At 56.6% G+C, this 57,671-nt stretch carries 49 protein-coding genes and 2 pseudogenes (2 of these 51 only partly in view); 18 read left to right on the top strand and 33 right to left on the bottom strand.

Annotated elements, in window-relative coordinates:
• A protein-coding gene (locus tag AC6I7A_RS03330; RefSeq protein WP_058957904.1) for a sialidase family protein crosses the window boundary here: on the top strand, positions 1-1,102 show its 3' portion. The gene continues 95 nt to the left of window position 1, outside the view; only the last 1,102 of its 1,197 coding nucleotides appear in the window; the start codon falls outside the window, past its left edge; the stop codon is at positions 1,100-1,102.
• Between the two features lie 8 nt (positions 1,103-1,110).
• Positions 1,111-1,782: an SDR family oxidoreductase gene (locus AC6I7A_RS03325; protein ID WP_058957915.1), complete on the top strand. Its 672-nt coding sequence runs from the start codon at positions 1,111-1,113 to the stop codon at positions 1,780-1,782.
• A 63-nt stretch (positions 1,783-1,845) separates the two neighbouring features.
• Here AC6I7A_RS03325 and yacL read toward each other — a convergent pair whose 3' ends face one another.
• The 3 genes from yacL to AC6I7A_RS03310 all read right to left on the bottom strand — a co-directional run bounded on the left by yacL (position 1,846) and on the right by AC6I7A_RS03310 (position 5,943).
• Positions 1,846-2,226 (bottom strand): protein YacL, encoded by a 381-nt coding sequence (gene yacL / locus AC6I7A_RS03320; RefSeq protein ID WP_009092085.1) that lies wholly within the window; start codon positions 2,224-2,226, stop codon positions 1,846-1,848.
• A 190-nt stretch (positions 2,227-2,416) separates the two neighbouring features.
• On the bottom strand, positions 2,417-5,014 hold the full coding sequence (acnB, locus tag AC6I7A_RS03315) for a bifunctional aconitate hydratase 2/2-methylisocitrate dehydratase (protein ID WP_153009218.1): 2,598 nt from the start codon (positions 5,012-5,014) through the stop codon (positions 2,417-2,419).
• Positions 5,015-5,433: 419 nt separating this feature from the next.
• Positions 5,434-5,943, bottom strand: a complete 510-nt coding sequence (locus AC6I7A_RS03310; RefSeq protein WP_009092087.1) for a phenolic acid decarboxylase — start codon at positions 5,941-5,943, stop codon at positions 5,434-5,436.
• Positions 5,944-6,048: 105 nt separating this feature from the next.
• Between AC6I7A_RS03310 and AC6I7A_RS03305 the strand changes: the two genes are divergently transcribed.
• A complete protein-coding gene (locus AC6I7A_RS03305; RefSeq protein WP_058957902.1) occupies positions 6,049-6,954 on the top strand; it encodes a LysR family transcriptional regulator in 906 nt (301 codons plus the stop codon).
• A 99-nt stretch (positions 6,955-7,053) separates the two neighbouring features.
• Positions 7,054-7,434: pseudogene (locus AC6I7A_RS03300) on the top strand (Ssp6 family T6SS pore-forming effector); the annotation flags it as partial.
• 266 nt (positions 7,435-7,700) lie between these two features.
• Here AC6I7A_RS03300 and AC6I7A_RS03295 read toward each other — a convergent pair.
• The 5 genes and pseudogenes from AC6I7A_RS03295 to pdhR form a co-directional block, all read right to left on the bottom strand.
• A pseudogene (locus tag AC6I7A_RS03295) lies at positions 7,701-7,988 on the bottom strand (IS481 family transposase); the annotation flags it as partial.
• Between the two features lie 48 nt (positions 7,989-8,036).
• Positions 8,037-9,461 (bottom strand): dihydrolipoyl dehydrogenase, encoded by a 1,425-nt coding sequence (gene lpdA, locus AC6I7A_RS03290; RefSeq protein ID WP_046101230.1) that lies wholly within the window; start codon positions 9,459-9,461, stop codon positions 8,037-8,039.
• A 160-nt stretch (positions 9,462-9,621) separates the two neighbouring features.
• Positions 9,622-11,523 carry a pyruvate dehydrogenase complex dihydrolipoyllysine-residue acetyltransferase gene (gene aceF / locus AC6I7A_RS03285; protein ID WP_058957899.1) on the bottom strand — a complete coding sequence of 634 codons (1,902 nt, stop codon included), beginning with the start codon at positions 11,521-11,523 and terminating at the stop codon, positions 9,622-9,624.
• A gap of 14 nt (positions 11,524-11,537) precedes the next feature.
• Positions 11,538-14,204 carry a pyruvate dehydrogenase (acetyl-transferring), homodimeric type gene (gene aceE / locus AC6I7A_RS03280; protein ID WP_058957898.1) on the bottom strand — a complete coding sequence of 889 codons (2,667 nt, stop codon included), beginning with the start codon at positions 14,202-14,204 and terminating at the stop codon, positions 11,538-11,540.
• Between the two features lie 103 nt (positions 14,205-14,307).
• Positions 14,308-15,072 (bottom strand): pyruvate dehydrogenase complex transcriptional repressor PdhR, encoded by a 765-nt coding sequence (gene pdhR, locus AC6I7A_RS03275; protein WP_009092096.1) that lies wholly within the window; start codon positions 15,070-15,072, stop codon positions 14,308-14,310.
• 515 nt (positions 15,073-15,587) lie between these two features.
• On the opposite strand from pdhR, the gene aroP reads away from it, so the two are divergent.
• The 4 genes from aroP to AC6I7A_RS03255 all read left to right on the top strand — a co-directional run bounded on the left by aroP (position 15,588) and on the right by AC6I7A_RS03255 (position 19,857).
• A complete protein-coding gene (gene aroP / locus AC6I7A_RS03270) occupies positions 15,588-16,943 on the top strand; it encodes an aromatic amino acid transporter AroP (RefSeq protein WP_009092097.1) in 1,356 nt (451 codons plus the stop codon).
• 124 nt (positions 16,944-17,067) lie between these two features.
• Positions 17,068-17,313 carry a hypothetical protein gene (locus AC6I7A_RS03265; RefSeq protein WP_009092098.1) on the top strand — a complete coding sequence of 82 codons (246 nt, stop codon included), beginning with the start codon at positions 17,068-17,070 and terminating at the stop codon, positions 17,311-17,313.
• 175 nt (positions 17,314-17,488) lie between these two features.
• Complete coding sequence (locus AC6I7A_RS03260) at positions 17,489-18,901, top strand: glycoside-pentoside-hexuronide (GPH):cation symporter (protein ID WP_058957897.1); 1,413 nt, start codon at positions 17,489-17,491, stop codon at positions 18,899-18,901.
• On the top strand, positions 18,898-19,857 hold the full coding sequence (locus AC6I7A_RS03255) for a family 43 glycosylhydrolase (RefSeq protein WP_058957896.1): 960 nt from the start codon (positions 18,898-18,900) through the stop codon (positions 19,855-19,857). Before AC6I7A_RS03260 ends, AC6I7A_RS03255 begins: the two co-directional genes overlap by 4 nt.
• Here AC6I7A_RS03255 and ampE read toward each other — a convergent pair.
• The gene (gene ampE, locus AC6I7A_RS03250; RefSeq protein WP_058957895.1) at positions 19,839-20,693 is read right to left on the bottom strand and encodes a beta-lactamase regulator AmpE; all 855 of its coding nucleotides are present in this window, start codon (positions 20,691-20,693) and stop codon (positions 19,839-19,841) included. The genes AC6I7A_RS03255 and ampE overlap by 19 nt on opposite strands.
• Positions 20,694-20,709: 16 nt before the next feature.
• Positions 20,710-21,261, bottom strand: coding sequence for a 1,6-anhydro-N-acetylmuramyl-L-alanine amidase AmpD (gene ampD / locus AC6I7A_RS03245; protein WP_009092102.1), 552 nt, complete (start codon positions 21,259-21,261; stop codon positions 20,710-20,712).
• Positions 21,262-21,457: 196 nt separating this feature from the next.
• Between ampD and nadC the strand changes: the two genes are divergently transcribed.
• The 4 genes from nadC to hofC all read left to right on the top strand — a co-directional run bounded on the left by nadC (position 21,458) and on the right by hofC (position 25,590).
• Positions 21,458-22,354 (top strand): carboxylating nicotinate-nucleotide diphosphorylase, encoded by an 897-nt coding sequence (gene nadC, locus AC6I7A_RS03240; protein WP_058957894.1) that lies wholly within the window; start codon positions 21,458-21,460, stop codon positions 22,352-22,354.
• Between the two features lie 216 nt (positions 22,355-22,570).
• Positions 22,571-23,026 (top strand): prepilin peptidase-dependent pilin, encoded by a 456-nt coding sequence (ppdD, locus tag AC6I7A_RS03235; protein WP_009092106.1) that lies wholly within the window; start codon positions 22,571-22,573, stop codon positions 23,024-23,026.
• On the top strand, positions 23,013-24,398 hold the full coding sequence (gene gspE / locus AC6I7A_RS03230) for a type II secretion system protein GspE (protein ID WP_058957893.1): 1,386 nt from the start codon (positions 23,013-23,015) through the stop codon (positions 24,396-24,398). The genes ppdD and gspE overlap by 14 nt, the downstream gene beginning before the upstream one ends.
• Positions 24,391-25,590 (top strand): protein transport protein HofC, encoded by a 1,200-nt coding sequence (gene hofC / locus AC6I7A_RS03225; RefSeq protein WP_058957892.1) that lies wholly within the window; start codon positions 24,391-24,393, stop codon positions 25,588-25,590. The genes gspE and hofC overlap by 8 nt, the downstream gene beginning before the upstream one ends.
• 25 nt (positions 25,591-25,615) lie before the next feature.
• Here hofC and AC6I7A_RS03220 read toward each other — a convergent pair whose 3' ends face one another.
• Entirely contained in the window at positions 25,616-26,656 is a 1,041-nt protein-coding gene (locus AC6I7A_RS03220) for a GMP reductase (RefSeq protein ID WP_058957891.1), read from the bottom strand.
• A 234-nt stretch (positions 26,657-26,890) separates the two neighbouring features.
• Here AC6I7A_RS03220 and coaE point away from each other — a divergent pair, with 234 nt between their 5' ends.
• Genes coaE through yacG form a run of 3 tightly spaced genes read left to right on the top strand, consistent with a single transcriptional unit; the run spans position 26,891 to position 28,453 of the window.
• Positions 26,891-27,499, top strand: coding sequence for a dephospho-CoA kinase (gene coaE / locus AC6I7A_RS03215; protein ID WP_009092113.1), 609 nt, complete (start codon positions 26,891-26,893; stop codon positions 27,497-27,499).
• Positions 27,500-27,503: 4 nt separating this feature from the next.
• Positions 27,504-28,247 carry a cell division protein ZapD gene (gene zapD, locus AC6I7A_RS03210; protein ID WP_009092116.1) on the top strand — a complete coding sequence of 248 codons (744 nt, stop codon included), beginning with the start codon at positions 27,504-27,506 and terminating at the stop codon, positions 28,245-28,247.
• 8 nt (positions 28,248-28,255) lie between these two features.
• Entirely contained in the window at positions 28,256-28,453 is a 198-nt protein-coding gene (gene yacG / locus AC6I7A_RS03205) for a DNA gyrase inhibitor YacG (protein WP_009092117.1), read from the top strand.
• A 30-nt stretch (positions 28,454-28,483) separates the two neighbouring features.
• On the opposite strand, the gene mutT is transcribed toward yacG, so the two are convergent.
• From mutT to ilvI, 22 genes are all read right to left on the bottom strand, one after another.
• Positions 28,484-28,879, bottom strand: coding sequence for an 8-oxo-dGTP diphosphatase MutT (gene mutT, locus AC6I7A_RS03200; RefSeq protein ID WP_009092119.1), 396 nt, complete (start codon positions 28,877-28,879; stop codon positions 28,484-28,486).
• Positions 28,880-29,023: 144 nt separating this feature from the next.
• Positions 29,024-31,726 carry a preprotein translocase subunit SecA gene (gene secA / locus AC6I7A_RS03195; protein ID WP_009092121.1) on the bottom strand — a complete coding sequence of 901 codons (2,703 nt, stop codon included), beginning with the start codon at positions 31,724-31,726 and terminating at the stop codon, positions 29,024-29,026.
• 74 nt (positions 31,727-31,800) lie between these two features.
• Positions 31,801-32,307: a secA translation cis-regulator SecM gene (secM, locus tag AC6I7A_RS03190; protein WP_223812705.1), complete on the bottom strand. Its 507-nt coding sequence runs from the start codon at positions 32,305-32,307 to the stop codon at positions 31,801-31,803.
• A 299-nt stretch (positions 32,308-32,606) separates the two neighbouring features.
• Positions 32,607-33,524: a UDP-3-O-acyl-N-acetylglucosamine deacetylase gene (gene lpxC, locus AC6I7A_RS03185; RefSeq protein WP_009092125.1), complete on the bottom strand. Its 918-nt coding sequence runs from the start codon at positions 33,522-33,524 to the stop codon at positions 32,607-32,609.
• Positions 33,525-33,625: 101 nt separating this feature from the next.
• Positions 33,626-34,780, bottom strand: a complete 1,155-nt coding sequence (ftsZ, locus tag AC6I7A_RS03180) for a cell division protein FtsZ (protein WP_009092127.1) — start codon at positions 34,778-34,780, stop codon at positions 33,626-33,628.
• A 71-nt stretch (positions 34,781-34,851) separates the two neighbouring features.
• Positions 34,852-36,108, bottom strand: a complete 1,257-nt coding sequence (gene ftsA / locus AC6I7A_RS03175; RefSeq protein WP_009092129.1) for a cell division protein FtsA — start codon at positions 36,106-36,108, stop codon at positions 34,852-34,854.
• A complete protein-coding gene (gene ftsQ / locus AC6I7A_RS03170) occupies positions 36,105-36,944 on the bottom strand; it encodes a cell division protein FtsQ (protein WP_058957889.1) in 840 nt (279 codons plus the stop codon). Before ftsQ ends, ftsA begins: the two co-directional genes overlap by 4 nt.
• 1 nt (position 36,945) lies before the next feature.
• On the bottom strand, positions 36,946-37,866 hold the full coding sequence (locus tag AC6I7A_RS03165) for a D-alanine--D-alanine ligase (RefSeq protein WP_046101213.1): 921 nt from the start codon (positions 37,864-37,866) through the stop codon (positions 36,946-36,948).
• Positions 37,856-39,334 carry a UDP-N-acetylmuramate--L-alanine ligase gene (gene murC / locus AC6I7A_RS03160; RefSeq protein WP_009092134.1) on the bottom strand — a complete coding sequence of 493 codons (1,479 nt, stop codon included), beginning with the start codon at positions 39,332-39,334 and terminating at the stop codon, positions 37,856-37,858. Before murC ends, AC6I7A_RS03165 begins: the two co-directional genes overlap by 11 nt.
• A gap of 70 nt (positions 39,335-39,404) precedes the next feature.
• On the bottom strand, positions 39,405-40,463 hold the full coding sequence (gene murG / locus AC6I7A_RS03155) for an undecaprenyldiphospho-muramoylpentapeptide beta-N-acetylglucosaminyltransferase (RefSeq protein WP_009092136.1): 1,059 nt from the start codon (positions 40,461-40,463) through the stop codon (positions 39,405-39,407).
• Entirely contained in the window at positions 40,460-41,674 is a 1,215-nt protein-coding gene (gene ftsW, locus AC6I7A_RS03150) for a cell division protein FtsW (RefSeq protein ID WP_009092138.1), read from the bottom strand. The genes murG and ftsW overlap by 4 nt, the downstream gene beginning before the upstream one ends.
• Positions 41,674-42,990, bottom strand: coding sequence for a UDP-N-acetylmuramoyl-L-alanine--D-glutamate ligase (murD, locus tag AC6I7A_RS03145; protein ID WP_058957888.1), 1,317 nt, complete (start codon positions 42,988-42,990; stop codon positions 41,674-41,676). Before murD ends, ftsW begins: the two co-directional genes overlap by 1 nt.
• 2 nt (positions 42,991-42,992) lie before the next feature.
• Positions 42,993-44,075: a phospho-N-acetylmuramoyl-pentapeptide-transferase gene (gene mraY, locus AC6I7A_RS03140; RefSeq protein ID WP_009092141.1), complete on the bottom strand. Its 1,083-nt coding sequence runs from the start codon at positions 44,073-44,075 to the stop codon at positions 42,993-42,995.
• Positions 44,069-45,427 carry a UDP-N-acetylmuramoyl-tripeptide--D-alanyl-D-alanine ligase gene (gene murF, locus AC6I7A_RS03135; protein ID WP_336793667.1) on the bottom strand — a complete coding sequence of 453 codons (1,359 nt, stop codon included), beginning with the start codon at positions 45,425-45,427 and terminating at the stop codon, positions 44,069-44,071. Before murF ends, mraY begins: the two co-directional genes overlap by 7 nt.
• A complete protein-coding gene (gene murE, locus AC6I7A_RS03130; RefSeq protein WP_046101208.1) occupies positions 45,424-46,911 on the bottom strand; it encodes a UDP-N-acetylmuramoyl-L-alanyl-D-glutamate--2,6-diaminopimelate ligase in 1,488 nt (495 codons plus the stop codon). Before murE ends, murF begins: the two co-directional genes overlap by 4 nt.
• Positions 46,898-48,664: a peptidoglycan glycosyltransferase FtsI gene (locus tag AC6I7A_RS03125; RefSeq protein ID WP_009092146.1), complete on the bottom strand. Its 1,767-nt coding sequence runs from the start codon at positions 48,662-48,664 to the stop codon at positions 46,898-46,900. The genes murE and AC6I7A_RS03125 overlap by 14 nt, the downstream gene beginning before the upstream one ends.
• Positions 48,665-48,680: 16 nt before the next feature.
• The gene (ftsL, locus tag AC6I7A_RS03120; protein ID WP_003854764.1) at positions 48,681-49,001 is read right to left on the bottom strand and encodes a cell division protein FtsL; all 321 of its coding nucleotides are present in this window, start codon (positions 48,999-49,001) and stop codon (positions 48,681-48,683) included.
• Positions 48,998-49,939, bottom strand: a complete 942-nt coding sequence (gene rsmH / locus AC6I7A_RS03115) for a 16S rRNA (cytosine(1402)-N(4))-methyltransferase RsmH (protein WP_009092147.1) — start codon at positions 49,937-49,939, stop codon at positions 48,998-49,000. Before rsmH ends, ftsL begins: the two co-directional genes overlap by 4 nt.
• A 2-nt stretch (positions 49,940-49,941) precedes the next feature.
• Entirely contained in the window at positions 49,942-50,400 is a 459-nt protein-coding gene (gene mraZ, locus AC6I7A_RS03110) for a division/cell wall cluster transcriptional repressor MraZ (RefSeq protein WP_009092149.1), read from the bottom strand.
• 495 nt (positions 50,401-50,895) lie between these two features.
• Positions 50,896-51,906, bottom strand: coding sequence for a catabolite repressor/activator (gene cra / locus AC6I7A_RS03105; RefSeq protein WP_009092150.1), 1,011 nt, complete (start codon positions 51,904-51,906; stop codon positions 50,896-50,898).
• A 196-nt stretch (positions 51,907-52,102) separates the two neighbouring features.
• Positions 52,103-52,594: an acetolactate synthase small subunit gene (gene ilvN / locus AC6I7A_RS03100; protein ID WP_009092152.1), complete on the bottom strand. Its 492-nt coding sequence runs from the start codon at positions 52,592-52,594 to the stop codon at positions 52,103-52,105.
• Between the two features lie 2 nt (positions 52,595-52,596).
• The gene (ilvI, locus tag AC6I7A_RS03095) at positions 52,597-54,321 is read right to left on the bottom strand and encodes an acetolactate synthase 3 large subunit (protein ID WP_009092154.1); all 1,725 of its coding nucleotides are present in this window, start codon (positions 54,319-54,321) and stop codon (positions 52,597-52,599) included.
• A gap of 730 nt (positions 54,322-55,051) precedes the next feature.
• On the opposite strand from ilvI, the gene leuL reads away from it, so the two are divergent.
• The 3 genes from leuL to leuB form a co-directional block, all read left to right on the top strand.
• Positions 55,052-55,135, top strand: a complete 84-nt coding sequence (gene leuL / locus AC6I7A_RS03090) for a leu operon leader peptide (protein ID WP_111208305.1) — start codon at positions 55,052-55,054, stop codon at positions 55,133-55,135.
• Positions 55,136-55,224: 89 nt separating this feature from the next.
• On the top strand, positions 55,225-56,787 hold the full coding sequence (gene leuA, locus AC6I7A_RS03085; protein ID WP_046101207.1) for a 2-isopropylmalate synthase: 1,563 nt from the start codon (positions 55,225-55,227) through the stop codon (positions 56,785-56,787).
• 2 nt (positions 56,788-56,789) lie between these two features.
• Positions 56,790-57,671, top strand: the 5' portion of a protein-coding gene (gene leuB / locus AC6I7A_RS03080) for a 3-isopropylmalate dehydrogenase (RefSeq protein ID WP_009092158.1). It continues 210 nt past the right edge of the window; 882 of the gene's 1,092 nt are visible here — the first part of the coding sequence; the start codon lies at positions 56,790-56,792; the stop codon falls past the right edge of the window.

The raw sequence follows: 57,671 nt of genomic DNA, 5'->3' as shown, positions 1-57,671 counted from the left end.
CCCGCAAAACCATGCGGCTAACCTGCTGCCGCTGCCGGATGGCGATCTGCTCTGCGTCTGGTTTGGCGGCACCCAGGAGGGGATCGCCGATATCTCTGTCTGGTGTTCACGGCTGCAGAAAGGCAGCGATCGCTGGAGTGATGCGCAGAAACTCTCTGAGGATCCGACGCGGTCCGAGCAGAATCCGGTGCTGTTCCTCGATCCCGATCAGGTCCTGTGGCTGCTCTGGACGGCGCAGAAGTCCGGTAATCAGGACACCGCCATCGTGCGCTATCGTCAGTCTCACGATCTGGGCCGGAGCTGGGGCGCGATCGACACCCTGCTGGATAAGCCTGGCACCTTTATTCGTCAGCCGATCGTGGTGCTGCCGAATGGTAACTGGCTGCTGCCGGTCTTTTACTGCCTGACGCCGCCCGGTGAAAAATGGGTGGGTAACTATGATGTCAGCGCCGTGAAGATCTCGGAGGATAAAGGCCGGAGCTGGCGCGATGTCAGCGTGCCTGACAGCACCGGCTGCGTCCATATGAACGTCACCCTGCTGGAGGATGGCTCGCTGCTGGCGCTCTACCGCAGTCGCTGGGCCGATCACATCTACCAGAGCCGCTCGTTTGATCAGGGTGAGAGCTGGAGTGCACCCGAAGCGCTGTCGCTGCCAAATAACAACTCCTCTATTCAGGTCACGACGCTGCGCAACGGTCATCTGGCGCTGGTGTTTAACGCCATGAGTGCTGAAGGTGCCAGCGAACGTCGCCTGTCGCTCTATGACGAAATTGAAGATGATGAAGAGGACGGTGAGGTGGCGGTGGCCGCCGAAGCGGTGGTACACAGCGGCCGTACCGCCTTCTGGGGTGCGCCCCGTGCGCCCATGACACTGGCGATCTCAACCGATGGCGGCAAAAGCTGGCCGCTGCAGCGCAATCTGGACGAAGGCGATGGCTACTGTATGACCAATAACTCGCAGCAGAAGTTAAACCGTGAGTTCTCCTATCCCAGCATCAAAGAGGGTCTGCATGGCGAACTGCATATCGCCTATACCTGGTATCGTCAGGCGATCAAATATGTGCGGATTGAGGAGTCATGGGTGCAGGGAGGTGACGCGTGAATGAACGGATGGCGCTGGTGACCGGTGCCAGCTCCGGCATCGGTCAGGCGATTTGTGACCGCTTACTGAGTGACGGCTGGCAGGTGATCGGCCTGAGCCGTTCGGCGGTCAGCCGCACAGAACCGGGCTGGCAGAGCAATCAGATCGATATCAGTGACAGCGCTGCCCTGCAGGCGCTGCTGGAACAACTGCCTGTGCCGCAGGCGGTGATCCATGCCGCGGGGATGATGCAGGCCGCGCCGCTGGGGGAACTGGATTTGGCGGCCAGCGCCCGTCTGTGGCAGCTGCACGTGGCCGCTGCGGAACAGCTGGCGAACCATTTTGCGCCGCGGATGGCGGCAGGCGGGAGAGTGCTGCTGCTGGGGAGCCGTACGTCAGGCGGTGCCGCAGGCCGCAGTCAGTACGTGGCGACCAAATCAGCGATGATCGGCATGGTGCGCAGCTGGGCGGCAGAACTGGCTCCGCGTGGCATTACCGCCAATATCGTGTCCCCCGGTGCGACCGAAACACCGATGCTGCACCAGCCGGGCCGCGCCAGTTCACCGCCGCGCCTGCCGCCGATAGGCCGCTATATTCAGCCGCAGGAAGTGGCCGATCTGGTGGCGTTCCTGGTCTCTCCCTCAGCAGCGGCAATCACCGGCCAGCAACTGGTGATCTGCGGTGGCGCCTCGCTGAGCTAACCTGCCCCGGCCGCCGGGCGGTTTCACATCCCGGCCAGACGTGAAGCGCCACCTGTCCGGCATTTAGCGCCGGACGGGATTGCCATACTGGTTCACAAACTGGCGGTACGCGGCGATGACCAGCAGAAAATCTTCAATGCCGCAGAATGAGAGGCTCTCTTCGTCGTAGTAGTTCATCCCCTCCTCCATGCCGTCATCTTCCAGCGCCAGCAGGTTAGCGCGAATCATCACCTCCTCCTCATCCACCAGGATGGTGTATTCGCTGCCGATGCGCTGCCACTGTCGCACACTGCCCTTGACGTCTTCGATAGCGGCTTCGACTTCATCCAGCAGACCCGGATCGTTTTTCACCTCTTCGTTGAACCAGTGGCCGACCGCTTCATGATCCATCGACATGCGGACCTTAATCTGTCCGGTCACATCGCGTAAAAATTCATATTCCATCGCCCGTTCCTCTCAACGTCGTCGCGTCACTCAATGAGTGTCACGGCTGGCTTTGCAGCATAATGTGACACGTCGCGCATTATTACAGGCTGTCAGGCGAAATCCAGCTTTTGATCGTGCCGGTGACCGGCGCGAAGACGAAAAAAAGGGGCGAATCATCGCCCCTTATGCATGCTTACAAGGTGAAGGATCAGACTGCGGTCTGGAAAATCACGCCTTCCGCTTTGTCGGTGTACTGCGCCAGCTGGTCGAAGTTGAGATAGCGATAGGTGTCGCTGGCCGTTTTATCGACCTGCGCCATAAATTGCTGATACTCATCAGGCGTGGGCAGCCGGCCCAGCAGTGACGCAACGGCAGCCAGCTCGGCAGACGCCAGATAGACGTTTGCGCCGGTACCCAGACGGTTCGGGAAGTTACGGGTCGAGGTGGAAACCACTGTCGAACCGTCTGCCACACGTGCCTGGTTACCCATGCAGAGTGAACAGCCCGGGATCTCGATACGCGCACCGCTTTTACCGAAGACGCTGTAGTAGCCCTCTTCGGTCAGCTGTGCGGCATCCATCTTGGTTGGCGGTGCCACCCACAGACGGGTTGGCAGCTGACCTTTGTGGCTGTCCAGCAGCTTACCGGCAGCACGGAAGTGACCGATGTTGGTCATGCACGAGCCGATAAACACTTCGTCGATCTTCTCGCCCTGAACGTCCGAGAGCAGACGGGCATCGTCTGGATCGTTAGGGGCACAGAGGATCGGCTCTTTGATATCAGCCAGATCGATCTCGATCACGGCGGCGTATTCCGCATCCGCATCGGCTTCCAGCAGCTGAGGATCGGCCAGCCATTTCTCCATGCTCTCCACGCGACGCTCCAGCGTACGACGATCGCCGTAACCTTCTGCGATCATCCACTTCAGCAGCACGATATTGGAGTTGAGATATTCGATGATTGGCGCTTTATCCAGCTTGATGGTACAGCCCGCCGCAGAACGCTCTGCTGACGCATCGGACAGCTCAAACGCCTGCTCAACTTTCAGATCCGGCAGACCTTCAATCTCCAGGATGCGACCAGAGAAGATGTTTTTCTTACCTTTCTTCTCAACGGTCAGCAGGCCCTGTTTGATGGCATAAAGCGGAATGGCGTGAACCAGATCGCGCAGCGTAATACCGGGTTCCATCTTGCCTTTGAAGCGCACCAGGACCGATTCCGGCATGTCGAGCGGCATGACGCCCGTTGCCGCGGCAAACGCCACCAGGCCCGAACCGGCCGGGAAAGAGATACCGATAGGGAAACGGGTATGGGAGTCACCGCCGGTTCCTACGGTATCCGGCAGCAGCATACGGTTCAGCCAGCTGTGAATAATGCCGTCACCCGGACGCAGTGAGACACCGCCACGGTTCATGATGAAATCTGGCAGCGTGTGGTGCGTGTTCACATCGACCGGCTTAGGATAGGCGGCGGTGTGGCAGAAGGACTGCATCACCAGATCGGTCGAGAAGCCCAGGCAAGCCAGATCTTTCAGCTCGTCACGGGTCATCGGACCGGTGGTATCCTGCGATCCCACGGAGGTCATCTTCGGTTCGCAATACGCGCCCGGACGCACACCGGTTACGCCACAGGCGCGGCCGACCATTTTCTGCGCCAGTGAGAAGCCACGGGTGCTCTCCGCAACATCTTTCGCCTGACGGAATACGGTGCTGTGCGGCAGACCCAGCGACTCGCGCGCTTTGGTGGTCAGGCCACGGCCGATGATCAGCGGAATACGGCCACCGGCGCGCACTTCGTCAATCAGCACTTCGGTTTTCAGTTCGAAGCTGGCCAGCAGGTCATTGGTTTCGTGTTTACGCACTTCACCTTTGTAGGGGTAGATGTCGATCACATCGCCCATGTTCAGGTCGTTGACGTCCACTTCAATCGGCAGTGCGCCCGCATCTTCCATGGTGTTGAAGAAGATAGGCGCAATTTTGCTGCCCAGCACCACGCCGCCGCCTTTTTTGTTTGGCACGTTCGGGATGTCGTCGCCCATGAACCACAGCACCGAGTTGGTGGCGGATTTACGGGATGAGCCGGTTCCGACCACGTCACCGACGTAAGCCAGCGGATAGCCTTTGGCCTGCAGCGCTGCGATCTGTTTGATCGGGCCGATATTGCCCGGCTCATCCGGCTCAATGCCTTCGCGGGCATTTTTCAGCATCGCCAGAGCGTGCAGCGGGATGTCAGGACGTGACCAGGCATCCGGGGCCGGAGAGAGGTCGTCGGTGTTGGTTTCGCCCGTTACCTTGAATACCGTGACCGTGATCTTTTCGGCCAGCTCAGGACGTGACAGATACCATTCCGCATCGGCCCAGGATTGCATGACCTGCTTCGCGTATTCATTGCCCGCTTTGGCTTTCTCTTCGACATCATAGAAGTTGTCGAACATCAGCAGGGTGTGTGAAAGGGCTTTGGCCGCGATGGGGGCCAGTCGGCTGTCGTCCAGCGCCTCGATCAACGGATGAATGTTATAACCGCCCTGCATGGTACCGAGCAGTTCGACCGCTTTTTCAGGAGAGATCAGAGGAGAGGTTGCTTCGCCTTTGGCAACAGCCGCCAGGAAACCGGCTTTGACATACGCCGCTTCATCGACGCCAGGTGGGACTCGGTTGACCAGTAAATCGGTCAGAAATTCTTCTTCACCCGCAGGTGGATTTTTCAGCAGTTCAACCAGCGCGGCCATCTGGGAAGCCTCTAAAGGCTTAGGAACAATTCCCTGGGCAGCACGCTCGGCAACGTGCTTACGGTATTCTTCTAGCACGACGTTATCCTCGCTCTCATTATGTAGGGCTTTCCGACCACCTTGCTCACTTATGGAGAACAACCTTCCCTTTTCTTGTCCAGGTTGAGGTGCCCGGTTTCGCGGAGGGCAGAATAGCAGGATTTCGTCTGTTTGTTAATCTGTTTACAAAAATACAACATAATCGACTACGCCCATTCTGCCTGTCCGGTTCGCCGTCTGCGCGGGCTGACTGTGCGTAAACGGACGGTCCCGAGCGTACCGCATGCCGGGGAAAATAGCCCTGGAAAATGTCTGGTTTATCGCGGTTTAAGAGAAGTATCAGGGCAGAATCGATAACGGGCAGGAATAGAAAGGTGCGGTTTGCAGGACTGGCCAACGATGCCACCGGCCAGACACAGCGGCGCAGAAGAGGCCTTAATGGCCTCTTCTGCCTGCTATCAGTTTTTCAGATTTTCCGGGAAGTCAGCGGGCAGCTGATCGGGCGGGCAGTCGATCACGCTTTCGTTATTTTCGCCCACATCGCGGATCACGGTCAGCGTCGCGAACTCGTCAATGACTTCGGTTGGGTAAGCCGGACCTGCTTCGCGGAAGGCAGCCATCTCTTCCAGATGGTCATTCTGGAAACAGACGGTTTTTTCCGGATTATTCATTACCCAGCGCGGGAAGAAGATGGTGCCGTGGAAGATTTTATCCGCCAGGTTGACGGCCAGGCTGACATCGGTGCCGGTAGGTTCAGTCCAGGAAACTTTATAGACATCCTGCGCCAGACGGACGACATAGACATGCTGGTTTTTAACCCAGCGATTACCCACCATGCCGCTGTGGATGCGATAGTCGATAGTGCTGGCATTTTTGATGTAGAGCTCGTAATTCCAGCCGTTGTCGTAGGTGTAAACCAGGTGTTTGCCAACGATGCCTGACAGATCATGTTTATCAAAAGTGCTCATGGTCAATTCCTCATTTATTTGCCTTGAGGAGATTATTACGCGTTACAGATGAGATGAATAACGCTATTTTTAGCACTGAATAATCCAATTTTTCGATGAGTTGCCATGTATAAGACGACACTGGAACAGTGGGCGCTGCTCGACGCGGTGGTGAATGAAGGAAGCTTTGCGCTGGCCGCAGAAAAGCATCATCGCAGCCAGTCTTCACTGAGCTATCAGCTTAGCCTGCTTCAGCAGCGGCTGGGTCTGACACTGCTGCAACAGGAGGGGCGTCGCGCCGTCCTCACTGCCGAGGGACATCAGCTACTGGCTCAGGTTCGTCCATTGCTGGAGGGATTCAGCGCGCTTGAAGCTAAGGCGCATGCGCTGCAGCGGGGTGAACGTTCGCGCATCGATCTGATGGTGGACGCGACGCTGCCTAAACCTCTGCTGTTTGATGTGCTGCAGACCTTTCAGCAGCACTACCCCCATGTCCGCATCTGGTTCAGCGAAATTGTTCGCAGCGAAACGCCGGAAAGGCTGGCTGAGCAGCAGGCTGACCTCTGGCTGGTTGCGCAATATGGCGATGCCCCTGTTGCCGGCGAGAGCCTGATGAGCGTCGATTTCGTGGCCGTTGCCCATCGTGATCATCCGCTGCACACTGAACCTGCCCCGCTGAGTGCCACCACGCTGGCTCGCTGGCCCTGCATCACCATCCTGGATCGGCAGCAACAGCAGCAATCCGAGGTCAGTGGCGATCAGGCGGAGAACTGGTCCTTCACGACGCTCTCCGCCGCGATTGAAGCAGTCCAGCATCAGCTGGGCTATGGCTGGTTACCGGAACAGAATATCGCCGGGCTGCTAAAGAGCGGTGAACTGCGCCCCCTGCCGCTGTTGCAGGGCCGCCGACGCAGCAGTTCGCTGGTGATGTATATCAATGAAGAGAGGCTGCCCGGCAACAATGCCATTGCTGAACTGGCGCAGATGTTTGTGGAGCGGGTGGCGCAGGAGAAGCGCATAGCTGAGCGCTGAGGAGGCTGAGTTTGTTTCCGTTGACGCGGGGAACATGCAAAAAAACGTATTCCAAAGATGAAGCTGCGGTTTATCCCCCTAAAGCGTGGAACACCAGCGCAGAACGCTATCTATAGCATAACGATGGCTTCAGTTGCTGGCCGGACGCTTACGAACTCATTAATAGCAGGAAGGTTAGCAACTACCATTGCGCAGCGTAGCTCGTTCCTTGTTGCGGTCAGAGGTGGTCTGATTGGTAATGCCCTGCTTATTGGTGGCATGACAGAGAGATGTATCTATACCTCTGAAAAGCTGCAAAAGAGCAATCCTGAAGTCTATAACGCATTACGCGTGAGGAACTATGATTTACTCTACTTCCTACCTGAGCCAGCTCTGAACCCGTTCTTAGAAGCTCTCTATGTGAAGCGAACGCAAGGGCAACCGGCTTTTGAACGGATCATTGAAATGGTAGAGAAGGAGGTAAACGCTAATGCGAGATAATGAGTCTACCAAGCTGAGCTTAGGTAAACGCATCATGTATAGCCTTATAGAGGTGTCAGGTGCGATCATAGGCGGGTTACTGCTACTTCTGTGCTGCTACTGGTTCTTTCACTATGAAACCTGGCATGAGCGGCTGATGGCGATTGGTCTGTCTATCGGGGTTGTCTATCTGATAGGTAAGGTCTTACCTGAACGGCCAAATCAGTAAGTCCCTCATGGGGCTATACTCAGTTTTATCAGCTCAGACTTCATCTGAAAGTTACCCGTTATTTATACAGGTATTTATCAGAGTGCATTTGGATTGCATTCTTCTCAGCCCAGAGGCTTTTTCCATCAGGTAATATTTCCATAAGCGTCCGGCCAGGGCACATTTTCCCCTGATGAGTTCGCTGATTATTAAGTGAGCCAGCCAGTCATCAAGATCAAATTTTAATGTGTCGGGTTCACCATACCGCTTTTGCGGAACGTCACCTTCCTGCAATATCGACATGTGGAAGCGCATCGCAGATGCCGTTCGTCTGTAGTGACATCGCTTTGGTCTTCGTATAATCCAGGCCAAAAAAAGCCTCCATATTGGAGGCTTTTTCGTCAGCAGCGGAAACTTACTTCTTCTTCGCTTTCGCGTTAGGCAGATCGGTGATGCTGCCTTCGAAGATTTCTGCTGCCAGACCGACTGACTCATGCAGGGTCGGGTGAGCATGGATGGTCAGCGCGATATCTTCCGCATCACAACCCATCTCAATCGCCAGACCGATTTCGCCTAACAGCTCGCCGCCGTTAGTGCCGACAATCGCGCCACCGATAACACGGTGCGTCTCTTTGTCGAAAATCAGTTTGGTCATACCGTCTGCACAATCTGAAGCGATAGCACGGCCAGAGGCAGCCCACGGGAAGGTGGAGGTCTCGTAGCTGATGCCCTTCTCTTTCGCTTCTTTCTCGGTCAGACCAACCCAGGCAACTTCTGGCTCAGTATAGGCAATGGATGGGATCACTTTCGGGTCGAAGTAGTGCTTCAGACCGGAGATCACTTCCGCCGCAACGTGGCCTTCGTGCACGCCTTTGTGCGCCAGCATTGGCTGACCGACGATGTCGCCGATAGCATAGATGTGTGGCACGTTGGTACGCATCTGCTTGTCGACACGGATAAAGCCGCGATCGTCCACTTCCACGCCCGCTTTACCGGCATCCAGACCTTTACCGTTCGGCACACGACCGATAGCCACCAGCACGGCGTCATAACGCTGCGCTTCACCCGGTGCCTTTTTGCCTTCCATTGAAACGTAAATGCCATCGTCTTTTGCTTCAACGGCGGTCACTTTGGTTTCCAGCATCAGGTTGAACTTCTTGCTGATTTTCTTGGTAAAGACTTTGACGACATCTTTATCCGCAGCCGGGATAACCTGGTCAAACATCTCAACCACATCGATCTCTGAACCCAGCGCATGATACACCGTCGCCATTTCCAGACCGATGATACCGCCGCCCATAACCAGCAGACGCTTCGGCACTTCTTTCAGTTCCAGCGCATCGGTTGAATCCCAGACGCGGGGATCGTCATGAGGAATGAAAGGCAGTTCGATTGGGCGTGAACCCGCAGCGATGATGGCGTTATCGAAGTTGATGGTGGTCGCGCCGCCTTCACCTTCCACCACCAGGGTGTTAGCACCGGTGAATTTGCCGAGGCCATTAACCACTTTGACTTTACGACCTTTTGCCATTCCTGACAGGCCGCCAGTCAACTGGTTAATCACCTTCTCTTTCCAGCTGCGAATCTTGTTGATATCAGTAGAGGGCTGACCAAACACAATGCCATGCTCTTCAAGGGCTTTCGCCTCTTCGATCACTTTGGCAACGTGCAGCAGCGCTTTAGAGGGGATACAACCGACGTTCAGACACACACCACCAAGGGTGCTGTAACGCTCTACCAGTACGGTTTCCAGACCTAAATCCGCACAACGGAAGGCTGCAGAGTAACCTGCAGGACCTGCCCCAAGTACCACGACCTGGGTTTTAATCTCTGTACTCATCATGACCTCTTATTTGATATCCGGCGGGTCAGACGTTCTTATAATGCCCTTGTTCCACCGGGACTTTCACCGCAAGAGTTTACAGAATTGTTAACAAACTGCCAACCGTGACGCGACGAAACGTTAAAGGAAGGCCGGCATCCGCCGGCCTTCTTCACATTTACATAACTAAACGACGTATGTCAGAGAGCATATTGCCAATAATGGTGATGAATCTTGCACCATCAGCTCCGTCGATCACGCGGTGGTCGAAGGAGAGAGAGATTGGCATCATCAGACGCGGCGCAAACTCTTTACCGTTCCACACCGGCTCCATCGCCGATTTAGAGACACCCAGGATAGCCACTTCCGGCGCGTTAACAATCGGCGCGAAGTGCGTGGTTCCCAGGCCGCCCAGGCTGGAGATGGTGAAGCATCCGCCCTGCATATCGCCCGCGGTCAGCTTACCGTCACGCGCTTTCTTCGACACCGCCATCAGCTCACGCGACAGCTCGGTAATGCCCTTTTTGTTCACGTCTTTGAAGACCGGAACCACCAGGCCATTTGGCGTATCGACCGCCACACCGATGTTGATATATTTCTTCAGCGTCAGCTTCTGCGCATCTTCGGAAAGCGAGCTGTTGAAGCGTGGCATCTGCTCAAGCGCGGCAGCGACAGCTTTCATGATGAACACCACCGGGGTGTACTTCACATCCAGCTTACGCTTCTCTGCTTCGGCATTCTGCTGCTTACGGAACGCTTCCAGATCGGTGATATCGGTTTTGTCGAAATGCGTAACGTGCGGGATCATCACCCAGTTACGGCTCAGGTTCGCACCCGAAATTTTCTGGATACGACCCAGTTCGACTTCTTCGACTTCACCGAACTTGCTGAAGTCCACTTTCGGCCATGGCAGCATGCCTGGCAGGCCGCCACCGCTTGCCGCAGCCGGTGCCGCCTCAGCGCGTTTCACCGCCTCTTTCACGTAAGTCTGCACGTCTTCTTTCAGAATGCGACCTTTACGGCCGGTGCCTTTGACTTTCGCCAGGTTCACACCGAACTCACGCGCCAGGCGACGGATCACCGGGGTAGCGTGAACGTACGCATCGTTCTCGGCAAACTCACCTTTGCTGTCCGCTTTGGCTGCCGGAGCAGGCGCCGCAGATTTAGCTTCAGGTTTCGCAGCCGGGGCCGGTGCGGCTTCCTGCTTCGCTGCCGCCGGGGCCGGTGCGGCACCTTCGACTTCAAACACCATGAGCAGTGATCCGGTGCTGACTTTGTCGCCGGTCGCCACTTTCAGCTCTTTGACGGTACCCGCGAATGGCGCAGGCACTTCCATTGACGCTTTATCGCCTTCCACCACGATCAGTGACTGCTCAGCGTCAACTTTGTCGCCCACTTTCACGAGGATCTCGGTGACTTCGACTTCATCACCGCCGATGTCCGGGACGTTAACCTCTTTTGCGCCTGCCGCTGCGGCGGGTGCCGATGCCGCTTCTTCTTTCAGTTCTGGCTTCGCGTCAGCGGCCGGTGCAGCCCCTTCCGCTTCAAAGACCATGATGGCAGAACCGGTGCTGACTTTATCGCCGGTCGCAATGGTGATCTCTTTAACCACACCCGCGAACGGAGCCGGCACTTCCATTGACGCTTTATCACCTTCCACCACAATCAGTGACTGTTCGGCTTCAACTTTATCGCCAACCTTCACCAGAATCTCAGTGACTTCAACTTCGTCACCGCCTATATCCGGCACACCCACTTCTTTGCTGGCGGTGGCGGCTGCCGCGGCGGGTGCAGGTGCTGCGTCCGCTTTCTTCTCTTCGGTGGCGGCAGGTGCCGCTTCTGCGGCCCCTTCTGCGTCAAACACCATGATCAGCGAGCCGGTTTCTACTTTGTCACCGGTGGCGATTTTGATCTCTTTCACTACGCCAGCCTGCGGGGAAGGCACTTCCATTGAGGCTTTGTCGCCTTCCACGGTGATCAGCGACTGCTCGGCTTCCACCTTGTCGCCAACTTTCACCAGAATCTCGGTGACTTCAACTTCGTCAGACCCGATATCCGGTACCTTAATTTCGATAGCCATTACTCTCTTACCTCTTAAGCCAGACGCGGGTTAACTTTATCGGCATCGATGTTGAATTTGGTAATGGCTTCCGCCACCACTTTCTTCTCGATCTCGCCGCGTTTAGCCAGCTCACCCAGCGCAGCAACCACCACATAAGATGCATCAACTTCAAAGTGATGACGCAGATTCTCACGGCTGTCAGATCGACCAAAGCCATCGGTACCCAGCACGCGGTAATCGCTGGCTGGAACATAGCTGCGAACCTGTTCAGCGAACAGTTTCATGTAGTCGGTTGAGGCAACCGCTGGCGCGTCATTCATCACCTGAGCGATGTAAGGCACGCGTGCTTCTTCTGTCGGATGCAGCATGTTCCAGCGCTCACAATCCTGGCCATCACGCGCCAGTTCGGTGAACGAGGTGACGCTGTAGACATCAGAGCCGATACCGTAATCTTTCGCCAGGATCTGTGCCGCTTCACGTACGTGACGCAGGATAGAACCTGAGCCCAGCAGCTGCACTTTGCCTTTGCTGCCTTCTACCGTTTCCAGCTTGTAGATACCCTTACGGATACCCTCTTCCGCACCCTGCGGCATGGCTGGCATATGGTAGTTTTCGTTCAGCGTGGTGATGTAGTAGTAGATATTCTCCTGCGCTTCGCCATACATACGCACCAGACCATCATGCATGATGACAGCCACTTCATAGGCGTAAGACGGGTCGTAAGAGATACAGTTCGGGATGGTCAGCGACTGAATATGGCTGTGGCCATCTTCATGCTGCAGGCCTTCGCCGTTCAGCGTGGTACGACCGGAGGTTCCGCCGACCAGGAAGCCGCGCGCCTGCTGGTCACCCGCCAGCCACATCAGATCGCCGATACGCTGGAAGCCGAACATCGAATAATAGATGTAGAACGGAATCATCGGCAGGTTGTTGGTGCTGTAAGAGGTCGCCGCCGCCAGCCAGGATGAACCTGCGCCCAGCTCGTTGATCCCTTCCTGCAGAATCTGGCCTTTCTCATCTTCTTTGTAGTAAGCAACCTGCTCACGGTCCTGCGGAGTGTACTGCTGGCCGTTCGGGCTGTAGATACCAATCTGACGGAACAGACCTTCCATACCGAAGGTACGCGCTTCATCCGCGAGGATCGGAACCAGACGATCTTTGATCGACTTGTTCTTCAGCATCACGTTCAGGGCACGAACGAAGGCGATGGTGGTGGAGATCTCTTTGTTCTGCTCTTCCAGCAGCGCACCGAACTCTTCCAGCGCTGGCATTTCCAGCTTCTCGGTGAACTTCGGCTGACGCGTCGGCAGGTAGCCACCCAGCTTCTCACGCTGACCGTGCAGGTAAGTGTGTTCTTCTGAGCCTTTTTCGAAGGTCACGTACGGCAGATCTTCGATTTTATCGTCAGCAACCGGCACGTTGAAGCGATCACGGATATAGCGCACGCCATCCATGTTCATCTTCTTCACCTGGTGAGCAATGTTTTTGCCTTCCGCGGTGTCGCCCATACCATAACCTTTGATGGTATGCGCCAGGATCAGCACCGGCTTGCCTTTGGTGTCCTGCGCTTTTTTCAGTGCCGCGTAGATTTTCTTCGGATCGTGGCCGCCACGATTCAGTGCCCAGATTTCATCATCGGACATGTCTTTAACCAGCGCGGCGGTTTCCGGATATTTACCAAAGAAGTGCTCACGCACATAGGCGCCATCACGGGATTTAAAGGTCTGGTAGTCGCCGTCGACGGTTTCGTTCATCAGCTGAATCAGCTTGCCGCTGGTATCTTTGCGCAGCAGCTCATCCCAGCGACCGCCCCAGATGACTTTGATCACTTCCCAGCCAGCACCGGCAAAGATGCCTTCCAGCTCGTTGATGATCTTGCCATTACCGGTGACCGGGCCATCCAGACGCTGCAGGTTGCAGTTGATGATGAAGACCAGGTTATCCAGTTTTTCACGGGTCGCGATGGTGATCGCACCTTTGGATTCTGGCTCATCCATCTCACCATCACCCAGGAAGGCGTAGACGGTCTGAGCAGAGGTATCTTTCAGGCCACGGTGTTCCAGATATTTCAGGAACTTCGCCTGATAGATCGCTGACAATGGACCCAGACCCATAGAAACGGTCGGGAACTGCCAGAACTCCGGCATTAATTTCGGGTGCGGATAAGAAGAGAGACCTTTACCGTCAACTTCCTGACGGAAGTTGTTCATCTGCTCTTCGGTCAGGCGACCTTCAAGGAACGCACGGGCATAGATGCCCGGAGAGATGTGGCCCTGGAAATAGACCAGATCGCCGCCATCTTTGTCATTACGCGCGCGGAAGAAGTGGTTGAAGCACACTTCATAAATGGTCGCAGAAGACTGGAAGGAGGACATATGGCCGCCGAGTTCCAGATCTTTCTTCGATGCGCGCAGCACCGACATGATGGCGTTCCAGCGGATAGCGGAACGGATACGACGTTCAAGAGAGGTGTTGCCCGGATAGTCGGGTTCATCTTCAACGGCAATAGAGTTGATGTAGTTGCTGATAGCAGACGAACCTGCAGCAACGTTCACGCCGCCTTTGCGGGCTGCACCCAGTACCTGATCGATCAGATACTGTGCACGTTCAACACCTTCTTCACGGATGACCGATTCGATCGCCTGTAGCCAGTCACGAGTTTCAATCGGATCCACGTCATTGTGTAAACGTTCTGACATGGGTGTGTTCCTTATCTGTGTCTAATACGTTGAATAATCGGGAGCCTGTCAAAGCACAAGCAGGCAGGCTCGTCGCACATGTCCGTACGATCTTTGTCGCACGTTATTCCTTACGTTGCTGTAAACGACGCAGGGAGCGTTCTCGACGGCTCTGCTCCCGACTTCTGTCCAGCAAGATTTCCTCTATGAACGCCAGGTGACGGTGTGAAGCCTCGCGCGCTTTTTCTGGCTCACGGGCCACAATCGCCTCAAAGATTCTGGCGCGGTGACCGCTCACTTTTGCCAGCATTTCCCGGCGAGAGTAGAGCAATTCGAAATTCTGACGGACGTTTTGTTCCAGCATAGGGCCCATTGAGCGTAGCAAATGCAAAAGCACCACATTATGGGCCGCTTCTGTGACAGCGATCTGATACTGCATCACGGCGTCCGCTTCGGCGTCTAAATCGCCGCTGTCCTGCGCCTGCTGGATGTGCACATGGCAGTCGCGAATGCGCAGCAGATCTTCTTCTGTGCCGCGCAGCGCGGCGTAATAGGCGGCGATGCCCTCTAAGGCATGACGCGTTTCCAGCAGGTCAAACTGTGATTCCGGATGGTCTGCGAGAAGCTCAACGAGTGGATCACTCAGGCTTTGCCAGAGATGCTCCTGTACGAATGTTCCGCCGCCCTGACGGCGCAGCAACAATCCTTTCGCTTCTAAGCGCTGGATCGCTTCGCGGAGAGACGGACGTGAGACATCGAATTGTTTGGCGAGTTCGCGCTCAGGGAGCAGCTTCTCTCCCGGACGCAGTGTCCCTTCCATAATCAGGGATTCGAGCTGTTGCTCAATAGCATCTGAGAGCTTGGGTTGGCGAATCTTACTGTAAGCCATCATCCCTTCTTATTAAGCCAGTCGTCCGGAGTAAATTGGTAATACCAATTGTACAGAGGTGGCGGTAAAGTAACAAAGTATTCACCTTGTGTCTATATGGTGTCTGTGACATTCCCCTGCCACTGAAGCCCGCCCTGACGCTAACTTGCGGTTAAAAAAATGAAAAATTCGCGTTGGGCTGAATGTTAAATAAATTCACTTTTACCAAACCTTACACCTGCTTAGCCCCGAAGCGCAGCGGCATCCATAAGTGAAAGCTATTCGTCATGAACCGCATTTCATGGCAGAAATTTCTCTGGCCTGACGTGACCGGGACGGCGTTTTTTCAGTCAACTCTCAGCACGAAAGGCGAAAGCAGGTGCAAAGCGATTCGCTTATCACTATTCTTGTCGCCAGGGTAGCGCATGGCAGCACTCAGCACGCCAGATACCGTAAAATAATCAATACGTTAATGTAACTACTTCCTTACAGCGAACCGCGCTGGGAACGAAGAATAAAAACATCACGAGGTTTGTATGGAACAACAGCAAGGCGAGGCGCTGAAACGTGGTCTTAAGAACCGCCATATTCAGCTCATCGCGCTGGGTGGAGCAGTAGGAACCGGCCTGTTTCTGGGCAGCGCATCGGTCATCGAATCCGCCGGTCCGGCCGTTATTCTGGGCTATGCCATTGCCGGTTTTATTGCCTTTTTAATCATGCGCCAGCTGGGCGAGATGGTCGTTGAGGAGCCGGTTGCCGGCAGCTTCAGCCACTTCGCCTATAAATACTGGGGCAACTTTGCCGGCTTCGCCTCGGGCTGGAACTACTGGGTACTTTACGTGCTGGTCGCCATGGCAGAGCTCACTGCCGTCGGCAAATATATTCAGTTCTGGTGGCCCGACTTTCCGACCTGGGCCTCGGCAGCCATCTTCTTCGTCATGATTAACGCCATCAACCTGACCAACGTGAAAGTCTTTGGTGAGATGGAGTTCTGGTTCGCCATTATTAAAGTGGTGGCGGTCATTGGCATGATCCTGTTCGGCGGCTGGCTGCTCTTCAGCGGCAACGGCGGTCCGCAGGCGACGGTGCGTAACCTCTGGGAACAGGGCGGCTTTTTCCCGCACGGCATTGGCGGTCTGGTGACGGTCATGGCGATCATCATGTTCTCATTCGGTGGGCTGGAGCTGGTGGGGATCACCGCCGCTGAAGCCGATAATCCGGAAGTCAGCATCCCGAAAGCGACCAACCAGGTGCTGTGGCGCATCCTGATTTTCTACATTGGTTCACTGGCGGTGCTGCTGTCACTGATGCCGTGGAGCCGTGTCACCTCTGAAGTCAGCCCGTTTGTCTTTATCTTCCACGAGCTGGGCGATGCCATGGTGGCGAATGCGCTGAACGTGGTGATCCTGACGGCCGCCCTGTCGGTCTACAACAGCTGCGTTTACTGCAACAGCCGTATGCTGTTTGGTCTGGCTCAGCAGGGCAACGCGCCCAAATCGCTGCTGAAAGTTGACCGTCGCGGCGTTCCGGTCTTAACCATTCTGGTTTCTGCGGTCGCCACGGCGCTCTGCGTGCTGATCAACTACCTGATGCCCGGTGAAGCGTTCGGCCTGCTGATGTCACTGGTGGTCTCTGCACTGGTCATCAACTGGGCGATGATCAGCCTGGCGCACCTTAAGTTCCGTCGTAAGAAAGACCAGCAGGGCGTGACCACCCGCTTCAAAGCACTGCTCTATCCGGCCGGTAACTGGATTTGCCTGATCTTCCTGGCGGCAATACTGGTGCTGATGGCAACCACGCCAGGCATGGCCATCTCTGTCTGGCTGATCCCGGTCTGGCTGGTGATTCTGGCGCTGGGTTACTTTATTAAGAACCAGACGCAGAAAGTCTGATCCCTTCTCTTATCCGGTGCGCCAGCTCAGGCGCACCGGCCACTTTCGTTCTGTTACTATTTTTATTGCTGACGGGTAGTGATAATTTTTTCCTGCTTCTCACCCACTAAAGGAAAAAATAACTATGCGTGAACTCGCACCTTCAGAAATTATGGCCGTCAGCGGATGTGGCCTGATTCAGGATATCACCACCGCCGTCGGCCAGCAGGCCGGTTCGCTTTTGGGCAGCGTGATGGGTTCCCTGATACCGATTCCCTTTCTCAACGGCGTGATCTCCTCGGTGGCCAGTACGCTTTTCAGCACCATTGGTGGCTGGATTGGCAGTCTGCTCGGTGGCCTGGTTGAAGGGCAGAATAACAGCGCAGCTTAACGATTCTCTGCCACCCTGCCCCGCTTAAAGTGATGTGAACGGGCCCGCGCCTGCGTGCCAGTTCACATTTTTTTGCGCCCGCCCGTTTTGTCCATCTCTGTGACTCAATACTGCCACGCCGTGAGTGACTTAAGCGCTGATAATCATTAGCTTCATGGTTTGCAGGAGAAGCACAATGAAGCCCGCGGCACTCACATTCAAAGAAAAACTGGGTTATGGCATGGGCGATGCCGGATGCAACATGATTGGCGGTGCCATCATGCTGTTCCTCAACTACTTCTATACCGACGTGTTCGGCCTGGCTCCGGCGCTGGTGGGCACGCTGCTGCTCTCGGTCAGGGTGCTGGATGCGGTCACCGACCCGATTATGGGTGCGATTGCCGATCGCACCCAGAGTCGCTGGGGCCGTTTTCGTCCCTGGCTGCTGTGGGTCTCCGTTCCCTACGTGCTGTTCAGCGTGCTGATGTTCACCACGCCAGACTGGACCTATCACAACAAGGTGATCTGGGCATTTGTCACCTACTTCCTGATGTCACTGACCTACACCGCCATTAATATTCCTTACTGTTCACTGGGCGGCGTGATTACCAGCGATCCCGGCGAGCGCGTCTCCTGCCAGTCCTACCGCTTTGTTATGGTCGGCATCGCCACGCTGACCCTCTCCCTGTCACTGCTGCCGATGGCGGAGTGGTTTGGCGGCGCGGATAAGGCGCGCGGCTATCAGATGGCGATGGCGGTGCTGGCCACCCTGGGCCTGGCGATGTTTCTCTTCTGCTTTGCTACGGTGCGTGAACGCATCCGCCCTGCCGTTCCCAGCAATGATGACCTGAAAAAAGATCTGCGTGACGTCTGGAAGAATGACCAGTGGGTCCGGATCCTGCTGCTCACCTTCTGCAACGTCTGTCCCGGCTTCATTCGCATGGCGGCGACCATGTACTACGTAACCTGGGTCATGGATCAGTCAACGCACTTCGCCACCTTGTTTATCAGCCTGGGGGTAATCGGCATGATGGTGGGCAGCACGCTGGCGAAAGTGCTCACCGACCGCTGGTGCAAACTCAAAGTCTTTTTCTGGACCAATATCGCGCTGGCCCTTTTTTCCAGCGGCTTTTACTGGATCGATCCGCACGCCACCCTGATGGTCGTGGTGGCTTATTTTGTGCTGAATATTCTGCATCAGATCCCCTCTCCCCTGCACTGGTCACTGATGGCCGATGTGGATGACTACGGCGAATGGAAAACCGGTAAACGCATTACCGGCATCAGCTTCTCCGGCAACCTCTTTTTCCTCAAGGTGGGTCTGGCTGTCGCGGGAGCGATGGTCGGTTTTCTGCTCTCAATGTATGGCTACAACGCGGGCGCAAAACAGCAGTCAGCCGAGGCGATTAACGGCATCATGCTGCTGTTTACCGTTATTCCGGGCGTCGGCTACCTGATCACCGCCGGCGTAGTACGGCTGATGAAGGTTGACCGCAAAATGATGCTCACCATCCAGCAGGATCTGGCGCTGCGTCGCAAAAACTTCCACGACTTACACACTGTTCATCTGCACAACCGTGCTGCCACGCCAACCGGAGATGTAAAATGAGCCCAACCTGGCCGAATCCTTTTATTGAGCAGCGCGCTGACCCGTTTATTCTGCGCCATGAACAGCACTACTATTTTGTCGCCTCAGTACCGGAATATGACCGGCTGGAGATTCGCCGCGCCACCACGCTGGCTGACCTGCGCAGCGCAGAACCGGTGGTGGTCTGGCACAAGCCGGAGAGCGGCCCCTTTAGCGAACTCATCTGGGCACCCGAGCTGCACTATATCGACGGGCTGTGGGTGATCTATTTCGCGGCGGCACCGACGCGCGACATTAAAGAGGGATTATTCCAGCATCGGATGTACGCACTGGTGTGCGAGGCCGGCGACCCGCTGCAGGGCGAATGGCAGCCCTGCCGGCGCGTCTTCAGCCAGCTTGACAGCTTTTCACTGGATGCCACCCACTTCGTGCATCAGGGTAAAAACTGGTATCTCTGGGCACAGAAAGATCCCGCCATTCCCGGTAACTCCAACCTCTATCTGGCGGAGCTGCTTAATCCCTGGACGCTGAAAGGCACGCCGGTAATGCTGAGCCGGCCTGAATATGAGTGGGAGTGTGCAGGATTTAGCGTGAATGAAGGACCGGCGGTCATTCGTCATGGTGACAGGCTGTTTGTTACCTACTCCGCCAGCGCCACCGATGAGAATTACTGCCTGGGCATGCTGTCGATTGCCGCAGAGGCGGACCCGCTCGACGTGACCGCATGGCAGAAATCGGCGCGGCCGGTGTTTGTTTCCAGCTGGGACAATCATCAGTATGGGCCGGGGCACAACAGTTTTACGCAGGATGAGTCGGGGCGGGACGTGCTGGTCTACCATGCACGAAACTACACGGAGATTGAGGGCGATCCGTTATGGGACCCGAACCGCCATACCCGACTGAAATATTTCAGCTGGCGCAGCGATGGCACGCCCGATTTTGGCGTGCCCCCTGCCGATCACACCAGCGTGCCATAAATCGTCAGCAGCGCTACCGCCACCACCAGCACCAGTGAGGTCCGTTTCGCCAACGCCACGGCAACCCGTGGCGTTTCAACTTTATCCGTGTGCGGATCGCGGGACAGCGAGAACTGCGCCAGGGTGGTCAGCACCTGATACTGAGAACGGTGACGATCGGTCAGTGAGACAAACCAGGCGGGCAGCGCCTTTTCACCGTGGCCCAGCAGAGCGTAAGCCACCCCCGCCAGCCGGACCGGTATCCAGTCGAGCAGATGCAGAATACCGTCGACCCCCGATTGCGCCCGCGCCATCGGTGTGCCGTGCTTTGCCAGCCAGCCCTGCCAGGCTCGCAGGAAGGCGTAACCCACCAGCAGCACCGGTCCCCAGGGGCCACCCACCACCAGCCAGAACATCGGTGCCAGATAGAAACGGAAGTTTATCCAGATCAGCGCATTCTGCAGCTCGCGCAGAAATTCGCGTTCGCTGCACTCCACCGGCACACCATGAATCAGCGTCAGCTCCGCCGCCATCGCCTGATGCGCCGCATCGTCGTCATGACTGGCCGCCTTCAGATAGTGATGGTAGTGCTGCCGCACTGAACCGGCCCCGATACAGAGCAGCCCGACCACAATCCAGAACAGCAATAGCACCACGCCAAACAGCACGCCTTTCAGCGTCACCAGCACCAGTGCCGTCAGCGCCATCGCCAGCACGGTCATCAGCAGCGTCCGCATCATGGAGAAGTGGCGGCGATGGCGAAAAATCGGCTCCAGCCGGTGTTCAAGCTGCCAGTGCTCGCCCAGTTTAAACAGGCGTTCCCAGCCCAGAACCAACAACAAGGTAAACAACGTCATACTGACCCCGCAAAAATCAGGATTTTTGCTGCGTTAACAGCTCTCTGTAGTACTCCCAGTCAAAAGCAGGACCAGGATCGGTTTTGCGCGCCGGAGCGATGTCGCTATGCCCGGTAATACGTGCAGGCGTGACCGGATAGTGCTGCAGCAGCAATTGCGTAACCTGCTGCAAAGCCCGATATTGCGCCCCGGTATAAGGCTCGCTGTCAGTTCCTTCCAGCTCGATGCCAATAGAGAAGTCATTGCAGTTTTCCCGGCCCTCAAACTGCGAAACCCCCGCATGCCAGGCGCGCTTATCAAAGGGGACATACTGCACAATCTCGCCGTCACGGCGAATCAGGCAGTGTGCCGCCACTTTCAGTGCCGCGATATCGGCAAAGTAGGGATGCGCATCCGGCGGAAGCGTGCCGGTGAACAGCTTATCGATCCACGGTCCGCCAAACTCTCCCGGCGGCAGGCTGATATTGTGAATCACCAGCAGCGACGGCGCCTCATTGTCAGGTCGTTCATTGCAATGTAATGAGGGCACCTGACGTACGCCGGTCAGCCAGCCCTGTTTAATTTTCATACCGGATTTCCTTGTTCTGCCTGGCTGAGAATAGCATGAATAATAAAGGATTCTTGCCCCTTAGTGTGTCGGCAGCGTGACATTATCTGATTCTTTGTTAAGGATACTAAACAAAATACAGTTTATGGCTGGCACCGCGTGGCAGTTCAGGCTATTGTGACCGCCTCAGACATCCCCTTTTCTGGAGTGTAAGCCTATGTCTTCTCGTGGTTATGATCCCGACAGCCGCCGTCAGGCGCTGATTAAACGCATTGAAAGTGACATCCCGGATGCCGTTGCGCTGGCGTTAAAGGAGGATCTCGGTGGGGAGATCGACGCCGACCGCGATATCACCGCACAGCTGTTACCGGCCGATACCCAGGCCCATGCGCAGGTCATCACCCGCGAAGCCGGTGTTTTCTGTGGTAAACGCTGGGTCGAAGAGGTGTTTATTCAGCTGGGCGCGCACGCCACCCTGAACTGGCACGTCAGTGATGGCGATCCGATCAAGGCTGACCAGCTGCTGTTTGAAATTGAAGGCCCGGCGCGCCTGCTGCTGACCGCCGAGCGGACGGCGCTCAATTTTGTGCAGACGCTCTCCGGCGTGGCGACCGAAGTCAGGCGCTATGTTGCGCTGCTGGCAGGCAGCCAGACCCAGCTGCTGGACACGCGCAAAACCCTGCCCGGCCTGCGGACGGCGCTTAAATATGCCGTGCTCTGCGGTGGCGGCAGCAATCACCGGCTCGGCCTCTCTGACGCCTATCTGATCAAAGAGAATCATATTATCGCCAGCGGGTCGATTGCTCAGGCGGTGGAAAGAGCGCAGTGGTTACAGCCAGATGTGCCGGTTGAAGTTGAGGTGGAATCGCTGGAGGAGTTACGCCAGGCGCTGGAGGCCGCCGCTGACATTGTCATGCTGGATAACTTCAGCCTGGAGGAGATGCGGGCCGCCGTCGAACTGAATCAGGGGCGGACGCTGCTGGAAGTTTCCGGCAACGTTACCGAAGCCACCCTGCCGCAGATTGCCCTGACCGGCGTGGACTACGTTTCGGTTGGCGCACTGACCAAACATGTCCGGGCGCTGGATCTCTCGATGCGTTTTCAGCAAAAGTAAACCGCAGCGGCACGGTCAGTGCCGCTGCCTCTGTCCGCGCATTCTGCTGACCCGCCCGCGCGGCCACACGTTTTGCGACCTCGCTTACAGCGCCATTGCTACTGCGCTGTAACGCCGCACATTCTTTCGGTGATCCTTTCCAGCCTGAAAACTCGCCACTGTTTTTCACCGCCCCCGCTTTTTACCCTGTCGACTTCTTAATCAGGAGACGATGGAATGAACTATCAACGTGGATTTACGCTGGTTGAACTGATGATTGTGGTCGGCATTGTGGCGATTCTGAGTGCCATCGGCCTGCCCGCCTATCAAAACTATCTGCAGCGCGCCGCGCTCACCGACATGCTGCAAACGATGGTGCCCTATAAAACCGCCGTCGAACTCTGTGCCATGGAGCGCGGCGGCCCGACGCAGTGTCAGGCCGGACAGGCTGGTATCCCTGCTGCGAAAGGATCGCGCTACGTTTCGGCACTGAGCGTCACTAACGGGGTGATTACACTGACCGGCCAGGAGAGTCTGAATGGCCTGAGCGTTGAAATGGTGCCGATTCATGATGCCACGGATGGCAGTATCAGCTGGCAGCGCAGCTGCACCAGCAGCAACAACAATCTGCGCGACAATTGCCTGGAACAGTTCCGCTTTGCGGATAAAGGGGCCAGCGATGAATCCGCCTGACGACGCAATCACGGCACTCTGCCAGCGCTATCGCGCGCTGATTTTGCAGCATGATGCCGATCGGTTACGCGTTGCCGTGGCGGAGAGCGTTCCGCCCGGCCTCTCTGAAGCGCTTCACTTTGCCAGTCAGTGTCAGATTGACATTGAATGCTGGCCGCAGGCCCGCCTGGATCAACGTCAGCACGCCGACACGGGGCGGGTCGCGCGCGAAGAGACACCCGCTGAATCGGCGATTGAAGCCGCCGAGCTGATTCTGCGTCAGGCGCTGGAACGTCGCGCCTCGGATGTGCATATCGAACCCGGCGCTGAGGGGATGCGGGTGCGGCTGCGCATTGACGGTGTCCTTCACCCGCTCTCTTCCCTGCCTGTAACCCAGCCTGCGGCGCTGCTGGCGCGCCTGAAAATCCTCGGCGGACTGGATATTGCCGAACGCCGGTTGCCCCAGGATGGTCAGTTCAGTCTGGCGATCGCCGGTCAGTCAGCCTCCTTTCGTCTGGCAACGTTACCCGTGTATGGCGGTGAAAAAGCAGTCATCCGGCTGTTGCAGAGTGAAAGCGCGGCGTTGTCACTGGATAAGCTCGGCCTCCCCCCTGCGCAGCTGCGCCTCTTCACGGCGGCGCTGGCCCAGCCGCAGGGGCTGATACTGGTCACCGGGCCGACCGGCAGCGGTAAGACATTTACCCTCTACAGTGGACTCAGCGCCCTGAACCGGCCGGAAAAAAACCTGTGTAGCGTGGAAGATCCGATTGAGATCCCGCTGTCCGGCATTAATCAGACGCAGATCCATAACCGCAAGGGGCTGGATTTTAACCGTGTGCTGCGGGCGTTACTGAGACAGGATCCGGACGTCATTATGGTCGGAGAGATCCGCGATGCCGAAACGGCAGAGATTGCAGTGAAGGCAGCGCAGACCGGCCATCTGGTGCTTTCAACTCTGCACACCAACTCCACCGCCGAGACGCTGACGCGGCTGCGGCAGATGGGCATCCCCGGTTATCTGCTGGGCCCGGCGCTGAAGCTGATCGTGGCTCAGCGCCTGGTCCGGCGCCTCTGCCCCCATTGCCGTCAGCCGGCCCAGGCGGTAGCGCACTACCCCACAGAAATCTGGCCCGGCACGCTGCAAACCTGGCGGGCGCCCGGTTGCGATCACTGTTTCTCCGGCTACTTTGGCCGGCTGGCGCTGTTTGAACTGCTGCCGATCAATGCCAGGCTACAGAATGCCATTGCTGCTGAGATGCCGCTGGAGAATCTGCTCACGCTGGCAAAACAGCAGGGATTGCGCACCCTGCTGGTTTCCGGTCTGGAAGCCGTAAGCCGGGGCGACACCTCGCTGGAAGAGATGCAGCGGGTCATCGGGCTGGACGATGGCTGATGCAGCGCTGTTCCGCTGGCAGGCGGTAGATAGCCAGGGGCAGTTGCGCAGTGGTCAGCTGCTGGCGGTTGATAGTGAAACCCTGCTGCGGGTGCTGGCGCAGCGCGACCTGCTGCCCGTGAGCTGGAAGCGGGAAAAGGGCTGGCGTCAGTCGGAATGGAAGTGGCAGCAGAAGAGCGATCTGATACGCCAGCTGGCAACCCTGCTCAAAGCCGGTCTGCCGCTGGCAGAGAGTCTGGCGTTGCTGGCAGAGGGGCATCCGCATGCAGGCTGGCGGGCATTGCTGCTCGCCCTGCATTATCGGGTGCTCAGCGGCACCCCTTTTTCTCAGGCATTACGTGAATGGCCACAGATTTTTCCGGCGCTCTATCCGGCACTGATGGAGGTGGGTGAACTGACCGGTCAGCTTGATGTCTGCTGCGATGAGCTGGCCCGTCAGCAGATCCGGCAACAGCAGTTAGGTCAGCAGGTGGTGAAAGCGTTGCGTTATCCGCTGTTCATCCTGCTGGTGGCCCTCGCTGTCACCTGCGGCATGCTGCTGTTTGTGCTGCCTGAGTTCGTTGCCGTCTATGACGCCTTTGACGCGCCCCTGCCCACCTTTACGGCAGCGGTGATGCAGCTATCAGCTCTGCTTCAGGCATGGGGAGGCGTCCTCGCTTTCGGCGTAACGCTGATACTGGCGATTGTGTTTCAGTTGCGACGACGCTCTGCGGAGTGGCAGCGCCGCGAACAGGCGCTTTTGCTGCGCCTCCCCCTGCTTGCCGGATTATGGCGGGGGATGCAGCTGACGCAGATCTACACCATCCTGACGCTGACGCAGCGTGCCGGGTTGACCCTGTTGCAGGGACTGGCCGCCGCAGAAGTGACGCTCTCTGCCCTGCTCTGGCGGGAGGCCATGGCCGCCCTCCAGCAGCACATTGCTCAGGGTCATCCCCTGCATCAGGCATTGATGCATCATTCGCTGTTCACGCCGTTATGTGGTCAGCTGATTCGGGTCGGCGAAGAGGCGGGAGCACTGGATGTGATGCTGGCGCGTCTGGCGGAGTGGCACGAGGCAGAGACCCGCAAACGTGCTGATACCCTGGCGGCGTCGCTGGAGCCGGTGATGATGGTGGTCATTGGCGCTATCGTCGGCTCGCTGGTAGTCGCGATGTATCTGCCCGTATTCGGTCTGGGTGATGCGATGCATTAAGGGGCGCCGGATGCGCCCCGGACGATTACCGGTTGAATACGCGGTTTTCCTGCTCATTGACCCGGATGAAGGTCGTGCGTTTGGTCAGCTCTTTCAGACGCTCAGCCCCGACGTAGGTGCAGGCGGACCGCAAACCTCCCAGAATATCCCGTGCAGTATCAGCCACCGGGCCACGTAATGGCAGCTTCACCGTTTTACCTTCGGCGGCCCGATACTGGGCGACACCGCCGACATGACGTTTCATTGCCGATTCAGAACTCATGCCGTAAAACAGCATGAAGCTTTCGCCATTTTCTTCGACGACCTGCCCTTCACACTCATCGTGTGCCGCCAGCATGCCTCCCAGCATCACAAAGTCCGCTCCACCACCAAAAGCTTTCGCAATATCGCCTGGCACTGAACAGCCGCCATCACTGACAATCTGTCCACTTAAGCCATGGGCTGCATCGGCACATTCAATGACGGCAGAAAGCTGCGGATAGCCCACGCCGGTTTTCACCCGGGTCGTGCAAACTGACCCCGGGCCGATGCCAACCTTAACGATATCCGCGCCCGACAGAATCAGCTCTTCAACCATTTCCCCTGTCACCACATTACCGGCACAGATGGTTTTCGCGGGAAACATCTCACGAGCGCGCTGCAGAAAATCAACAAAATGCTGCGAGTAACCGTTGGCCACGTCGATGCAGATAAACTGCAGATCGTCGGAGAGCGCCATAATGGCGACCAGCTTGTTCAGATCGTTTTCAGAGGTGCCGGTTGACACCATCACATGCTTCAGAACCGTGGCGGGGACGCGCTGAATAAACGCCCGCCACTCCTCCACGCTGTAGTGCTTGTGAACGGCGGTGAGAATAGCAAAACTGGCCAGCGCCTCAGCCATTAAAAAGGTGCCGACGGTATCCATGTTGGCCGCGATAATCGGGATGCCGCTCCAGCTCAGGCGGGAGTGGCGGAAGGTGAAGCTGCGTTCCAGCTCGACCTGCGAGCGGCTTTGCAGCGTGGAGCGTTTGGGCCGGATTAAGACATCTTTAAAGCCCAGTTTCAGATCTTCTTCAATACGCATAAACAGTGTCCTGGTAGGTGGCAACAACTCGCCGTTCGCGAAATAAGCACGGTTCCAGTGACGTTATATTACGCGCCTCTGGCGACGCGACAAGACTGCGAATTTCACTTTATTTACGCTACAATCCGTAAAATTTATTGCTGCTTTACTGGTGTGATCTGTCGCTCATTTTTGCGTTTTTTATTCAGATCATTACCCTGAACCTATGTCCATATGAGAAGCCAGGTGAGAAACATGCCCTATACCGTCGCGCTCACAGGAGGAATCGGCAGTGGTAAAAGCACCATAGCCGGAGCCTTTGCTGCGCTTGGTGTGGAAATTATTGATGCTGACCTGATCGCACGCGAAGTTGTCGAGCCGGGCACTCCCGCTCTGCAGGCCATTGAGGCGCGCTTCGGCGCATCGATCGTGACCGGACAGGGAACGCTTGACCGTGCCCGCCTGCGCGAAATTATTTTCCAGCAGCCCGAAGAGAAAAGCTGGTTAAACGCGCTGCTGCACCCGCTGATTAACGCCCGGACGCGACAGCTGATCGCCCAGGCGGCCTCACCTTATGTGCTCTGGGTGGTGCCACTACTGGTAGAAAATCAGTTACAGCACCAGGCTGATCGGGTGCTGGTCGTGGATGTTGATGAGGAGACGCAGTTAGCCCGTACCCGACAGCGCGATGGGCTCTCCCTTGAGCAGGCGCAACGTATTCTTTCCGCGCAGGCGACGCGCCAGCAGCGCCTCGCCTGTGCCGACGATATTATTGATAACAGTGGCGAGCCCGATGACGCCTTGCCACAGGTTGCCGGACTTCACCAGCGCTACCTCCGGCTGGCGGCAACGAAACAGGATTAATAACATGAGCACACCCGTTCTGTTTGAACACCCACTGAATGAAAAAATGCGGACCTGGCTACGGGTTGAGTTTTTAATTAATCAGTTAGACGAAACGACCCCGCTGGATAAAACCGTCAACGCACTGACCTTTTTCCGCCTCACCGGCGAGTTGCTCGACATTTTCGAGCGGGGCGATATTCGCACAGAGCTGCTGAAAGAGCTGGAGCGTCAGCAGCAGAAATTACGCGCCTGGGCGGATGTGCCGGGTGTCGATATGACGCGGGTTGATGCCCTGAGCGATAAACTCAAAAGTCAGTCAACCAGGTTGATGAATGCACCACGGATGGGGCAGCAACTCCGCGAGGATCGTCTCATTGCCCTGGTTCGCCAGCGTCTGAGCATTCCTGGCGGCTGCTGCAGTTTTGATTTGCCGGGTCTGCACATCTGGCTGCATCTGCCACAGGAAGTCCGCGATGCGCAGGTTGAAGCCTGGATGCAGACCCTGGAGCCACTCCATCATGCCCTGGCGATGGTGCTGGATTTGATCCGCCAGTCGGGTTCGTTCCATACGCAGACCAGCCTCAATGGCTTTTATCAGGATAATGCCGAGGATGCCGATCTGCTGCGACTGCAGCTGTCGCTGGACGATGCGCTCTATCCACAGGTGTCCGGCCACAAAAGCCGCTACGCCATTCGTTTTATGCCGCTGGACAGCGAGCGCGGCGAAGTGCCCGCCCGCCTTAACTTCCAGCTGGCCTGTTGTTAGAGGTAACTATGCAGCAAGAAGTCATGACCGTCTCCTGTCCGCAGTGCGGCAAAGAGGTGATCTGGGATGAACTCAGCCCGTTTCGGCCGTTTTGCAGTAAACGCTGTCAGCTTATCGATTTAGGGGAATGGGCTGCCGAAGAGAAACGCATTCCCAGCAGCGATGATATGAACGACAGTGAAAACTGGAGCGAAGAAGATCGCTGACAGAAGGATGGGGCGCACTGCCCCATCTGCTCAGAGCTCGCCGGCGACCAGACGCGCAATCAGTTGATGATTCGCGGCCGGAAATTCGTCGGCGACCAGCGCCTGCTGATCAACCCAACGCTGCGGCTGCCCCTCTTTACCCCACGGCTCTCCCTTCCAGCCTTCGACCAGAAAGAAATGCAGCGTCACGCGCAGATCGTCATAGGTGTGGTCGGCATGACCAATCGGGCGCGCATCGGTCACTTCAATACCGGTTTCTTCGTGAAGTTCTCTGACGAGCCCCTCTTCCGCGCTTTCGCCCGCTTCAATCTTACCGCCGGGAAACTCCCATTTGTTCGCCATGTAAGACGTTGACGCGCGCTGGGCAAGGAAAATTTGTTTACTGGCATTGCGAATGATGCCAACCGCAACCTGCAGGTGCTTCATGGAAACTGTCCGGTCGTAATGAGTGAGGGCTGATTTTAGAACATGCTATAGCGGAAGTTAACCGCTTTACGTCTGCTCTGGCGAGATGGGCCGCGGGCATAAAAAAAAAGGAGCCAGCGGCTCCTTTTTCATCAGCATTGCGTATCAGGCGATACGGCCATGACACTGCTTGTATTTCTTACCGGAACCACATGGGCAGGGATCGTTGCGGCCGACTTTACGTTCACCGCTCTGCTCTGCCGCCGGTTCTGCCAGCGCATCCTCTTCTACGTGGCTCAGCTGCTGCTGCTGCGCCAGACGTTCGGCTTCTTCACGACGCTGCTGCTCCATCGCTTCAACCTCTTCAGGCATACGCACCTGAACCTTGCTCAGGGTACTGATCACTTCATACTTCAGTGATTCCAGCATCGCAGCGAACATGGCGAAGGATTCGCGCTTGTACTCCTGCTTCGGATCTTTCTGCGCATAGCCACGCAGATGGATACCCTGACGCAGATAGTCCATCGCAGCCAGATGCTCTTTCCACAGCGAATCCAGCGTCTGGAGCATCACGCCTTTTTCGAAGTTACGCATCATCTCGGCACCGACGATCTCTTCTTTGGCAGCATAGCTCTCGGTCGCGTGGGTCATGATGCGCTCACGCAGCACTTCCTCGTGCAGATCCGGCTCTTTATCCAGCCATTCCGCAATCGGCAGGTTAAGATCGAAGTCGGCGCGCAGACGCTCTTCCAGCCCTGGCACGTCCCACATCTCCTCCAGTGACTGCGGCGGAATGTAGGTATCGATGGTCGCTTTGTAGACATCGTGGCGAATGCTGTTAATGGTTTCGCTCACATCAGAGACATCCAGCAGCTCATTACGCTGGCTGTAGATAGCGCGACGCTGATCGTTTGCCACATCATCATATTCCAGCAGCTGCTTACGAATATCGAAGTTACGGCTTTCAACTTTGCGCTGAGCATTGGCGATCGCTTTGGTCACCCATGGATGCTCAATCGCCTCGCCGGGCTTCATGCCTAGTTTACGCATCATATTCGACACGCGATCGGAGGCAAAAATACGCATCAGCGCATCTTCCATTGAGAGGTAGAAGCGTGAGGAACCGGCATCACCCTGACGACCTGCGCGACCACGCAGCTGGTTGTCGATACGGCGGGACTCGTGACGCTCGGTACCGACGATGTGCAAACCCCCTGATGCCAGAACCGCATCGTGACGAACCTTCCAGGCCGCTTTGATCTCTTCGATCTGCGCTTCGGTCGGATTCTCCAGCGCCGCCACATCGGCATGCCAGCTGCCGCCCAGCATAATGTCTGTACCACGACCCGCCATGTTAGTGGCGATCGTTACCGCACCCGGCTGACCCGCCTGCGCCACGATATCCGCTTCGCGGGCGTGGAACTTGGCGTTCAGAACGTTGTGTTTAATACCCGCACGGGTCAGTTCGTTAGAGACCACTTCCGATTTTTCAATCGAGATTGTCCCCACCAGCACCGGCTGACCGTTAGCAGTACGCTCACGGATATCTTCGATAATCGCATCGATCTTCTCTTTCTCGGTCATGTAGACCAGGTCAGCCAGATCTTTACGTACCATCGGACGGTTGGTCGGCACCACGATAGTGTCGAGTTTATAGATGGAGCTGAATTCGAACGCTTCTGTGTCTGCGGTACCGGTCATACCGGCCAGCTTCTCGTAGATACGGAAGTAGTTCTGGAAAGTGATAGAGGCCAGCGTCTGGTTCTCGTTCTGAATCTCTACACCTTCTTTTGCTTCAATCGCCTGATGCAGACCATCGGACCAGCGACGACCCTGCATGGTACGGCCGGTGTGTTCATCAACAATCACGACCTCGCCATCTTTGACGATATAGTCCACGTCGCGGGTAAAGAGCGCATGAGCACGCAGCGCCGCCGTAACGTGATGCATCAGCATGATGTTGGTCGGTGAATAGAGTGACTCACCCGCTTCCATAATGCCCTGGCTGACCAGCAGCTCTTCCACCTTAACCAGACCGCGCTCGGACATGTGAGCCTGACGCGCTTTCTCATCGACCCAGAAGTCACCTTCACCCTGATGGGTTTCGTTATCTTCCTTATCCTGACGAACCAGATGAGGGATGATTTTGTTCACTTTGGTGTAGAGGTCAGAACTGTCTTCTGCCGGACCGGAGATAATCAGCGGCGTACGCGCTTCATCGATCAGGATGGAGTCGACCTCATCCACCAGCGCGTAATGCAGTTTACGCTGTACGCGCTCTTCCGGGCTGAAAGCCATATTGTCGCGCAGGTAGTCGAAGCCATACTCGTTGTTGGTGCCGTAGGTAATGTCTGCAGCGTAGGCTTCGCGCTTCGCTACCGCAGGCAGGCCCGACATGTTGATACCAATGCTCAGGCCAAGAAACTCGAACAGTGGACGGTTGTTTTCCGCATCGCGCTGAGCCAGATAGTCGTTGACGGTCACCACGTGAACGCCTTTGCCGGAGAGGGCGTTCAGGTAGGCTGGCAGGGTCGCGGTCAGGGTTTTACCTTCACCGGTGCGCATCTCAGCGATGCAGCGGTCGTTCAGCACCATGCCGCCGATCAGCTGAACGTCGAAGTGACGCATGCCAAATACACGTTTACTGGCTTCACGCACCGTCGCAAAGGCTTCAGGAATCAGGCTCTCCAGCGATTCGCCTTTTTTCAGGCGCTCGCGGAACTCGTCCGTTTTGGCTTTCAGTTCATCATCAGAGAGCTTCTCGAAATCAGGCTCCATCTTGTTGATGACATCTACCACTTTGCGCATGCGGCGCAGCGTACGATCGTTGCTGCTGCCAAAAACCTTGGTCAATATTTTGCTTAACATAATCAATAGTTTCTCAATTCAGCCGGCGCTTGCCGGACTGCGAAATCTTAACAGAGTGAATAAAACCAAAAATATTAGCAGAACAATCGGGCAGGTCCGGCGCGAATGCCATGCACGCTGGCATGCCACTCAACCCATGAGCGGGTTACGGCGGTGAAAAGCGGGGGTGCCGTCATCAGCTGCGGGGCGGTATGCCGCGCAGAATGAGACGTCAGTAAGTTATGCAGTGAATCAATCAGCGCCAGCTTTTGTGCCGCCAGCGGTAAAATCTGTGGCTCCGCCTGGGCCTGTGGCGCCAGCGTGAACGAAAGATGACGGATAACCGTACGGATGGCGTGCTGATGCCAGTAATCCACGCTGAAGCTGGGACGGCGGGACGCTTCCTGAAGCCGTATCAGGTGGTCAAAACGTGCGGCACTGCCCAGAAAAAGGCTGCTGGCCGGAGATTCTGAAGAGGTGCTGAGTTCGGAGTTTTGCGCACAGGCTGGCAGGCCAAAGCTGGCCGCGACCATCCCTAACAGGAGATGGGGCCAGAAATAGCGTCTACCCAATTGTCGCCAGCGCTGAAGAATCCCGATCACACCCTTTCCATTGCGCATGCTCCTGCGCCTTTGTTTTCGTTCAACCGCCGCATGCTGCAACGGATTTCGGCCTGTAAAAGCGCCACAGATAGTATCATTAATGTGGGGCATCCACACCTGAGATTAAAGTGGCGGTGTGAGAAAAGGCGAGCGATTGTTCAGCAATTCAGCAGAACAGACAAGGCGTTACGAGAGAGGTCACACTATTGCGACGGATAAGATGGGGGCAATAAAAAACGGCTGGCGCCGCTGACCGGAGAGGGTGTCAGCATAACCAGCCATTTCGCGTTCCGGGGTAATTAAGCCAGAACCAGATTCGGTGCTTTGAATGCCAGCGGCAGTTCAGCTTCGTCTTCGAAGGTTGCCCATTCCCAGGCTTCCTGCTTAGCCAGAACCGCTTGCAGCAGCTTGTTGTTCAGTGCGTGGCCTGATTTGAATGCAGTAAATGCACCAATGATGTTGTGACCACACATAAACAGGTCGCCGATAGCGTCCAGCATTTTGTGACGGACAAACTCGTCTTCAAAACGCAGGCCTTCTTCATTCAGTACGCGGAAATCATCCAGACCTATCGCACAATCTAAGCTACCGCCCAGGCACAGGCCTTTAGACTGCAGATATTCGATTTCACGCATAAAGCCAAATGTACGCGCCCGGCTGATCTGACGAACAAAGGCATCAGCAGAGAAGTTCATCGCATAACGCTGTGAGCTGGAATCGATAGCCGGGTGTTTGAAGTCGATGGTGAAATCAAGCGAGAAACCGTTGTACGGTTTGATCTCGGCCCATTTATCACCCTCTTCCACACGCACGGTCTGCTTAACGCGCACGAATTTCTTCGCGCTGTTGAGCTGCTCGATACCCGCATCCATCAGCAGATAGATAAACGGTGCTGCGCTGCCATCCATGATCGGGATTTCCGGAGCATCGACTTCAACAATAATGTTATCGATACCCAGACCGGCCAGGGCGGCATTGAGGTGTTCGACCGTTGAAATACGCACGCCGTCATCATTCACCAGGCAGGTACTCAGCATGGTGTCGCGCACGTATTTTGCATCAGCCGGAAAATCTACCGGTGGATTCAAGTCGGTGCGACGATAGATGACCCCGGTGTTAGCCGACGCAGGGCGTAATGTCAGGGTGACTTTTTTGCCGGTATGCAAACCGACACCCGTCGCCTGAACAATACGTTTTAATGTCCTTTGTTTGATCATCGCATTATCTCGCAATATTACCTTTCCGACCGCCAGTATACTTTACCAGCGGGCAGACACTTTAGCACAAAGAGCGGAGAACCCCAATTATAGGGTTAATCCTAATCGGCCTGCTTGCGTAAAAAGGCCGGAATATCAAGATAGTCGGGCTCTTTGTTCGACTGCGCAGCCTGGTCGTTAACCACTTTGGCAGCGGGTTTCTGCTCCTGCGGCAGCGGTGACATACCGTGCTGCTGATAGCGGTGATCCATCACAGGCTGGCTGGCTGGCTTGTTAGTGACCAGCGTGATTTCCGGACGCTTGTCCATGCCGATACCGGTTGCCACCACGGTGACGCGCAGTTCGTCGTTCATTTCCGGATCCAGCGAGGTGCCGATAACCACGGTTGCGTTGTCAGAGGCGAAGGCGCGGATGGTGTTACCCACGGTTTCGAACTCATCCAGACGCAGATCGAAGCCTGCCGTAATGTTGACCAGCACGCCACGTGCACCAGACAGGTCGATATCTTCCAGCAGTGGGCTGGAGATCGCCATTTCAGCCGCTTCTTCCGCGCGATCTTCACCGCACGCAACGCCTGAACCCATCATCGCATAGCCCATTTCAGACATGACGGTACGCACGTCAGCAAAGTCGACGTTCATCAGGCCCGGACGGGTGATCAGCTCGGCAATACCCTGGACTGCACCTTTCAGCACGTCGTTGGCTGCGCCAAACGCATCCAGCAGGGAGATGCCGCGACCCAGCACTTTCAGCAGCTTGTCGTTAGGAATGGTGATCAGTGAATCGACATGCTTAGAGAGTTCAGCGATCCCCTGCTCGGCAAACGCCATGCGTTTTTTGCCTTCGAAGTTGAACGGCTTGGTGACCACGGCCACCGTCAGGATGCCTAAATCCTTTGCCACTTCAGCCACGACAGGCGCTGCACCGGTACCGGTACCGCCGCCCATGCCGGCTGCGATGAACACCATGTCTGCCCCTTCCAGCGCAGAACGCAGTGCTTCGCGATCTTCTTCTGCAGAGTTACGGCCCACTTCCGGATTCGCACCCGCACCCAGACCTTTGGTAATGTTGTTACCGATCTGGATCGTCTGGCCGACCGCTGTTTTACGCAGCGCCTGAGCGTCGGTATTCACAGCAAAGAATTCCACACCTTCGATACGCTCGCGTACCATGTGCTCTACGGCGTTACCGCCGCCGCCACCGACGCCGATGACTTTAATCACCGCGTCGTTGGTTAATTCCATAGGTTCAAACATGATTTCTCTCCGTTATGTGCCTGTCGCCTGGAGATCACTAAAGAAAACAGCATGATCTCCTTTCACAAAAATTAAAACTCTTTTTTTAACCAACTGTTAAAACGCTTGAACCAGTTACCTACTGAGACACGCTTTTCGGTCTCTGCATCACCGTTCATGTGCGACTCTTTGCCGTAGTGCAGCAGTCCCACCGCGGTCGAGTAGTACGATTCCTGCGCATAATCAGTCAGGCCAGTAATATTCAGCGGCTGTCCGATACGCACCTGCGTATGGAATACGCGTTGCGCACAGGCCGCCAGTCCTTCAATTTGCGCGGCGCCACCGGTCAGGACAATGCCTGCGGCTAAGTGGTGCTTCACGCCCTGCTGACGCAGTTGTTCCTGTAACTGCAGAATCTCGTCGTTGACCAGATTCAAAAGTTCGGTATAACGCGGCTCAATCACCTCTGCCAGCGTCTGACGCTGCAGGCTGCGCGGTGGACGTCCACCCACGCTTGGCACTTCAACGTTTTCATCTTTGCCGACAATCGATCCCAGCGCACAGCCATGGCGCACTTTAATCGCCTCCGCATCGGTTGGCGGTGTGCCAAACGCATAGGCGATATCGCTGGTGACAACGTTGCCCGCATACGGAATAACCTTAGTGTGCCGTAAAGCGCCGCCGGTATATACGGCAATGTCCATTGTACCGCCACCAATGTCGACAACACACACGCCCAGCTCACGTTCGTCTTCCGTTAAAACGGCAAAACTGGAGGCGAGACCGGCAAAAATCAGCTGATCGACTTTCAGCCCGCACCGCTCAACGGCTTTCACGATATTCTTCGCCATGTCATTGTGACAGGTGATCAGGTGCACTTTCGCCTGCATACGCACGCCGGAAAGGCCGACCGGGTTCTTAATCCCTTCCTGATAGTCGATGGCATATTCCTGAGGAATCACGTGCAGGATGCGATGCTCATCACGCACACGCACCGATTTGGCGGTATGCACGACGTTCTCCACATCATCCTGAGTCACTTCCTCTTCCGAAATCGGAACCATCCCGATTTCGTTCTGACAACTGATATGTTTGCCCGATAAAGCAAGGTAGACAGAGGAGATCTGGCAATCTGCCATCAGCTCAGCCTGGTCGATGGCACGCTGAACGCATTTCACCACCGACTCAAGGTCGTTTACGCCACCTTTATCCATACCGCGGGAGGGACAGCTGCCCACCCCAATAATGTTGACCATACCATCGGGCAGAATTTCCCCAACCAGGGCGGCGACCTTCGCAGTGCCGATTTCGAGTCCAACTACCAGTTTTCTGTCCGTTGCCTTGATCATTGTTGTTTAGCCTGTGCCTGGTTCTGTTGCTGATTACTGTCCTGTGGCTCCATCACAACCGGTGTCCAGCCAACAGAAGCGCCCGAGTCGTATCGCAAATCCACGTAGCTGATACGTTTGCTCTCGTTCTGACCTTGCTGTTCCAGCACCGGGTAGAGCTCAATAAAGCGATTCAGTCGTTTCATGGTGTCGCTGCGGCCCAGCTCGATACGAACATCATCGCTGATGACCAGCTGCCATGAACGCCGGGCCGTCATCGACGCCACCTTCAGAGTAAACTTCCGGGCTTTCAGCACATCATCCATGCTGTGATAGCCCGCCAGGACCTCTTTCTCACTCCCTTCAGGTCCATACAGCATTGGCAACGTCTCTTTACCAATGTGGCTGGCAGGCACACTGAAGGAAACCCCATCAGCATCCACCATATGCACATCGTTCCAGCGCGCCACTGGCGTGTACTCCACCAGATGAATCTTCAGCTCGTCCGGCCACTGTTTACGCACGCTGACCTGCTTGATCCACGGCAGCCGCTCGATCTGCTGCTGCAGGATGTCGACATTCTGCGACATAAAGGTGCCCGGTGGGCCAAGCGACAGGATCGCCTGGCGGATATCATCGTGCGTGGTGTAGTGCGTCTGCCCCGTTACCACCAGTCTGGATAACGGCAACCGGGACGCATCATTCATCCACTTCAGCACCACCAGCCCGCCGGAAATCATAATCCCGATGACAATCAGCAGGAAAACAATACCGAACAGTCGGGCTCCGTTACTGCGCCCGGTGCGAGTACGCTCCTGCGGTTCACGGTTTCGAACTCTCATCGCCGCCTGTGACATATCAGTCGGCCAGCTCCAGAATATGGGCAACCAGCTGCGGGAAATGCATACCCGCCTGTTTCGCCGCCATCGGAACCAGACTGTGGCTGGTCATGCCCGGTGAGGTGTTGGCTTCCAGCAGCTGAAAGTTCCCCTCTCCGTCGGTCATCACATCAACCCGTCCCCAGCCACGGCATCCCAGCGCACGCCAGGCTGCCAGCACCAGCTGCTGCAATTCTGCTTCCCGTTCGGCACTTAAATCGGCCGGACAAAGATACTGAGTATCGTCAGAAATGTATTTAGCTTCATAGTCATAGAACTCGCTGGCGCTCTTAATTTCAATGGCAGGCAGAATACGATCGCCCACAATCGCGACGGTATACTCCGCGCCGCTGAGAAACGCCTCGACCAGTACGTCATTGTCGTGCTTAAACGCCAGTTCCAGTGCAGCAGGCAGCGCGCTCAGATCGTTGACCCGGCTGATACCCACGCTGGAGCCTTCACAAGCTGGCTTAACAAACAGTGGCAGGCCAAGCGCCGCAATCGCCGCGTCGCTCTCGGCATCCAGCCCGGCAGCAAACTGCTGACGCGTCAGCCAGACAAAGCGCCCTGAAGGTAAGCCGCGCCCCTGCCACAGCAGTTTGGTGCGCAGCTTGTCCATGGTGACGGCTGAGGCCATCACGCCGCTGCCCGTGTAGGGCAGTTGCAGAAACTCCAGCACCGCCTGCAGCGAGCCATCTTCGCCACCCCGGCCATGCAGAGCGATAAAGGCTTTGGTAAAGCCCTGCTCTTTCAGCGTGAGAACCGAAACATCACGGGTATCGATGCCATGTGCATCAATGCCCATTTCCCGTAATCCGGCTAACACAGCCTGACCCGAGTTAAGCGACACCTCACGCTCTGCCGAGGTACCGCCCATTAATACGGCAACTTTATCCGCCATGACGATCCTCCGCTTTCTGCTCCGGCTGGAGCTTCGCGTCAGCCAGCTTGCGGGCAACCTTACCGACGTTACCGGCCCCCTGCACCAGAATCAGATCGTTGCCTGACAGCAGCGGTGCCAGCATCTCCGGCAGCGCGTCATGTTCCGGCACCAGAATCGGATCCACTTTGCCCCGATTGCGAATCGCACGGCAGAGCGAACGGCTGTCTGCGCCCGGAATGGCCGTCTCACCGGCAGAGTAGACATCCAGCATCAGCAGGACATCGACATGTGACAGCACGTTGGCGAAATCATCGAAGAGATCGCGGGTTCGGCTGAAACGGTGCGGCTGAAATACCATGACCAGTTTTTTGTCCGGCCAGCCTGCACGTGCCGCTTTGATCGTCGCCTCAACTTCAGTCGGGTGATGACCATAGTCATCCACCAGCATTGCGCTGCCCGGCTGCCCGTTTACCGGTTCGGTCGGGAACTCACCCAGCAGATCAAAGCGACGGCCCGTGCCCTGGAAGCTCTCCAGCGCAGCCAGAATGGCGTTGTCTTCAATGCCCTCTTCACTGGCGACGGCAACCGCAGCGGCCGCATTCAGCGCGTTGTGGCGGCCCGGTGCGTTTAGCGTAATCTGCAGCGGCGCTTTATCCTGACGGATCAGGGTGAAATGTCCCTGCGCACCACTCTGCTCATAATTCTCAATGCGCAGGTCAGCGTCATCACTGAAACCGTAGGTGGTAATGTGCCGTCCTACACGTGGGATCAGATCGCGGATCACCGCATCATCCACGCACATCACTGCGCGACCGTAAAACGGCAGGTTGTGCAGGAAGTTAATAAAGGTCTGCTTCAGGTTCTCAAAATCGCCCTGATAGGTGTCCATGTGGTCCGCTTCGATGTTGGTTACAATCGCCACCATCGGCTGCAGATGCAGGAACGACGCGTCACTCTCATCCGCTTCGGCAATCAGATAGCGGCTGTTGCCCAGACGGGCATGGGTGCCTGCTGCTTTAACCAGTCCGCCGTTTACAAAGGTTGGATCCAGCCCGGCTTCCGCATAAATGCTTGAGACCATTGCCGTGGTGGTGGTTTTGCCATGAGTGCCCGCAACGGCGATGCCGTGACGGAATCGCATCAGCTCCGCCAGCATCTCCGCGCGACGGATGACCGGAATGCGCTGTTCACGCGCCGCCACCAGTTCAGGGTTATCCTGCGAGACCGCGCTGGAAACCACCACCACGCTGGCATCGTTCACGTTTTCAGGGCGATGGTTAAAATAGATGGTCGCACCCAGCGCTATCAGGTTCTGCGTCACCGGGTTAGGGGCCAGATCTGAACCGCTGATATGGTAGCCTTCATTTGCTAACACTTCGGCAATACCGCCCATGCCAGCACCACCGATGCCGACAAAGTGGATGTGCCGGACGCGACGCATCTCGGGCACGATAGAACGCAGTTTTGCCAATTGTTGTGTATTCATCGCTCTCAATTACCTGCTCTTTCAGTTTGTACCCGGCCCGGGTACAGGTCAGACACGCTGACCGGAATGATTACTTTGCGGCGCGAGCCACTTCCTGTGCGACCCGATCGGTCGCATCGGGGATCGCCACCTGACGGGCCTGCTCAGCCATCGTCAACAGGGTTGCGCGATCCCAGTGGCGTAGCAGATCCGCTACGGCCTCCGCAGTAAACTGCGGCTGCTCAAAAATTCTGGCGGCGCCCGCTTTTTCCAGCGGCAGCGCGTTCCAGTACTGCTGGCGATCCTTGTGCTGAAACGGCACGAAAATCGCCGGTAAACCGGCGGCAGCGACTTCACTCACGGTTAATGCCCCGGAGCGGCAGACCACCACATCGGCCCAGGCATAGGCCGCCGCCATATCATCGATAAACTCGGTGACCCTGTGCTGCGTCTGACCCGCCTGCTGATAGGCTTTCTCCGTTTCGGGCAGCGCCCCTTTACCGGTCTGATGCCACAGGGTGATCTCATCACCCACCAGCGCCGCAATCTGCGGCAGCGTCTGGTTCAGTATCCGCGCGCCCTGACTGCCGCCAATCACCAGCACCCGGATCGGGCCCGACCGGTCGGCCAGGCGTTGTGCCGGCAGAGGCAGCGCCAGCACATCCGTACGCACCGGATTGCCCACTACATCGGCAGCAGGAAAAGCCCCCGGAAACGCCTGCAGCACTTTGGTGGCGATTTTCGCCAGCCATTTGTTGGTCAGTCCGGCAATTCCGTTCTGCTCATGCAGTACCACCGGAATGCCGCAACTCCAGGCGGCCAGGCCACCGGGACCGGAAACGTAGCCGCCCATGCCCAGCACAACATCGGGCTGCCAGGCTTTCATAATGCGGCGCGCCTGACGCCATGCATTGAAGATGCGCATGGGCGCCAGCAGCAGCGCTTTCAGGCCTTTACCGCGCAGTCCGCTGATGCGGATAAAGTCGATCTCAATGCCGTGCTTCGGCACCAGATCGGCCTCCATGCGGTCGGCGGTGCCTAACCAGCGAACCTGCCAGCCCTGTTCCATCAGATGATGGGCGACAGCCAGACCGGGAAAAACATGTCCGCCGGTTCCGCCTGCCATCACCATCAATCGCTTACCGCTCATCGACCACCTCGGGTAAACGCCTGCGCTTTCGCCAGGCGCGTTTCATAATCTATGCGTAATAAAAAGACGATGGCGGTCGACATAATGATCAGACTCGAACCACCGTAACTGATCAGCGGCAAGGTCAGGCCTTTAGTCGGTAACATACCGGCTGCAGCCCCGACGTTAACCAGCGCCTGGAAGCTGAACCAGACGCCAATTGAACAGGCTAAAAAGCCGGAAAAACGCTGATCCAGCTCCAGCGCGCGTCGGCCAATCGACATCGCACGAAAAGCGACGAAGAATACCATTAAAAGTGCCAATACCACACCGATGTAACCGAGTTCTTCCCCTATGATGGCGAAAATAAAGTCGGTGTGCGCCTCCGGCAGATATTCCAGCTTTTGCACGGAGTTACCGAGTCCCTGTCCCCAGAACTCACCGCGGCCAAAGGCCATCAGCGACTGGGTCAGCTGGTAGCCACTCCCAAACGGATCTTCCCAGGGATTCCAGAACGACGTCACGCGGCGCATACGGTAGGGTTCTGCAATGATAAGCAGGATCACCGCAAAGATACCGGAGCCGATAATCGCCATGAACTGCCACAGCTTGGCCCCCGCCAGGAAGAGCATCGCCAGCGTCGTAACAAACAGTACCACCACCGTTCCCAGGTCGGGCTGCGCCAGCAGTAACACCGCCAGCACGACCATGACGCCCATCGGTTTACAGAAGCCCCAGAAGTTATTACGCACCTCTTCCACTTTGCGCACCAGGTAACTGGCGAGATAGCAGAACAGGGAGAGCTTCGACAGCTCCGCAGGCTGGATACGCAACGGACCCAGCGCAATCCAGCGCGATGCACCGTTAACCGAGCTGCCGACCACCAGAACAATCAGCAGCATGACGATCGTGACCATCAGCATCACGTTGCTGTAGCGCTGCCAGAAATCCATCGGCACCCGCAGCGTGACCAGCGCCATGCCCAGCGCCAGCGCAATGTAGAAGGCGTCACGCTTGGCAAAGTAAAAGAGATCATCATTCAGACGCTGACCGACCGGCATAGAGGCCGAGGTCACCATCACAAAACCAATCACTGCCAGACCGAGCGTCAGCCATAACAGCGTGCGGTCATAGAGCACCAGTGAAGTGTCATCACTTTCACGCGCTCCCATGACCCAATCTTTCAGGCGTCCTGAGAAATAGTGAGCCAGTCCGGCGCCAGGAATACGCATCAGCTCAGCTCCTTCGCCAGCTGCGCAAACTGATCGCCGCGCTGCTCAAAGTTACGGAACTGGTCAAGGCTGGCACAGGCGGGCGACAGCAGAACCATATCGCCGGATTTAACCTGAGGCGCGATCTGCTCCATTGCCTGACGCATCGTCTCCGTGCGTACGGCGATCTCTGGACGCAGCGCCGCCAGCGCATCACCGTCGCGGCCAAAACAGTAGAGATGCACATTGTCACCCTGCAGCCAGGGGATCAACGGCGTAAAGTCGGCTGATTTGCCATCGCCGCCCATCAGCAGCCATAACGTGCCGTTCACCTGCAGACCATTCAGTGCCGCTTCGGTGCTGCCAACATTGGTGGCTTTAGAATCGTTAATCCAGCGCACGCCCTGATGCTCATGCACCAGCTGGAAGCGATGTGCCAGACCGTTAAAATGCGTTAAAGCGGCCAGGCTGGAGGCGCGTGGCAACCCTACGGCATCAGCCAGGGCCAGCGCCGCCAGTGCATTGGTGTAGTTGTGCTGGCCGGTCATTTTCATTTCAGCGGTGTTGAGCACCTTCTCACCCTTCACCCGCAGCCAGATACTGCCCTGCTGCTTGTTAAGGTGATAGTCACCGAAATCGATGCCAAAGCTGACACAACGGGTGTCCGCCCCGCGAACCGGCATCGTCAGGGCGTCATCGGCGTTAACGATGCAGGTCTGCGCGTTCTCGTAAACCCGCAGTTTGGCGGCACGATACTGCTGCATCCCCAGCGGATAGCGATCCATATGATCTTCACTGACGTTCAGCACGGTTGCCGCCGCGGCTTTCAGGCTGTGCGTAGTCTCAAGCTGAAAACTGGAGAGCTCCAGCACGTAGAGCTGCGCCGGAGACTGCAGCAGGCTCAGTGCGGGCAGGCCGATGTTGCCGCCTACGCCCACCTGCCAGCCTGCGGCTTTGGCCATCTCGCCCACCAGCGTCGTCACCGTGCTTTTGCCGTTGGAACCGGTAATCGCCACGACAGGCGCCTGCGCCTCGCGGCAAAACAGCTCGATGTCGCCGACGATTTCGATACCGGCATCTGCTGCTTCGCTGAGAAGCGGATGCGCCAGCGCGATGCCCGGACTGGCAACAATCAGATCGGAGGTCAGCAGCCAGTCGCCGTTAAGACCGCCCAGATGGCGTTCAACCTGCCCGGGCAATTTATCCAGCCCCGGCGGCGAGACACGGGTATCCATCACGCGAGGCGTTACGCCCTGCGCCAGAAAGAAATCAACACAGGAGAGCCCGGTCAGGCCCAGCCCGATGATGACGACTTTTCTACCCCGATAGTCAGCCATGATTAACGCACCTTCAGCGTGGCCAGGCCAATCAGCACCAGCATTAGCGAAATAATCCAGAAGCGCACAATCACGCGCGGTTCCGGCCAGCCTTTCAGTTCATAGTGGTGATGGATCGGCGCCATGCGGAAAATACGCTGACCACGCAGCTTGAACGATCCCACCTGCAGGATCACCGACAGCGTCTCAACCACAAACACGCCGCCCATGATCACCAGTAAAAATTCCTGACGCAGTAACACCGCGATGGTTCCCAGCGCGCCGCCCAGTGCCAGCGAGCCCACGTCCCCCATAAAGACCTGTGCCGGGTAGGTGTTGAACCACAGAAAGCCCAGCCCTGCCCCGACGATAGCGGTGCAGACAATCACCAGTTCACCGGCATGACGCAGGTAAGGGATGTGCAGATATTCTGCGAATTTCACGTTACCCGTTGCCCAGGCAACCAGCGCGAAGCCGGCCGCCACAAAGACGGTCGGCATAATAGCCAGACCATCCAGGCCATCGGTCAGGTTGACCGCATTACCCGTTCCGACAATCACAAAGTAGGCCAGCAGCACATAAAAGAGGCCGAGCTGCGGCATGATGTCTTTGAAAAATGGCACCACCAGCTGGGTCGCCGGCGTATCTTTGCCTGCCGCATACAGCGCGAACGCCACGCCCAGCGAAATCACCGACATCCAGAAATATTTCCAGCGGGCGATGAGTCCCTTCGTGTCTTTACGTACGACTTTGCGGTAATCGTCGACAAAGCCGATGATGCCAAAGCCGATTAACACCACCAGCACACACCAGACATACGGATTCGACGGATAGGCCCACATCAGCACCGAAATGGTGATGGAGGTCAGGATCATGATGCCGCCCATGGTCGGCGTGCCGCGCTTGCTGAAGTGAGACTCCGGGCCGTCGTTGCGGACAACCTGACCGATCTGTAACTTCTGCAGCCAGGCGATCAGGCGCGGTCCCATCCAGAGCGAGATAAATAACGCGGTCAGCAGGCTGACAATGGCGCGAAACGTCAGATAGGAAAAGACGTTAAAACCGGAATATAAAGCGACCAGATGCTCGGCCAGCCAAACTAACATGTTCCTTTCTCCTGTAAGCTCTGTACTACCTGCTCCATGGCGGCACTACGCGAACCTTTTATCAAGACAGTAATTTCTGAGTGTTCGGACAACATCTGGCGTAAACGTTCAGTCAGCGCCGTCTTATCGCTGAAATGTTCGCCAGCTTTGCTGCTTTCGCTGATGAAATGGCTGAATCTGCCGGTCGTCAGCACGCGATCAATGCCTGCGTCACGTGCCGCCTCGCCGACTTCGCGGTGACACTGTTCGGTCTCGTCGCCCAGCTCGGCCATATCCCCCGCCACCAGCACCCGATAGCCCGGCATCTCGGACAGAACCTGAACCGCTGCGGTCATTGAACCGACGTTAGCGTTGTAGCTGTCATCCAGCAGCAGCTGCTGCGCAGAGAGGCGCACCGGGAACAGACGGCCTGGCACCGACTGCAGGCTTTTCAGCCCCTGCTGAACGGCGCTCAGCGGCGCGTCCACTGACAGGGCCAGCGCCGTAGCGGCCAGGGCATTAGCGATGTTATGGCGACCCGGCAGCGGCAGAACGATCTCCACTTCGCCACGCGGAGTCACCATGACAAAATGGGTGCCGTCCTGAGCAATGCGGATATCGCGGGCGGAGAAGTCGCACCCTGCCGCCTGCGGTGCAAAGCGCCACACGGTTTTATCCTGCAGATTCGCCTGCCACTTTGGCCAGTCATTGCTCTCGGCATTCAGAATCGCAATGCCGTGCGGCGGTAAGCCCTGAAAAATTTCGCCTTTGGCTTTGGCAACGCCCGCCAGTGAACCAAAGCCTTCCAGATGTGCTGCCGCCAGGTTGTTAACCAGCGCACTCTCCGGCCGAACCAGATCGGTGGTATAGGCGATCTCGCCCTGATGATTCGCGCCCAGCTCGATCACCGCATACTGATGTTCAGGTGTCAGGCGCAGCAGCGTCATCGGGACGCCATAGTCGTTATTGAGATTACCGGCGGTATAGAGCGTTTCACCACACTGACGCAGAATCGCCGCGGTCATCTCTTTCACCGAGGTTTTCCCGGAAGAGCCGGTCAGCGCCACCACGCGGGCGGTCGACTGCTGGCGAACCCAGGCCCCCAGTCTGCCAAAGGCGAGACGGGTATCCTCAACGACCACCTGCGGTACAGCGACAGGTAAATGCTGACTGACCAGCAGCGCCTGTGCGCCATTCGCAATCGCATCGCCGACAAAGTCATGCGCATCAAAACGCTCACCCACCAGCGCGACAAACAGGCTGCCAGCCGTCACCTTGCGGGTATCTGTGGTGACCTCGTTCAGAGTGAGGTCGCTGCCGTAAAGCGTGCCGCCGGTGATCTGTGCCAGGGTCTGTAATGAAACCGGAATCATGCTGTGCCTCCCAGCAGAGCCGCGACCGTTGCACGGTCGGAGTAATCAAGCCGGTGTGTACCGATGATCTGATAATCTTCGTGGCCCTTGCCCGCGACCAGCACGATGTCGTCAGGCTGCGCCTGCATAATGGTGTTAGTCACCGCCTGCGCACGACCGGAGACCACGCGGGCGCGGCCCGGGTCCAGCAAACCGGTCAGAATATCGTTGACGATGGCCTGCGGATCTTCGCTACGCGGGTTGTCATCGGTAATCACCACCACATCGGCAAACTGCTCGGCAATCGCCCCCATTAACGGGCGTTTCCCTTTGTCACGATCGCCACCGCAGCCAAACAGGCACCACAGTTTTCCTGTGCAGTGCAGGCGTGCCGCTTCCAGCGCTTTTTCCAGCGCGTCTGGCGTGTGAGCGTAATCGACCACGACCGTAGGTTTACCTGCGGCACTGAACACTTCCATACGCCCGTTGACCGGCTGTAACCGGGGGGCGGCGTCGATCAGCGTCGCCAGCGGATAGTCGAGCGCCAGCAGGGTCGCCAGCGCCAGCATCAGATTGCTGACATTGAATGCGCCCATCAGCGGGCTGGCAATGTCGCCATTGCCCCAGCTGGAGCTGAAACGGATATGGGCGCCGTTGTCGTGGTACTCCACCGCGTCGGCTTTCAGCCAGCGGCCATGGCAACCCGGCTGGAGGTTATTCTCCATGGTGACTGCGACCGCATCCGGTAAGCGCGCGAGCCAGCGACGCCCCACTTCATCATCCGCGTTGAGGATCGCCTGACCGACCTGATGCTCAGAGAAGAGCAGCCATTTGGCGGACTCGTAGCTCTCCATGTCACCGTGATAGTCGAGGTGGTCGCGGCTGAGATTGGTGAAGACCGCAGCGGCAAACGGCAGCGCCGCGACGCGATGCTGAACCAGCCCGTGTGAAGAAACTTCCATGGCGGTCAGGGTCGCCCCTTTTTCAGCCAGATCGTGCAGCAGATGCTGTACGTCTACCGCAGAGCCGGTGGTATTTTCGGCGGCGGCCAGCTGGCCTACCAGGCCGTTGCCGACCGTGCCCATGACCGCGCTGGTTTCACCCAGCAGCATGGCCCACTGCGCCAGTAACTGCGTGGTGGTGGTTTTTCCGTTGGTGCCGGTCACGCCGATCAGCTTCTGTTTTTCACCTGGCTGCTGATAAAAGCGTCCGGCTAATGCCGAAAGACGCTGATGCAGCTGCGCCAGATAGATAACCGGCACGCCGTGCATCTCACGGATTTCACCGTCGGCGGCTTCGCCTTCGGCTTCCGCAACAACGGCAGCGACGCCCTGCGCAATCGCCTGCGGGATAAAGCGGCGTCCATCAACCTGATGGCCTGAAACAGCGACAAACAGATCGCCAGACGCCGCAAGGCGGCTGTCCAGGGTCATGTCACGCAGTGGGCGCGCCGGCGCGCCTGGCACCCAGGGGCCGAGTAAGTCGCGCAGGTTACGATCTGTCACTTGATTCCTCACTTCTGTTAGTCACCAGCTCGTTTCTGTCATTGGTCGGTAACGCATCCGGTTCGATGTTCATGGTGCGCAGTACGCCGCCCATGATGGCACCAAACACCGGAGCAGAAACCGCACCACCATAATATTTGCCGGCCTGGGGATCGTTGATCACCACCACCAGCGCGAACCGAGGATGACTGGCAGGTGCAACACCTGCGGTATAGGCGATGTATTTGTTGACGTAGCGACCATCCGGCCCGACTTTTTTCGCCGTACCGGTTTTTATCGCAATGCGATAGCCCTTGATGGCCGCTTTGACACCGCCGCCACCGGGCAGCGCCACGCTTTCCATCATATGCATCACGGTTTTCACCAGCGACTCATCGAAAACGCGCTCTCCCGCGACGGGCGGGTCGACTTTGGTAATCGACAGCGGGCGATTAATGCCATAGCTGCCAATGGTTGCGTAGACTCGCGCTAACTGTAACGGCGTTACCATTAGCCCGTAGCCGAAAGAGAAGGTGGCCCTCTCTATGTCAGACCACCGTTGTTTTTTAGGGTATAAGCCACTGCTTTCCCCGACCAGCCCCAAATTGGTCGGTTTGCCCAGTCCAAAACGCGAGTAAGTTTCTACCAGCGCTGAGGAGGGCATCGCTAACGCCAGACGTGAAACCCCGACGTTACTCGACTTCTGCAGAACCCCTGTCAGGGTCAATTCGTTGTAGCGCGCCACATCTTTGATCTCATGACCATTGACGCGGTACGGCACGGTATTCAGAACGCTGTTCTCTCTGACCACGCCGCGTTGCAGCGCCGTCATCACCACCATCGGCTTCACGGTTGAGCCAGGCTCGAAAATGTCGGTGATGGCGCGGTTGCGCATCAGATCTTTGGAGGTATTACTGAGATTGTTCGGGTTGTAAGCCGGGCTGTTAGCCATCGCCAGCACTTCACCGGTGTTCACATCCACCAGCACCGCCGTGCCCGACTCCGCTTTGTTGAACGCCACGGCGTTATTCAGTTCGCGGTAAACCAGCGCCTGCAGACGTTCATCAATGCTCAGGGTCAGGTTGTGGGCCGCCCGGCTGTCGACGGAAGAGATATCTTCGATGACCCGACCGTAACGGTCTTTACGCACCGTTCGTTCGCCCGGCGCACCGGTCAGCCACTTATCAAAGCTCTTCTCGATGCCTTCAATACCCTGTCCGTCGATATTGGTAAAACCAATCAGATGGGAGGTGACCTGCCCGGCAGGATAGTAGCGGCGCGACTCTTCGCGCAGATGAATACCGGGAAGTTTGAGTTTTTTAACGTACTCGCCGATAGCCGGATTGACCTGGCGCGCCAGATAGACGAAGCGGCCTTTCGGGTTGGCGTTAACACGCGCCGCCAGTTGATCCAGCGGAATCGAAAGCGCATCGGAGAGCGCCTTCCAGCGGCTGTCCAGTGTGACGCCGCCGCCAGCGTGGAGCTCTTTGGGATCGGCCCAGATGGCATTTACCGGGACACTGACGGCGAGCGGGCGTCCGGCTCGATCGCTGATCATCCCGCGCGACGTCGGCACCGCCTGCACGCGCAGCGAGCGAAGATCGCCCTCTTTGACCAGCTTGCCTGGATTGATCACCTGCAGCCAGGCAACGCGTGACAGCAGTCCACCCAGCGCCAGCAAAATACAGCCGCACAGCAACGCAAAACGCCAGCTTACAAAGCTGGCCTTATCTTCCGGTTTCTTTAACTTCAGCGTTCTGCCTGTACCGCTCATTCGCTATCTGAGGTCCTTATTTCTGCACCACGATATTTTCTTGTGAAGGATCAACGTGCTGCAGCTGCAGCTTCTCGGTGGCGATGCGTTCGACACGGCTGTGATCGCCCAGCGCATTCTCTTCCAGAATCAGGTTGCGCCATTCGATATCCAGCGCGTCGCGCTCCAGTACCAGCTGTTCACGCTGTGCGGTTAACAGTCGGGTTTTATGGGTGGTGGTGACCACCAGCACGGCAGAAACCACCACAGCGATCAGCAACAGCACCGGGATCTTGCCCTTTCGCAGCAGATCCCCGCCGATGACGGCGGGCAGACTGTGACGCTCATTACCGATCATGCGTCGGTTTTCTCCGCAATACGTAATACCGAACTGCGCGCGCGCGGGTTCTCAGAAACTTCGGCATCGCCCGGCGACATTTTGCCGAGTAATTTCAGTTCACGACCGCCCAGGGCACGCAGCTGATGTTCCGTCATTGGCAGCCCGGCTGGGACCTGCGGCCCGCGACTCTGATCGCGCATAAAGCGTTTCACCAGCCGATCTTCCAGCGAGTGGAAGCTGATCACCGAAAGGCGCCCTTGTGGTGCCAGCACCTCAACTGCCCCTTTCAGCGCAATATCGATCTCTTCCAGTTCACTGTTAATCCAGATACGGATCGCCTGGAAACTGCGCGTCGCCGGATGCTTGAACTTATCTTTAACCGGCGTGGCAACGGCGATCACCTCAGCCAGCTCCCGTGTCCGGGTCATCGGCGCTTCGCGATTGCGCTCAACAATGGCGCGGGCGATACGTTTAGCGAACCGCTCTTCACCGTAGGTTTTCAGAACGAAAGCGATGTCTGCCTCTTCCGCCTGCAGCAACCACTCGGCGGCGGAGTGACCGCGCGAAGGATCCATACGCATATCCAGCGGTCCGTCACGCATAAACGAGAAGCCGCGCTCTGCGTCATCCAGCTGCGGTGAGGAAACCCCCAGATCCAGCAGGATGCCGTCAATTTTTCCGACCAAATCTCGCTCAGAGACATACTCTGCCAGGGCGGAAAAAGGGCCATGAATAATAGAGAAGCGGGGATCTGTAATCTCAGCGGCAGCGGCGATAGCTTGAGGGTCGCGATCGATGGCGATCAGTTGTCCCTTCTCTCCCAGTTGCGAAAGAATCAGACGTGAATGACCACCACGACCAAACGTGCCGTCGATGTAGATACCGTCTTCCCTGATATTGAGGCCGTTAACCGCCTCATCCAACAGCACGGTGGTATGTTTGAAATTTTCCTGCATAGCTATAGCGACAAGTCCTGCAACCGCTCAGATAAAGGCTCCTGAGCTGACTGTTCTGCGTCAATATCGTCCCTGACCTGTTGATACCAGGTCTGTTCATCCCACAGCTCAAACTTGTTGAACTGTCCGACCAGCATCACTTCTTTGGTTAATTTTGCGTGCTGCCGAAGCGTATTCGCCAGCAGCAGGCGTCCTGCATTATCCATCTGACATTCACTGGCATGTCCCAGCAACAGACGCTGCACACGGCGCTCAAGTGGATTCATACTGGATAAGCGGGCGAGCTTTTTTTCAATGATTTCCCATTCGGGCAGGGTATAAAGCAACAGGCATGGCTGGTGGAGGTCGATGGTACAGACCATCTGCCCCTGAGATTCCCCGATCAGCAAATCGCGATATCGCGTGGGTACGGCAAGCCGCCCTTTACTGTCGAGATTGACTAACGTTGCTCCGCGGAACATGCCAGTCTCTCCCCCTGGTCACCCGTTTGCACCACTTTATCCCACTTTTTACCACGAAACGAGTTTAAGGATTCGATGAAATCCTTGTCAAGCCGGAGCGGCAGTTGAATATCACTATTTACAGAGCGCCGAATTAATGGCTGCCGACGCCCTGATCGAATAAAAAGAGAAAGAAAAAATTAAACCAATGAATACCTGAATAAAAAAAGCGGGCGCGGAAAAAACGATTAAAAATGAAACAGCATCACACGCTGAATATTTCTCGTGGTTTCTGAGACAGCGGCGGCATTTTAGGGGATTTCCGAAAGAAAGCCCAGCGGCTCAGGCCGGACAGGAAAGCGGCATTTGTTGAAGTTGTAAGCAGATAATAAAAATAACCCTTTCTGCTTTGTTAGAATTGATGAGCAGAATTTACGCTTTTTTACGTCGACCTGTTTATTTAATCAGTAATTCGGAAAAAATAAACGTGGTGGGCAGCGTAATACTGCCCTTCCCTCATTTAACTCTTCGGCTTAATTGTCCGCGACGATATAAATTACGGCGGATACGGGTTAAACCGGGTTTAGGTTTTCTTGGCTCATCCAGCGAGGCTAAAACTAATTCCAGTACCCGTTCGGCGACGTCACGATGGCGCTGTCCTACGGCCAGCACCGGGCACTCAAGAAAGTCCAGTAATTCGTGGTCGCCAAAGGTGGCAATCGCCAGCTCGGTAGGCAGCCGGCCGTCTCGTTTCAGCGTGACATCCATGACGCCCTGCAGCAGCCCGAAAGAGGTGGTAAAAAGCGCCTCTGGCATCGGATGCTCTTCAAGATAACGCTCAAACAGCGCGGCGGCAGCGGTGCGTTCGAAGCTGTTGCAGTAGATGTAATCTATCGGCCGCGGATCATCTTTCCACGCATCACGGAATCCCATCTCACGCAGGAAGCTCACTGACAGCTCAGGCAGGGCGCCGAGGAACAGCACGTTTTTGACCTCAAGCTGACGCAGTTCAGCCGCCAGCGTATGGGCATCGTCCTGGTCGGCGCCCACGACGCTGGTGAAATGTTCACGATCCAGCGCACGGTCTAACGCAATGATCGGCAGCGGATCGTTGACCCAGCGCTGATAAAAGGGATGCTCAGGCGGTAACGAGGTGGAGACGATGATCGCGTCGACCTGACGCTGTAGCAGATGCTCAATGCAGCGCATCTCGTTATCAGGCTGATCTTCTGAGCAGGCGATCAGCAGCTGATAGCCTCGCTGACGCGCCTGTCGTTCAAGATAGTTTGCAATACGGGTGTAACTGGTATTCTCCAGATCGGGAATCACCAGTCCAATAGAGCGCGTTCGCCCGGCGCGCAGCCCGGCGGCCACCGCATTGGGGTGATAATTATGTTCACGCACGACCGCCATCACTTTCTCAACGGTTTTGTCGCTGACACGATACTGCCGCGCTTTACCATTGATCACATAACTGGCCGTGGTGCGCGACACGCCTGCCAAACGCGCAATTTCATCCAGCTTCACGATAACCCCACCATCAAATCCGCTTTTACGGCAGAAATAGCCGCAGTTAAGCTATGGATAACTCATGGCTATCATCTAACAGCAGAAAAGTGCGCGGAGCAACCGCTTTTCTGAATGTAACCAGCCTGGCGCATAAAAAATAAAAAAACCCGGCATTTCGCCGGGTTAGGTGAGGTTCGATGGTGACGCAGCGTGATTAACGCATGATGCGATCGCCGCGTGATACGCCCACAATACCGGAGCGGGCCACTTCAACGATTTCGGCAACCTCACGTACGGAATTGAGAAACGCGTCCAGTTTGTCACTGGTACCTGCCAGCTGAACCGTGTACAGCGTAGGCGTTACATCAATAATCTGACCGCGGAAGATCTCAGCGTTGCGCTTCACCTCTTCACGGCCATAGCCACTCGCCTGGATCTTCACCAGCATGATCTCACGCTCAACGTAGGCACCCTGCCCCAGTTCGGTCACGCGCAGCACATCCACCAGCTTGTGCAGCTGCTTTTCGATCTGCTCCAGCACCTTCTGGTCGCCTACCGTCTGGATGGTCATCCGCGACAGGGTGGGATCGTCGGTAGGCGCAACGGTCAGGCTTTCGATGTTGTAGCCGCGCTGCGAAAAGAGACCGACGACACGGGATAATGCGCCAGATTCGTTCTCCAGCAGAACTGATAAAATGCGACGCATAGTTATGTCCTCTCCGTTTTGCTTAACCACATCTCATCCATGCTGCCGCCGCGAATCTGCATCGGGTAAACATGCTCGCTACCGTCCACGGCGACATCTACAAACACCAGACGCCCCTGTGCCAGTTTCTCCAGCGCCAGCGTCAGCTTCTCTTCCAGTTCAGCCGGATGCTCAATGGCAATCCCGACGTGGCCGTAGGCTTCAGCCAGACGCACGAAGTCAGGCAGTGATTCCATATAGGACTGCGAGTGGCGGCCGGAGTAGATCATATCCTGCCACTGTTTCACCATGCCCAGAACCCGGTTATTCAGGCTCAGTACCAGCACCGGCAGATTGTACTGCAGTGCGGTAGAGAGCTCCTGAATGTTCATCTGAATACTGCCATCGCCCGTCACGCAGATAACGGTTTCGTCCGGCAGCGCCATCTTGACACCCAGCGCAGCGGGCAGGCCAAAGCCCATCGTGCCCAGTCCCCCGGAGTTGATCCAGCGACGCGGTTTATCGAACGGATAATAGAGCGCAGCAAACATCTGATGCTGGCCCACATCGGACGTGACGTAGGCGTCGCCATGGGTCAGACGGCTGATGGTTTCAATGACGGCCTGCGGCTTGATCTTGTCGCTGGTCCGATCGAACTCCAGGCACTGACGACTGCGCCAGCCCTCAATCGCGCTCCACCACGCCTGCAGACTCTCAGAGCGCGGCTCGCTGTCGTTTTGCGCCAGCAGCTCCAGCATCTGCTGCAGCACCTGCTTCGCATCACCCACGATCGGGATATCCGCCGCTACCGTTTTGGAGATAGAGGTCGGGTCGATATCAATGTGCATGATGGTGGCGTTGGGGCAATACTTCGCCAGATTATTGGTGGTGCGGTCGTCAAAGCGAACGCCGATACCAAAAATCAGATCGGTGTTGTGCATCGTCATGTTGGCTTCATAGGTGCCGTGCATGCCGAGCATCCCGACGCACTGACGATGCGTGCCAGGAAACGCGCCCAGCCCCATCAGAGACGTGGTGACCGGAATGTTCAGGCTTTCGGCCAGCTGTAACAGTTCCGCTTCACAGCCCGCGGTGATGGCTCCGCCACCGGCATAAATCACCGGCTGTTTTGCGGCCAGCAGTGTCGTCAGCGCACGCTTGATCTGACCTTTATGGCCCTGGATGGTCGGATTGTAGGAGCGCATGCTGACAGCGTCCGGCCAGTGATAAGGGAGCTTATTGGCCGGGTTGAGAATATCTTTCGGCAGATCGATAACCACCGGTCCCGGACGTCCGCTGGCGGCGAGCCAGAACGCCTTTTTCAGCACGGTGGGGATCTCTTCGGTGCTTTTCACCAGAAAACTGTGCTTCACCACCGGCCGTGAAATGCCGACCATGTCGCACTCCTGAAAGGCATCATAGCCAATCAGCGAGGTAGGCACCTGGCCCGACAGAATCACCAGCGGAATAGAGTCCATATAGGCGGTGGCGATCCCGGTGATCGCATTGGTCGCTCCGGGGCCGGAAGTGACCAGCACGACCCCGACTTCACCCGTGGCGCGTGCGAGGCCGTCAGCCATATGCACCGCAGCCTGCTCATGGCGTACCAGAATGTGATCGATACCCCCGACGGTTTGCAGCGCATCATAGATATCTAATACCGCGCCACCCGGATAACCGAATACCTGCTTAACGCCCTGATCGATTAACGAACGGACGACCATTTCGGCTCCTGACAACATCTCCATCTTCTGCCTCCAGGCTTCAGGACCGGGCGCCATGAATAGGGCCTTTTGCACATATCGCGTCGCGCCGGTGCCTGCTCTGCCAATCAAAATCTTATGTTTATGCACGACAGCGGAAACCTGTGCCGCTGTCCGGTTACAGAGAAATCTGTCGAGTTCATTGTTCTGAGAGTAGGTCGATTACCATAACCGCACTTCAGCGGGCAGGCAAACCGCAAAGCCGTGTAAATTAAATGGCAGGGACGTAAAGGCTCTGCCCGATAAGAATTGGCTGCGCGGATTAAACTAATTACGCCGCAGAACCGCAGAGGAAAATGCTGACTAAGAAATTATTTTTAGCGTGATCTAAGAAATAACGAAAACTTATTGTGACCTGCCCCAGCCCACAATCGCCCCACCTTTTTATTTTCCGGGTTAATTAACCAGAAAATCGCTAAAGCGCATACGATTATGCTAAGCAGGCGGACATAAATTCTGCGTCACGCCTGAGAGGCGCAAAAATAAAAACATTAAATTTCAGATAGATAAAAGAATCCTTACGCTGCAACAGCGTACTTATCCTGCCTGACCGGCGCGGCACTCACTTCTGCGCTATTCATTACGCTGTCAGGCCGTAAAATAACAGACGATCTTCCTTTTACTCGCTGGAGAATAACCCTGCACAGAAGGTTGACATCCCTGAGTGATTGCAGTACCAATATAGGCAGCACAACAATTTATAAGGTTTGAATCCATGTTTCGTTTTGCTCGCCTTCTCGGTCTACTACTAAACGCATACAGCTTGCGCGGTAGACTTGTGGGCGGAATCAAACACTGATTCAAACCTGCTGAAAGTTAAAAACCCGCGCCTGTCGCGGGTTTTTTTATGCTCGTTGCCAGGCCAGAAAATGCATAAGGATGAATACGATGAGTCAGCAAGTCATTATTTTCGATACCACTCTGCGCGACGGTGAGCAGGCATTACAGGCCAGCCTGAGTGTGAAAGAAAAATTGCAGATTGCATTAGCGCTGGAGCGTATGGGCGTGGATGTCATGGAAGTGGGTTTCCCGGTCTCCTCACCTGGCGATTTTGAATCCGTGCAGACCATCGCGCGCACCATTAAAAACAGCCGGGTCTGCGGTCTGGCCCGCTGTGTGGAGAAGGATATTGATGCGGCATACGAATCACTGCGCGTTGCCGAAGCCTTCCGTATTCATACCTTTATCGCCACCTCACCGATGCATATCGCCACCAAACTGCGCAGCACGCTGCCCGAGGTGATTGAGCGCGCGGTTCACATGGTGAAACGTGCCCGTAACTATACTAATGACGTTGAATTCTCCTGCGAAGATGGCGGCCGCACCCCGATTGATGACCTGTGCCGGATGGTTGAAGCCGCAATTAATGCCGGTGCCAACACCATCAATATCCCGGACACCGTGGGTTACACCCTGCCAGGCGAATATGCTCACATCATCAGCCAGCTGATCAACCGCGTACCTAACATCGACAAAGCGATTCTCTCTGTCCATACCCACGATGACCTGGGTATGGCGACCGGTAACGCCCTGGCGGCTGTCCAGGCGGGTGCCCGTCAGGTTGAAGGCACGCTGAATGGTCTGGGTGAACGTGCCGGTAACTGTGCGCTGGAAGAGGTGATCATGGCGATCAAAACCCGCCAGCAGATCATGAATGTGCACACCAACATCAATCATCAGGAGATCTACCGCACCAGCCAGATGGTGAGCCAGATCTGCAATATGCCTATCCCGGCGAACAAGGCGGTGGTCGGCTCCAACGCCTTCGCCCACTCCTCCGGTATTCATCAGGATGGCGTGCTGAAGAATCGCGAAAACTATGAAATCCTGACGCCGGAGTCGATCGGCTTACACAAGATTCAGCTGAACCTGACCTCACGTTCTGGCCGCGCGGCGGTAAAACATCGCATGGAAGAGATGGGCTATGCAGAGCAGGATTACAATCTGGATGCCCTGTATGACGCCTTCCTGAAACTGGCTGACAAAAAAGGTCAGGTGTTCGACTACGACCTGGAAGCGCTGGCCTTCATCAATAAACAGAATGAAGAGCCGGAGCATTTTCAGCTGCATGAATTTAACGTTCAGACCGGTTCCGGCATCACCGCTACCGCCTCTGTCAAGCTGGGCTGCGGCGATGATGCCAAAGCGGATGCGGCCACCGGCAACGGCCCGGTTGACGCGGTCTATCAGGCCATTAACCGTATTACCCAGTTCGACGCGGAGCTGGTTAACTACAAACTGACCGCCAAAGGCCACGGCGAAAACGCGCTGGGTCAGGTCGACATTGTGGTGAGCTACAACGGCCGTAAGTTCCACGGCGTTGGTCTGGCGACCGATATCGTGGAATCGTCCGCCAAAGCGATGGTGAATGCGCTGAACAATATCTGGCGTGCCCGCCAGGTTGAACAGGAATTGCAACGCAAATTTAAAGATCAGAAGGAAACCGTATAACTATGTCCAGCTCTTCTCATATCGCAGTTTTACCCGGTGACGGCATTGGCCCGGAAGTGATGGCACAGGCAATGAAAGTACTGGACGCCATTCGTCAGCGCTTTGATATGCAGATTACCACTCAGGAATATGCGGTCGGCGGCATCGCTATCGATCAGCACGGCGAACCCCTGCCACCTGCGACCGTGGCGGGCTGCGAGCAGGCGGATGCGATCCTGTTTGGTTCGGTTGGCGGACCGAAGTGGGAACATTTGCCACCGGCCTCGCAGCCGGAACGCGGTGCCCTGCTGCCCCTGCGCAAACACTTCAGACTGTTCAGTAACCTGCGCCCGGCGGCACTCTACAGCGGTCTGGAAGCTTTCTGCCCGCTGCGCGCCGACATCGCGGCGAAAGGCTTCGATATCCTGTGCGTGCGTGAACTGACCGGCGGCATCTATTTTGGTCAGCCTAAAGGACGCGAAGGCAGCGGCCCGGAAGAGCGGGCATTCGATACGGAGGTTTACCACCGCTTCGAGATCGAGCGCATCGCCCGTATCGCGTTTGAGTCTGCGCGTAAACGCCGCAATAAAGTGACCTCAGTAGATAAAGCCAACGTCCTGCAGACCTCAGTCATGTGGCGTGAAATCGTCAACGAGGTCGCTAAAGAGTATCCGGACGTGCAGCTGAGCCACATCTATATCGACAATGCCACCATGCAGTTGATCAAAGATCCGTCACAGTTTGACGTGCTGCTCTGCTCGAACCTGTTCGGCGACATTCTCTCTGATGAGTGCGCCATGATCACCGGTTCGATGGGGATGCTGCCTTCCGCCAGCCTGAATGAAGCGGGCTTTGGCCTGTTTGAACCGGCAGGCGGCTCCGCACCGGATATCGCCGGACAGAAT

The organism is Type-F symbiont of Plautia stali (assembly GCF_059731105.1).
This window is presented reverse-complemented; position numbering and strand designations above follow the sequence as displayed.

Excerpts from the sequence above, each read along its gene's own strand:
- AC6I7A_RS03325 (WP_058957915.1), top strand. The coding sequence starts at position 1,111 with ATGGCGCTGGTGACCGGTGCCAGCTCCGGCATCGGTCAGGCGATTTGT.
- yacL (WP_009092085.1), bottom strand. The coding sequence starts at position 2,226 with ATGGAATATGAATTTTTACGCGATGTGACCGGACAGATTAAGGTCCGC.
- AC6I7A_RS03310 (WP_009092087.1), bottom strand. The coding sequence starts at position 5,943 with ATGAGCACTTTTGATAAACATGATCTGTCAGGCATCGTTGGCAAACAC.
- AC6I7A_RS03305 (WP_058957902.1), top strand. The coding sequence starts at position 6,049 with ATGTATAAGACGACACTGGAACAGTGGGCGCTGCTCGACGCGGTGGTG.
- lpdA (WP_046101230.1), bottom strand. The coding sequence starts at position 9,461 with ATGAGTACAGAGATTAAAACCCAGGTCGTGGTACTTGGGGCAGGTCCT.
- aceF (WP_058957899.1), bottom strand. The coding sequence starts at position 11,523 with ATGGCTATCGAAATTAAGGTACCGGATATCGGGTCTGACGAAGTTGAA.
- aceE (WP_058957898.1), bottom strand. The coding sequence starts at position 14,204 with ATGTCAGAACGTTTACACAATGACGTGGATCCGATTGAAACTCGTGAC.
- pdhR (WP_009092096.1), bottom strand. The coding sequence starts at position 15,072 with ATGGCTTACAGTAAGATTCGCCAACCCAAGCTCTCAGATGCTATTGAG.
- aroP (WP_009092097.1), top strand. The coding sequence starts at position 15,588 with ATGGAACAACAGCAAGGCGAGGCGCTGAAACGTGGTCTTAAGAACCGC.
- AC6I7A_RS03265 (WP_009092098.1), top strand. The coding sequence starts at position 17,068 with ATGCGTGAACTCGCACCTTCAGAAATTATGGCCGTCAGCGGATGTGGC.
- AC6I7A_RS03260 (WP_058957897.1), top strand. The coding sequence starts at position 17,489 with ATGAAGCCCGCGGCACTCACATTCAAAGAAAAACTGGGTTATGGCATG.
- AC6I7A_RS03255 (WP_058957896.1), top strand. The coding sequence starts at position 18,898 with ATGAGCCCAACCTGGCCGAATCCTTTTATTGAGCAGCGCGCTGACCCG.
- ampE (WP_058957895.1), bottom strand. The coding sequence starts at position 20,693 with ATGACGTTGTTTACCTTGTTGTTGGTTCTGGGCTGGGAACGCCTGTTT.
- ampD (WP_009092102.1), bottom strand. The coding sequence starts at position 21,261 with ATGAAAATTAAACAGGGCTGGCTGACCGGCGTACGTCAGGTGCCCTCA.
- nadC (WP_058957894.1), top strand. The coding sequence starts at position 21,458 with ATGTCTTCTCGTGGTTATGATCCCGACAGCCGCCGTCAGGCGCTGATT.
- ppdD (WP_009092106.1), top strand. The coding sequence starts at position 22,571 with ATGAACTATCAACGTGGATTTACGCTGGTTGAACTGATGATTGTGGTC.
- gspE (WP_058957893.1), top strand. The coding sequence starts at position 23,013 with ATGAATCCGCCTGACGACGCAATCACGGCACTCTGCCAGCGCTATCGC.
- hofC (WP_058957892.1), top strand. The coding sequence starts at position 24,391 with ATGGCTGATGCAGCGCTGTTCCGCTGGCAGGCGGTAGATAGCCAGGGG.
- AC6I7A_RS03220 (WP_058957891.1), bottom strand. The coding sequence starts at position 26,656 with ATGCGTATTGAAGAAGATCTGAAACTGGGCTTTAAAGATGTCTTAATC.
- coaE (WP_009092113.1), top strand. The coding sequence starts at position 26,891 with ATGCCCTATACCGTCGCGCTCACAGGAGGAATCGGCAGTGGTAAAAGC.
- zapD (WP_009092116.1), top strand. The coding sequence starts at position 27,504 with ATGAGCACACCCGTTCTGTTTGAACACCCACTGAATGAAAAAATGCGG.
- yacG (WP_009092117.1), top strand. The coding sequence starts at position 28,256 with ATGCAGCAAGAAGTCATGACCGTCTCCTGTCCGCAGTGCGGCAAAGAG.
- mutT (WP_009092119.1), bottom strand. The coding sequence starts at position 28,879 with ATGAAGCACCTGCAGGTTGCGGTTGGCATCATTCGCAATGCCAGTAAA.
- secA (WP_009092121.1), bottom strand. The coding sequence starts at position 31,726 with ATGTTAAGCAAAATATTGACCAAGGTTTTTGGCAGCAGCAACGATCGT.
- lpxC (WP_009092125.1), bottom strand. The coding sequence starts at position 33,524 with ATGATCAAACAAAGGACATTAAAACGTATTGTTCAGGCGACGGGTGTC.
- ftsZ (WP_009092127.1), bottom strand. The coding sequence starts at position 34,780 with ATGTTTGAACCTATGGAATTAACCAACGACGCGGTGATTAAAGTCATC.
- ftsA (WP_009092129.1), bottom strand. The coding sequence starts at position 36,108 with ATGATCAAGGCAACGGACAGAAAACTGGTAGTTGGACTCGAAATCGGC.
- ftsQ (WP_058957889.1), bottom strand. The coding sequence starts at position 36,944 with ATGTCACAGGCGGCGATGAGAGTTCGAAACCGTGAACCGCAGGAGCGT.
- AC6I7A_RS03165 (WP_046101213.1), bottom strand. The coding sequence starts at position 37,866 with ATGGCGGATAAAGTTGCCGTATTAATGGGCGGTACCTCGGCAGAGCGT.
- murC (WP_009092134.1), bottom strand. The coding sequence starts at position 39,334 with ATGAATACACAACAATTGGCAAAACTGCGTTCTATCGTGCCCGAGATG.
- murG (WP_009092136.1), bottom strand. The coding sequence starts at position 40,463 with ATGAGCGGTAAGCGATTGATGGTGATGGCAGGCGGAACCGGCGGACAT.
- ftsW (WP_009092138.1), bottom strand. The coding sequence starts at position 41,674 with ATGCGTATTCCTGGCGCCGGACTGGCTCACTATTTCTCAGGACGCCTG.
- murD (WP_058957888.1), bottom strand. The coding sequence starts at position 42,990 with ATGGCTGACTATCGGGGTAGAAAAGTCGTCATCATCGGGCTGGGCCTG.
- mraY (WP_009092141.1), bottom strand. The coding sequence starts at position 44,075 with ATGTTAGTTTGGCTGGCCGAGCATCTGGTCGCTTTATATTCCGGTTTT.
- murF (WP_336793667.1), bottom strand. The coding sequence starts at position 45,427 with ATGATTCCGGTTTCATTACAGACCCTGGCACAGATCACCGGCGGCACG.
- AC6I7A_RS03125 (WP_009092146.1), bottom strand. The coding sequence starts at position 48,664 with ATGAGCGGTACAGGCAGAACGCTGAAGTTAAAGAAACCGGAAGATAAG.
- ftsL (WP_003854764.1), bottom strand. The coding sequence starts at position 49,001 with ATGATCGGTAATGAGCGTCACAGTCTGCCCGCCGTCATCGGCGGGGAT.
- rsmH (WP_009092147.1), bottom strand. The coding sequence starts at position 49,939 with ATGCAGGAAAATTTCAAACATACCACCGTGCTGTTGGATGAGGCGGTT.
- mraZ (WP_009092149.1), bottom strand. The coding sequence starts at position 50,400 with ATGTTCCGCGGAGCAACGTTAGTCAATCTCGACAGTAAAGGGCGGCTT.
- ilvN (WP_009092152.1), bottom strand. The coding sequence starts at position 52,594 with ATGCGTCGCATTTTATCAGTTCTGCTGGAGAACGAATCTGGCGCATTA.
- ilvI (WP_009092154.1), bottom strand. The coding sequence starts at position 54,321 with ATGGAGATGTTGTCAGGAGCCGAAATGGTCGTCCGTTCGTTAATCGAT.
- leuL (WP_111208305.1), top strand. The coding sequence starts at position 55,052 with ATGTTTCGTTTTGCTCGCCTTCTCGGTCTACTACTAAACGCATACAGC.
- leuA (WP_046101207.1), top strand. The coding sequence starts at position 55,225 with ATGAGTCAGCAAGTCATTATTTTCGATACCACTCTGCGCGACGGTGAG.